This is a genomic window from Aminicella lysinilytica (genome assembly GCF_004362975.1).
GTDB classification, from domain to species: Bacteria; Bacillota; Clostridia; order Peptostreptococcales; family Anaerovoracaceae; genus Aminicella; species Aminicella lysinilytica.
The window spans coordinates 1-57,671 of sequence record NZ_SNXO01000010.1; the positions used below are offsets into that span (position 1 = coordinate 1).

Sequence of the window (57,671 nt, forward strand, 5' to 3'; positions counted from 1 at the left end):
TTATATTTTCAATTTCAATTATACTTGAAAGTGGAGCATTTGGCTCTATATTTTTTTGATCTCTCCAATTCTCTCTTTTACACCATTATACGGACTCAATCCGAGGGCAATCGTTGAAATTTCAATATGCGCACCTCCATGCTCTGAGAATCACAGATAAGTGCGGAAAACTAATTGGGGCCGGCCAAAATGCACCTTCCTTTCGAAATAGGGGGGCATAAGTGCGGGCGCGCACGTATACGACCAAATCAATAATATATGGTGCGCGACACACGGATCGTACCACTGATGGAGCCATACCCTACAGGTGATACATTTTAACTGAAGTGAATTTACACTCAAATATGAACTTGACAATCTCTATGGACGCAGCGCGCAAGAATTACCCTGAAATTATAGTCACTGTGGCATTATCCAATTTTTGAAATCAATGAAACGCAAGAACCGGCCCGATAATTGGACCACTGTGGCGGATATCGGATTTCAGAACAGGTTCCGTGCAAGAATCAACCAAATAATTGATCCATTGTGGCGAGTACAGGCCTCTACGGCAGTGTTTCCAATGGCTGCACGCCACATTGCTTATGGAATTTACCTGATTCTTGCGTGTGACTCCCCTATATTTTGGTGAAACGCCACAGTGCCTTCAATAATCCAAGGATCCGTGCACACAAGCCCTTCAACTTGGTTTGATGCGCCACATTGCTTGTGGAATTTACCTGATTCTTGCGGGGGACCGGGATGCCCTCTCTTTGCTATCCTGTTTTCCATTGCGGCTCAAGCCGCGGTAAACAGGCGATAGAATCTCACCCCGTTCGATTCTTTACCATTCATTCCAATATAATAGCACCCTGAAGGGTGCTATTATATTGGAGCGGGCGATGAGAATCGAACTCACAACTTAGCCTTGGGAAGGCCACGTTTTGCCACTAAACTACGCCCGCATATATGAACTGTCTTATAGTTAACAGTTATTTGTCTTTATTATTGGGAAGGCACCGTTCACAAGCCTACAATCGGCGTGCTCGCTACGCTGTCCTGTTTTTATATGTGGGCCGCCGGCCGGAAGGCCAGCGGCCATTTATTTCATTGCCAGGCACGCATCATACAGCGGCCATTTATTTCATTGCCAGGCACGCATCATGCAGCGGCCATTTATTACTATCTGCTATTCCATTGCTGCTTTAATCTTGGCCGGCAGCATTCTGCATTTGTCGGCGGAGATGGAAGCTACTGATACGCGGAGGCCTTTGGCCAGAGGTACCAGGAAGATTCCTTCCTTTTCCAGCTTGGCGCTGATCGCGGCCGGGTCGTCGCATGGGATAGATGCGAAAAATCCAGCATCATATGGGAGGATAGTCAGGCCAACCTTTGCGGCCTCTTCCTCGAAAGCATGACCACGCTCCAGGAGCATGTTGCGGATCTCAGCTCTTTCATCAGATACTCTCTGAAGAAGATCCGGATCAGCATAGATATTCGCAATTATGCTCTGACCGGCCTTAGGGCTGTTGGACCAGGTGCCGCGGGCGGAAAACTCGCAGACACGGACGAACTCGTCAGCGATCGCTTCATCCGGTGCCAGACAGATCATTGCTCCACAGCGAAGGCCGTAAAGAGTGAACGTCTTAGACATGCTGAATGCGATTATCGGAAGGACATTAGCCGGCAGAGTTTCAAGGATCGGCAGGAATTTCCTGTACTCATCCTCGTCTCCGGCGAAGTCGATATATGCTGTATCAACAAGGAGTGCGACCCTCTTCTCAGGCGGCAGATCTGCCAGGAAGCCGGAAACTCCCTTCCAGTCCTCCACAGTCAGAGAATAGCCTGTAGGATTCTGAGCCGGCGTGTTTATGATTATCACCAGCCTGTCCTGATTTGCCAGGATCTCCTTGACGCGCTTGCTGAAATCTTCAATGTTGAATTTTCTCTTATCGTCGAAGAGTTTGAAAGTAGCAAGTGTTCTTCCAAGCTCCTGAGCGATGGTTTTATATGGGCCCCAGAACCAGTCCGTCGTCAGGATCTGATCTCCCGGGCATGAATAATTCGAAACCGTGTTTCTGATGGAACCGGTGCCGCCCGGCGTTGCCACTGCGCGAACCTGTCCCTTAGGAACATAACTCCTGAGAGCTGCCTTGATAGCCGCTGTCCGGAAAGCCGGCGTACCACCTATCGGCGCATACTGGGCATATTCCACAGGCTCAAGTCCCATAAATGTATCGTCTACCGATGAGAGCACCATTAAGTCGCCGTCGTCATCCAGCAGAGCTCCTATAGTAGCATTTACAACGTTCTCATCGCCTACTTCAGCGATCATCTCGTTCGCTCTTCTGCTAATACCAAATATGACATCCTCTTTCGGGATCTCTCTTCCATTCTGTGCAGCCATAATGAAATCCGACATACTTAACGCCTCCTCTACGTGTGTATTTTTAAAAATTAACACCATTAATTATAGACTTAACCTGGCGCTATTACAAGTTTTTTATCTGTATATAGTTGATTTTTTTGCCTTCGCCGGCGAACTTGTCCTCATACTCCGTAGTGACGAAGGAACCCGCCGGAAACTCCCCGTGAAGGTCGCGGCTCAACTCTGTGATCTCGAATAAATCCAGGTTCTGAACCTGTTCGACGGTATATTCGAACAATCCGACATTATCCGTCTTAAACTCTATCAAACCGCCTTTTTTCACCACGCTGGCGTACTCTCTGAGCCTTGGCCCACAGGTCAGGCGCCGTTTCTCGTGGCGGGCCTTAGGCCAGGGATCGCTGAAGTTCAGAAACATACCGTCAACCTCTCCGGGCTGGAATATATCGGCCAGGCTTTTTACATATTGTAGTACAAAACGCACATTGTCGCAGTCGGCCGTCCGGGCTTTTTCCAGGGCGTGCAGCGCTACGCTTTTATGGCCTTCAAAGGCTATCAGCTTCCAGTCGGCATGCCTGGCGGCCGTGCCGCAGACGAACTGACCTTTGCCGCAGCCGATCTCTGTATATAATGGTCCGCGGCTGGGCAAAACCTCCGCCCACCTGCCCTTCATACCGGCAGGATCCGCCACGATCTGATCTTTGTGCGCTGTTAACTTCTCGTCTAAATTCTTGATCTTTCTCTGCCTCAAATCAGCCTCCGACCTTCGTCATGTAGATTCGTTCCAATATGATAAACACCAGGAAGGCATTGAGGGCGATCAGCGCCCAGATGTCCTTGGCTTTGAATTTCATTTCGTGGAGTCTGGTCCGGCCTTTACCGCCGCGATAGCACCGGGCTTCCATGGCCATAGCCAGATCCTGGGCTATTCTGAAAGCGCTGACGAAAAGCGGTACCAGTATCGGTATCAGGGATTTCGCCCGCTTGAAGATGTTGCCGCTTTCGAAGTCGGCTCCTCTGGCCTGCTGAGCTTTCATTATCTTGTCCGTTTCCTCCAGGAGGGTCGGGATAAATCTCAGGGCAATGGACATCATCATGGCGATCTCGTGAGTCGGCACTCCGATTTTCTGCAGAGGCGTCAGGAGCCTCTCTATGCCGTCCGTCAGGCTGATGGGCGTGGTTGCCAGGGTCAGCAGTGATGATCCGATTATGAGAAGCAGCAGTCTGATACTCATGAATACAGCCGTGTACAGACCGTTATCAGTGACTTTCAGAAAGCCTATCTTCCAAAGCACCCTTCCATCTACCATAAAGATATTCAGGAAAAATGTGAACAGCAGTATCAGCAGTATCGGCTTGAGGCCTCGCATGATGTAACTTATAGGCACTTTGGAAATGGCTACAGTCACGAAAAGAACGCCTGCGCAGATGCCAAAGCCAATGAATGAGTTCACTATGAACAGCTCGACGATATAAAGCACCGTAGCTATTATTTTGATTCGTGGATCCAGCCTGTGAATAGGCGAATCCCCAGGGTAATACTGACCCAGGGTAATATCTCTGATCATTTAGCTTTCTTTCCTCGCAAATATCTGTATAATTCTTCCTCGGCATCCTTCAGGTTCAGCACGTTGGTGCTGACCTCGACGCCGCGGTCTTTCAACTCGTACATCATTTCCGTCACAGGCGGCACGTCCAGACCGATGGCTGCAAGCCTGTTCCTCCGCGTGAACACCTCGGCAGGAGTCCCCACAGTGATCATTTTGCCCCTGTCCATGACCATGACTTTGTCGGAAAGTTCGGCTACGTCGGCCATGTTATGAGAAACAAAAATTATTATATTGTTTTCCGTGCGGTGTATCTCACGGATCATCTGCATTATTTCTTTGTGGGCGCCCGGGTCCAGGCCGGCTGTCGGCTCGTCAAGAATGAGGACCTGGGGTTTCATGGCTATGACTCCCGCTATGGCTACACGCCTTTTCTGGCCTCCCGATAGATCAAAAGGCGACCTGTCTTTGACCTCTTCGTAATCCAGGCCTACAAGTTCCAGGGCTTCCTCGACTCTGTCGTCCACCTCGTCCTGACGGAGCCCCAGATTCTTCGGCCCGAAGGCCACATCCAGGGCAACGGTCTCTTCAAACAGCTGGTATTCAGGGTACTGGAAAACCAGGCCTACCCTCCTGCGTATATCGCGCATGGATACGCCGGGTTTGGTTATGTCCACGTCGCCGATTATGATAGTACCTTCATCGGGCTTCAGCAGACCGTTCAGGTGCTGAAGGAGCGTGGACTTTCCGGAGCCTGTGTGACCGATGATACCCACCACCTCGCCATCGTAAATGTCGAAGTTGATGTTATCCAGAGCCAGCTGCTCATCCGGCAGACCTTTGCTGTATATATGTGATACGTTTCTTACTTGTATTGACATACGAATTCAACCATTTCCTCAATAGTAACTACTTCTTCCGGGACTTTGATCCCGCGGCTCCTGAGTTTGGCGCCCAGTTCAACAGCCATAGGCACATCCAGGTTGACGGACCTGATCAGCTCGTGTTCCTTGAAAACTTCCTCCGGCGTGCCGTCCAGAAGTACAGTGCCTTTGTTCAATATTATGACCCGCTCTGCTCTGACTGCCTCATCCATAAAGTGAGTGATCAGAACTACGGTTATTCCTTCTTCGTGGAGTTCCTTGATTATGTCCATAATGTCGTTGCGGCCTCTTGGATCAAGCATAGCTGTCGGCTCATCGAAAATGATGCACTTAGGCCTCATGGCTACAACTCCGGCAATGGCTATCCTCTGCTTCTGTCCGCCGGACAGAAGGTGTGGTGCCTTCCGCTTGTATTCGCCCATGTTGACCGATTCGAGGGCTTCATCTACGCGCTTTCTGATAAGCTTAGGTTCTACGCCAAGATTCTCCGGCCCGAAGGCCACATCATCCTCGACTATAGATGAAACCAGCTGGTTGTCAGGGTTCTGAAAAACCATACCCGCAGTCTGGCGAACGTCCCAGATATGCTCGTCGTCTTTGGTATCCCAGCCGTTGACGTAAATGGCGCCGCCGCTTGGCAGCAGCAGACCGTTCAGGTTCTTGGCCAAGGTCGATTTGCCGGAACCGTTCTGTCCGATAATTGCCGTGAAACTTCCCTCTTCTATGTCCAGAGAAATGTTGTTGATGGCTTTGACCGGCTCCTGGTCTTCCTCGCCCATATATTCAAATATCAAGTTTTCTATTTTGATGATACTCTTCATAGGTTTCCTTTCGCGTAACTGTAATATTATACTACAAAACCCCCTTAGTTCGCAACTTTTTGGGGGTTTTCAGACCTTTTATATGCAATTCTCCAGTATCTTCAGGCCGGCATCGATCTCATCGTATGTAATCACCAGTGGTGGCAGCAAGCGTATCCTGCCCTTGGCTGTCAGCATCATGAGGCCTTTCCCCAGGGCCTCCTGGACCACATCGGCCGAATCCCGGCCGGAAATTTTGAAGCCTATCATGAGCCCACGGCCGGAAATATCCGTGACCCCGTCCATAGCCGCCAGCCTGGAACGTATATAGTCGCCCTTTGCGCTGACCGACTCCAGGAACTCCGGCGTCATGCGTGCCAGGACAACTTTTGCGCCGGCACACGCCACAGGATTTCCGCCGAAAGTCGTACCGTGATCGCCGGGCCCGAGAATGCCGGCAGTCTTCTCATTGAACAAAACCCCGCCCACAGGCAGGCCCGCACCGATGCCCTTGGCGAAGGTGACCATGTCCGGCTCGATGCCGTACTGCTCGTATGCGAAGAAGGTCCCCGTGCGGCCGATGCCCGTCTGGACTTCATCGACAATGAACAGCATGTCGCGATCTGCGCAAAGCTCAGCACAGCCCTTGACAAAAGCCTGATCCATGTCCAGTACTCCGCCCTCGCCCTGGATCATCTCCATCATGATGGCGCAGGTGTCGTCGTCTGCCAGCGCTTTCATAGCGGACAGATCTCCCGGCTGGCAGTACTTGAATCCCCCCAGGAATGGCGCAAAATGCTCATGGTAGTGATCCTGGCCCGTAGCCGTGATGGTAGCCACGGTGCGGCCGTGAAACCCGTTAGTGAGAGTTATGATGTCATGCTTCCTGCCTTCCGTTGCGTCATTTCCCCATTTGCGCGCGGCCTTGATGGCGCACTCGTTGGCCTCGGCGCCGGAGTTGGCAAAAAACACCTTGGCCATGTCTGCCTTTGTTGTAAGCATGTCGGCCAGTTCTATCTGTGGCTTCGAATAATAAAGGTTGGATGTGTGCTGGACCTTGCTCAGCTGGTCCGTGACCGCAGCCACCCACTGATGATCGCAGTAACCCAGGCTGTTGACGCCGATGCCAGAAGTGAAATCTATGAGCCTGGCGCCGTCCTCATCCGTTGCCGTAGCCCCGTGGCCCCTGGCAATGACCCTGTCAAACCTGTTGTAAGTCCCGACGATTTTTTCTCTATCTGTATTCCTGTAATCAATCATTGTAATATTTACTCTCCTTGCTGTTTAATATCGCGGTGCCGACACCGCGGTTGGTAAAAAACTCCAGAAGCAGGCAATGTGGTATGCGCCCGTCGATAATATGGACTCGTGACACGCCTGCGTCGATGGCCTCTATGCAGTTCTTCAGCTTCGGCAGCATGCCGCCGTCGATGAGTCCGTCTGCGATGAGCTTCTTGGCGTCCTCCGCGTAAAGCTCGGCCATGAGAGTATCCGGGTCGTCTTTATCCTCGTATACTCCCTCAATATCCGACAAAAATGCCAGTTTCTCGGCGTCCATGGCTTCGGCAATGGCCGTGGCTGCGTCGTCGGCATTTATGTTGTAGCTCTGGCCTTTCTCATCGATTCCTATGGGGAAAATCACGGGCAAAAGATCGTTCTTCAGCATGTCGCTGATGACTCTGGTGTTGACCTGCTTCACGTCGCCGACAAAGCCGATGTCCTTGCCGCCTGGCTTTTTCCTGCTGGCCAGCAGCATGTTGCCGTCCTTGCCGCACATGCCAATGGGCTTGACCCCCAGTTTGCATATCATAGAAAGCAGATCCTGATTGACCTTAGAAAGAGCCATCTCCGCCACTTCCAGTGTTTCTTTGTCTGTGACCCGAAAGCCATCGACAAATTTCGGCTTCAATCCGACCTTTCTCGACCATTTGCTGATCTCCTTACCGCCGCCGTGAACGATGATGGGCTTGAACCCCACCAGTTTCAAAAGCACCACGTCCTGCATGACTTTCTGCTGCAGTTCTCTGGATTCCATGGCGCTGCCGCCGTATTTGATCACCATTATTTTCCTGTTGAATTTCTGTATGTATGGCAGGGCCTCGATGAGGATCTCCGCCTTGTCCATGGCTTTCTGCATGTTCAAAGTATTCGTCATCACGCCCTCCTATGATCTGTAACTGGCATTGATAGTAACGTATTCATAGGTCAGGTCGCAACCGTAAGCCTCGGCTGTCTGGTCGCCGTCATTCATGTCGATGTCGATGGTTATTTCGTCTGCTCCCAGAATCTCCAGGGCCTTTTCTTCACTGAATTCGACCATTGCCGACTTCTTACATACCTGGATATGCCCAGCCTCCGAGCCCAGGCAGATGTCTATGTCCGACACATCGAAATCTCCCGGCGTATACCCTACGGCGCAGATTATCCTGCCCCAGTTGGCGTCTTTGCCGAAGATGGCTGCCTTAGTCAGGTTGGAGCTGATGACGGACTTAGAGATTAGTCTGGCATTTGCCTTAGTGTCTGCGCCTTTTACCTTACATATTATGAGTTTAGACGCCCCCTCGCCGTCCCCGGCGATTTTCATGGCCATGGTTTTCGTGACCGCCCGCAACGCCTCACAAAACTTATCGTAGTCGGCACCCTCGCCTGTGATTTCTCTGTTGCCGGCGAGTCCGTTGGCCATGACTACGGCCATGTCGTTGGTGGATGTATCTCCATCAACGGAGATCTGATTGTATGTGTCATCGACATCATATGATAGTGCCTTCTGCAGCATTTCCGGACTTATGGCCACATCGCCTGTAATGAAGCTGAGCATGGTTGCCATGTTAGGGTGTATCATACCGCTGCCCTTGGCGATGGCTCCGAGTCTGCATTCCTTCCCTCCGATGTGAAAGCTCACTGCAACTTCCTTGCAGACTGTGTCCGTTGTCATTATGGCTCCGGCTACGGCCTGTGAGTTCTCGTCGGCGTCCCCCAGGTTCGAGACAAGACTGCCTATTCCCTTTTCAAAGGGCTTCATTGTCAGCGCCTCGCCGATGACGCCGGTGCTGGCCACGATCACGTTTTCCGGAGTTATGCTCAGGGCCTTGACGTTACTGGCACCTACAATGTAGTCAGCCGCCCCGCTTCCGCCGGCTGCTTGATTCCCTGCCGCCTTACTTAATGCCCTGGCCGCCAGCCTGCATGTGTCCTCCGCTATCTCCGGTCCATTAGGCGCGCATGTATTCGCGATTCCGCTGTTACAGATGATCACCTGTGCATGGCCATCGGCCAGATGCTTTTGGTTCACGGTGATCGGCGCCCCGTAAACCTTGTTGGTCGTGTAAACTGCCGCCGCCGCACAAAGCCTCTCGCTGACTATGATCCCCAGATCTTTTTTGTTTTCGTCTTTATAAAACCCGCAGTGGACGCCGTTGCCCTTAAATCCCTGCGGGGCGCAAATACCTCCTGTTATATATTCCATTTCTGCCTCCTGTTGTTTGCTCTATTCTGCCGCGCCGGCGCCTCTGTCACTGTTCAGCAGACACCCGGCATTATCATTTTCTTATGCTTCTCCGAAGCCCAGCATGATGTTCATGTTCTGGATAGCCGCCCCACAGGCGCCTTTGCCCAGATTATCAAAACGTACGCCTATGACCGGCCGCTGGTCGTTTCCGTAAATTATAATTTCAACTTTATCCGATCCCGCCAGCTTGTCGCTATATATGAATTTCTCGTCCTCGGCGGCAAGCCTGACGCTGATCAGGTTTTGGTCAGAGTGGCTCCCATCGCCTGCGCGATTATCACGGCCCGCACAACCTTCATAATATGAACGGTACAAGTCGGTCAATTCCCTTAAACCGAGCTTTTTCCCCATATACTTTTCTTGTAGCGGAATCGTCACATACATTCCTCTGTAATAGTCTGCCACGATGGGCTGGAAAGACGGCGCCAGAGTCACGCCGGTCATGGCCATCATCTCCGCCAGATGCTTGTGATTCTGGCCTAAAGCATAGTGTGCCGGGCTCCTCAGCTGCCGGTTTATCTGCGCCGCGTCGTCATCGTAGTTGTTTATCATAGCCTTGCCGCCACCGCTGTAGCCGGTGATAGACGTTGCAACCAGCGGATAATCCGCAGGGATGATTTTGTTCACTATCAAAGGCCTGACTGCAAGAATAAATCCGGTGGCGTGGCAGCCCGGGTTTGCGACTCTGTTGGATCGTCGGATTTTCTCACGCTGGCCTGGCTCAAGCTCAGCCATTCCGTAGACCCAGGCGGGGTCCGTTCTGTGGGCGGTGCTGGTGTCTATGATTCTGCAATCTTTCGGGATACGGTCGGCGATTTCCTCCGCCGCCTCGTCTGGCAGGCACAAAATCGACAGGTCCGCTTGTCGGATTTTCTCAAGTCGCTTGTCTATATTCTTATGATCCTCGGCGCTGATAGTCAGCTGATCGACATAATTTAAGCGGCTCAAAGACTGGCTTATTGTAAGCCCCGTGGTCCCTGAACCGCCATCTACAAATATATTAAAAATTTCCATTGATTGTTGTACCTCCAAGAAAATAAGTCGGGCCCGTTTCGCAGTTCCGAAAACCCCCCGGACCTGCTTTGCAGCCCCCGAAAAGATTTTAGGCCTATCTTACTACTTTAGTACGTTAATGTCAATAGAAATTTGTATGTTTTCACAATTTATTTTATTTTTATTCGTTTATGGCGCTTGAACTTCCGCAAATTAGCAGTTGTTATGCTTTTTAAAATGCATAAATTCCGAGTTATATGCATCATTCATGAAACTAATACTGATCCGCGTAATGGGGCAGTAATTGACCCGGCGCCGTGGTTCTGTCGGGCACTTGGGTTATATGGATGTTGCCGTAAAGTGCCACGTGCTAAAGCACTGCACTTCTGACAGGGGGTGCTTTACGGCTGATTGCCCGACAGAATGCTTACCTTTCTCCCGATTTCTGTCGGGCACTTCGGCTATATGGTCCCCTGTCTCAAGACTGATGTGCTTTACGGCCAGTTGCCCGACAGCAAGTTCCACCAGATTATTTTCTGATAATGTCCCGGACGGCTGGCGCACTGATGTTTCGTGGCCGAAGTCCCTTATCCGATAAGCGGCCGCAGCTCGGAGCCGCGGCCATAAAAATAGCAGGGCGCGATGCCCTGCTACTTGTTTCCATATTGTCCGCTCTGCCCTTGACGGCCGATCGGATGCTGGCTATGCCAGTGTCTCGTCGTTCTTCTTGTCGAACTACTCGATGATCTCTGTTACGACTCCGGATCCTACTGTTCTTCCACCTTCTCTGATGGCGAATCTCAGTCCTTCTTCGATAGCGATTGGTGTGATCAGGTCGATCTCCATTACTACGTTATCTCCAGGCATGCACATCTCTGTACCTTCTGGCAACTGCAGATCTCCTGTTACATCTGTTGTTCTGAAGTAGAACTGTGGTCTGTATCCGTTGAAGAATGGTGTGTGGCGTCCGCCCTCTTCCTTCTTCAGTACGTATACCTGACCCTTGAACTTTGTATGCGGATGGATAGTTCCCGGTTTTGCCAGTACCTGTCCTCTTTCGATCTCATCTCTCTGTACGCCTCTCAGCAGTGCTCCGATGTTATCGCCTGTCTCTGCATCGTCCAGAATCTTTCTGAACATCTCCAGTCCTGTTACTACGACTTTTCTCTTCTCATCTGAAAGTCCTACGATCTCTACTTCGTCGCCGACCTTCAGCATTCCTCTTTCAACTCTTCCTGTTGCTACTGTTCCACGTCCTGTGATTGAGAATACGTCCTCTACTGGCATCAGGAATGGTTTGTCGTTTGCTCTCTGTGGCTCTGGGATGTATGAATCTACTGCTTCCATAAGCTCTACGATTCTGTCTCCCCACTCACTTGATGGATCTTCCAGTGCCTTGAGGGCTGATCCTCTGATGATAGGTGTGTCATCGCCTGGGAAGTCATACTCTGAAAGAAGTTCTCTTACTTCCATCTCTACCAGATCCAGAAGCTCGTCATCGTCTACCATGTCACATTTGTTCAGGAATACGATGATGTATGGTACTCCTACCTGTCTTGAAAGCAGGATGTGCTCTCTTGTCTGTGGCATTGGTCCATCTGTTGCTGCTACTACCAGGATAGCTCCGTCCATCTGAGCTGCTCCTGTGATCATGTTCTTTACATAGTCAGCATGGCCCGGGCAGTCTACGTGAGCATAATGTCTGTTTGGTGTTTCATACTCTACGTGAGCTGTGGAAATTGTGATTCCTCTTTCCTTCTCTTCTGGTGCCTTATCGATCTGATCGAATTCAACATCTGATCCCAGAGAATATCTGTTATGCAGTACTTTTGTGATCGCTGCTGTCAGCGTTGTCTTACCATGGTCTACATGGCCGATAGTACCGATGTTGATATGCGGCTTGTTTCTTTCAAATTTCTGTTTTGCCATTTTAGTTTCCTCCTTATGAGTATCCGCATCTGTGCGGAATATTTTTACTTTTATTTGCTGTTGATCTTCTCTATCAAGCTATCCGGCAACTTCTCGAAGTGGTCGAACTGCATTACATAGATACCACGTCCCTGAGTCTTGGATCTCAGGTCTGTTGCGTAACCAAACATTTCTGAAAGTGGAACCATTGCTCTGATAGCAACTGCGCCATTGTTCATGTCTGATCCTTCGATCCTGCCTCTTCTTCCGGAAATGTCTCCGATAACGTCTCCCATGTACTCCTCAGGAACTGTTACCTCAACCTTGAAGACTGGCTCAAGCAGTACTGGCTTAGCCTTTTGTGCTGCCTCTCTGAATGCCATAGATGCGGCAACCTTGAATGCCATCTCAGATGAATCGACTTCGTGGTAAGAACCGTCGTACAGCTCTACGCCTACATCGACAACCTGATATCCTGCAACAGGACCGGTTTCCATAGCTTCTTTGATTCCCTCTTCGATAGGGTTGATGTATTCCTTAGGGATAGCTCCGCCGACGATTGAATTAACAAATTCGAATCCTTCGCCCGGCTCTCTCGGGTATACTTTGATCTTAACATGACCGTACTGTCCGTGGCCGCCTGACTGCTTAGCATACTTGTGGTCCACATCAGCTGTTGTCGTGATGGTCTCCTTATATGAAACCTGAGGTTTACCAACATTAGCCTCCACTTTGAATTCACGGAGAAGTCTGTCTACGATGATCTCCAGGTGCAATTCTCCCATACCGGCGATGATAGTCTGTCCGGTATCTTCGTTAGTGTAAGTCTTAAATGTAGGGTCTTCCTCTGCCAGTTTGGCAAGGGCAATGCCCATCTTTTCCTGACCGGCTTTAGTCTTAGGCTCGATGGCGATCTCGATTACCGGATCCGGGAATTCCATGGACTCAAGAAGAATCTCATGTTTCTCGTCACAAAGAGTATCACCTGTTGTCGTGTTCTTCAGACCTACCGCGGCCGCGATGTCTCCGGAATAAACCGTCGTTATCTCCTGCCTTTTGTTAGCGTGCATCTGAAGGATCCTGCCGATCCTGCCTTTTTGTCCCTTTGTTGAATTATATACGTAGGAACCTGAATCAAGGGTTCCGGAGTATACTCTGAAGAATGCCAGCTTTCCAACAAAAGGATCTGCCATGATCTTGAATGCCAGGGCTGCGAACGGCTCGTCGTCGCTTGCTATCCTGTCTTCTTCCTCGCCTGTGTCAGGGTTAGTACCCTTGATGGCAGGGATGTCGATAGGTGCAGGCATGTAATCGATGATACCATCCAGAAGCATCTGCACTCCCTTGTTTTTATAAGCTGAACCACACATTACAGGAACCATCTGATTGGCGATCGTCTGTTTTCTGATCGTGCTCTTGATTTCCTTTTCTGTGATTTCTTCGCCTTCCAGGAACTTCATCATAAGATCCTCGTCGCATTCTGCGACTGATTCGAGCATCTTCTCTCTCCATTCCTTAGCTTCATCAAGCATGTTCTCCGGAATCGATTCCTCATCGATTACAGTTCCCAGCTCGTCTTCATATATCTCTGCTTTCATAGTGATAAGGTCGATGATTCCTTTGAAATCCTCTTCCTTACCGATTGGCAACTGAACAGGTACAGCGTTAGCCTTCAGCCTGTCCTTTACCATGTCTACAACTCTGTAAAAATTAGCTCCCATGATATCCATTTTGTTGACAAATATCATCCTAGGAACTCCGTAGCCTTCAGCCTGTCTCCAGACTGTCTCTGACTGTGGCTCTACTCCGCCTTTAGCGCAAAGTACAGTTACAGCACCGTCTAAAACTCTAAGTGATCTTTCTACTTCAACTGTAAAGTCAACGTGTCCCGGTGTATCAATGATATTGATTCTGTGACCCTTCCACTGAGCTGTAGTAGCAGCAGAGGTAATAGTTATACCACGTTCCTGTTCCTGTTCCATCCAGTCCATCTGGGAAGCTCCATCATGAGTTTCTCCGATCTTATGGGTTTTACCGGTATAGAAAAGGATACGTTCTGTGGTAGTGGTTTTGCCCGCGTCTATGTGGGCCATGATTCCGATGTTTCTTGTTTTCTCTAACGGAAATTCTCTACCAGCCATTGTTCCTCCATTCTACTCTACTGAATAAGTCGACTACCATCTGAAGTGTGCAAATGCCTTATTGGCCTCTGCCATCTTATGAGTGTCTTCCTTCTTCTTTACTGATGCGCCAGTACTATTAGCTGCATCCATTAATTCTTTCGCAAGCCTCTCGGACATTGTCTTCTCGCCTCTGAGTCTGGTGTACTTAGTCAACCATCTCAAACCGAGTGTCTGTCTTCTCTCAGGTCTTACTTCGATAGGGACCTGGTAGTTGGCACCACCGATCCTTCTTGCTTTTACTTCTAAAACAGGCATGATGTTGTTCATTGCCTTTTCAAATACTTCCAATGGTTCTTCACCAGTTGTTTCCTTGATCTGATCGAATGCATTGTAAACGATCTTCTGGGCTGTGCCCTTCTTACCGTCAAGCATGATGCTGTTGATCAGCTTGGATACGACAATGCTGCCGTAAACTGGATCTGGAAGTACTTCACGTTTTGGTGTATTACCTTTTCTTGGCACTTCTCTTCCTCCCTCGCTTGTTAATTTCACCTATGGCTTTGTCACTGGCTTCGTCGTGTTCACTCGTGTACGCAAGTACACGTCGTTTCACACTCCTCGCCGTTCCTTGCCCTAGGTGAAATTAACTGCGCGAACTTAGTAACAAGTTTACTCTGCGCGAACTTAGTAACAAGTTTACTCTGCGCGAACTTACTAAATATGTTCATGGTTTTTCTCACCTATGGCGGTTTCCATTGTAAAATTAATGCAATTTCGTTTTAACGTCTTAATTGCGCTTCTCTCTTCACCCGTGGCAAAACACGGATTACTCTGCACGGCCCGGCAATTGTTGTGGTCGTTCAGTCTGCACGGGGGTACTCGACATCTGTCATTTGCTTGTTCTGAGATGCCGTGCGCGCTCAATATATCATATATATCAAGGGCAACTTCGTTTCCCGATTACTCGAATAATGTTTTAACTATTTTTTCTTAGGTCTCTTAGCTCCGTACTTGGAACGAGCCTGGCCTCTTTCTGCTACTCCGGCAGTATCAAGAGTTCCTCTGACAATATGATATCTTACGCCTGGAAGGTCTTTGACTCTTCCGCCTCTGATGAGGACAACACTATGCTCCTGAAGGTTGTGACCAATTCCAGGGATATATGCTGTAACTTCGATACCGTTAGTCAAACGTACTCTGGCAACTTTTCTAAGAGCTGAATTAGGCTTCTTAGGTGTAACAGTTTTAACAGAAGTGCATACGCCTCTCTTCTGCGGTGAATTGTTGTCTGTTGACGCGCGTCTGAGTGAGTTCATACCCTTTCCCAGAGCAGGTGCATTAGACTTCTTCACTGAGCTTGTTCTGCCTTCGCGTACTAACTGATTAATAGTAGGCATTATTTTCTCCTTTCTTCATGAAATTTATTGTGACAGCCAAACTGACCCTGTATATTTCTCAGGGTCAGAATTGCTGAAACCAAACTTAAGTTTATCATATCACAACCGGTATTGCAACTGATTTTTTCAGCTATCAATCCAGCTCTACGAGCTCTGATTCTGTACCAACATCGGGAGTATCCTCCTTATGGTCTCTATCTTCATCAGAAAACTTTTCATCTATTTCGAAATCTTCGTAACGGGATTCCGGTTTGTTTGAATCGAACTTGACATGCTCTGTATTCTCAGGCTTTTTATCGAAGGAATTCATATAATCTGCATTCTCACCGTAATCGATCTTGATATTCTTATATCTCTTCATTCCGGTACCAGCCGGTATGAGCTTACCGATTATTACATTCTCCTTCAGGCCCTGCAGCCTGTCTGTCTTACCCTTGATAGCCGCATCTGTCAGAACTCTTGTAGTTTCCTGGAATGATGCTGCCGACAAGAATGAGTTCGTTGCAAGTGAGGCCTTGGTGATTCCCAGCAACAGCTGTTTGCCGTTAGCCGGAGCTCCATCCTTTTCCTCAGCTTCCTTATTGGCATCTGAGATCTCGGCTACGCTGTACATTCCGCCCGGAAGCAGATCTGTATCGCCCGGATCCTCGATCTTGTATTTTGAAAGCATCTGGCTGACGATGATCTCGACATGCTTGTCATTGATATCAACACCCTGATTCTTATATACACGCTGTACCTCCATAAGAAGGTAATCGTATACGCCTTCAACACCTTTAAGTCTGAATATATCATGAGGGTTCAAAGGACCACTGGTTATGTTGCCTCCGGCCTTGACTTCCTCGCCTTCTCTGACTGCTATTCTCGCGCCGTAAGGTACGATATATTCCTTCTCACCGTCTTCTCCGAGAACTATGACTTCCGTCTTGTTATCAGGTCTGACTGATATTTTCTGAACCGTTCCATCTTCCTCGCAGATTTCAGCAAGTCCTTTAGGCTTTCTGGCCTCGAACAGCTCCTCTACTCTCGGAAGACCGTGAGTGATATCGCTTCCTGCGACACCGCCTGTATGGAATGTTCTCATTGTCAGCTGTGTGCCCGGTTCTCCGATGGACTGAGCAGCTGTGATACCAACAGATTCTCCTATGTTGACCTCTTCACCTGTAGCCAGGTTCCTGCCATAACATTTAGCGCATATTCCGCTTCTGCTCCTGCAGGTCATGACTGATCTGATCTTAACGGATTCGATACCGCTGACTTCGATCTCGTGAGCCTGTTCATCGGTGATTTCTTCATTCTTGGCAACTATCAGTTCGCCTGTAGTAGGATTCTTCACATCCTCAGCAGCTGTTCTGCCGGCTACACGCTCCTCCAAACGCTCAAGGACTTCCTTGCCGTCTGTGAATGCTGATACTTCAACGCCTTCGCCAGTTCCGCAATCATAATCTCTTACGATAACATTATGAGATACGTCTACAAGTCTTCTGGTCAGATAACCTGAGTCTGCTGTACGCAGAGCGGTGTCTGCCAGACCTTTTCTGGCGCCGTTGGATGAAATGAAGTACTCCAATATGGATAGTCCTTCACGGAAGTTGGCCTTGATAGGAATTTCTACAGTTTTACCTGTAGCAGTAGCCATCAATCCACGCATTCCGCCGATCTGTCTGATCTGGTTCTTACTACCTCTAGCTCCCGAAGTAGCCATGATGTTCAGGTTGTTGTCCGGCTCCAGTGAATCCATCAGAGCGTCAGCGACATCATCTGTAGCTTTGTTCCAAACCTCTACAAGTTTATCGAATCTCTCTTCATTAGAAATGAGTCCGACTCTGTATGCCTGTTCATATTTATCGATCTCAGCCTGAGCTGCATCTACGATCTCCCATTTGTTATCAGGGATCTTCATGTCATCGATACCGATGGAAACAGCAGCCTTGGTGGAATATTTGTATCCCATGGATTTAATATAGTCCAGCATGATAACAGTGCCTGTGTTTTCATGAGCCCTGTAGCATTTGTCTATGATCTCTCCAAGTTTCTTTTTGCCGCAAAGGAAATCTATTTCCAGTCTGTATTTATCATTGTTTCTGTCAACAAAACCGATGTCCTGTGGTATTCCCTGGTTGTAAATGAATCTGCCGACGGTAGACTCTACCAGCTTGCCGCGGGTGTCGTTTTCGTCCAGATACCTTCTGACCTTGACCTTGGCGTGAGTCTTAACAACTCCGTTCTGATAGGCCATGATCATCTCGTCCATATCTGTGAAGACTTTGCCGTCTCCCTTTTCAGGGACTCTCTCAAAGCCTGCTTCTTTATTAGCCTTGGCGATCGTTCTATCGTTGAACTCGTCCATAGCGTAAGCGACTTTTTCTTTGCCATCTTCTTCTGTAACCTTCTTGCAGGTGCCAGGATAAGTCAGGTAGTACGCTCCCAGGATCATATCCTGTGTAGGCGTAGTAATAGGCGATCCATCCTTAGGTGCCAGAATGTTGTTTACTGACAGCATGAGGAATCTTGCCTCTGCCTGCGCCTCTACTGAAAGTGGCACATGGACAGCCATCTGGTCTCCGTCGAAGTCGGCGTTGAAGGCGGTACATGCCAGTGGATGCAGCTTGATAGCCTTGCCTTCCACCAGTACCGGCTCGAATGCCTGTATTCCCAGCCTATGAAGGGTCGGGGCACGGTTCAGCATTACAGGATGCTCTTTGATAACATCCTCCAGTACGTCCCATACTTCCGGCTTTACCTTCTCGACCATACGCTTGGCGTTCTTGATGTTATGAGCGTAGCCCTTCTCAACAAGCTCTTTCATAATGAAAGGCTTGAACAATTCCAGCGCCATCTTCTTAGGAAGACCACACTGATAGAACTTGAGTTCAGGTCCTACGACGATAACCGAACGGCCTGAATAGTCGACACGCTTGCCCAGCAGGTTCTGTCTGAATCTGCCCTGTTTACCTTTCAGCATATCCGAAAGGGATTTCAGAGCTCTTCCGCCAGGACCTGTAACAGGTCTGCCGCGTCTGCCGTTATCTATAAGAGAGTCAACTGCTTCCTGCAGCATTCTCTTCTCATTTCTTACGATGATATCAGGAGCTCCCAGTTCAAGGAGTCTCTTCAATCTGTTGTTTCTGTTTATTACTCTTCTGTAAAGATCATTCAGGTCAGATGTGGCGAACCTGCCACCATCTAACTGGACCATAGGGCGAAGATCCGGTGGTATTACAGGTACTACTTCCAGTACCATCCACTCAGGTCTGTTCCCTGAAAGTCTCAGAGCTTCAACGACTTCAAGTCTTCTGATAACTCTGACCTTCTTCTGTCCTGTGGAATTCTTCAGTGCTTCGCGCAGTTCTGTTGACAAAGCATCCAGATCTATCTTCGCAAGCAGCTCTCTGACAGCCTCAGCTCCCATAGCAGCTCTGAATTTATTTCCGAACTGATCTTTCTTCTCCCTGTATTCCTGCTCGCCCAGGATCTGCTTCTCCACGAGGCCTGTTTCATCAGGATCGCCTGCATCCAGAACGATATATGAAGCGAAATACAGTACTCTTTCAAGGTTTCTCGGCGTAATGTCAAGAATCAGTCCCATTCTCGATGGGATTCCCTTGAAATACCAGATATGAGAAACCGGGGCAGCAAGTTTGATGTGTCCCATTCTCTCTCTTCTGACTTTGGCCTTGGTTACCTCTACGCCACAACGGTCGCAGACGATACCCTTGTACCGGATCCTTTTATACTTTCCGCAATGACACTCCCAGTCCTTCATAGGTCCGAAGATCCTTTCGCAGAAGAGTCCGTCCCTTTCAGGCTTCAGGGTTCTGTAATTGATAGTTTCCGGCTTAGTGACCTCTCCGTGAGACCATTCAAGGATCTTATCGGTTGAAGCCAGCTTGATCTGTAATGATTCGAAATTGTTCAGTTCGAAATCTCCGTTATTATTTGTGTTTTCAGCCACAGATTAACTCCCCTTCCTTAATACTCTTCTTCTACAGGTTTATCTTCTACTACTGAGCCATCGTTGTTCTTTTCTTCACTGAATCCGTTAGCAAAGAGATCCTCTTCGGTCTCATGTCTCGAATTCATTTTGATGATGCTATCTATGCCCGTTGGCTCGTCATACTCTGACATTTCCTTCAACTGCATTTCCTCGTCATTGTCCGTCAGCACCCTGACATCCAAAGCCAGACTCTGCAGCTCTTTGATAAGTACCTTGAAGGATTCCGGTATGCCCGGTTCAGGTATGTTCTCGCCCTTTACGATTGCTTCATAGGTCTTGACTCTTCCAACGATATCGTCGGATTTCACAGTCAGGATCTCCTGCAAAGTATAGGCTGCGCCATAGGCCTCCAGGGCCCAAACTTCCATCTCTCCGAAACGCTGTCCGCCGAACTGAGCTTTACCGCCCAACGGCTGCTGCGTTACCAGGGAGTACGGTCCCGTACTTCTCGCATGGATCTTATCATCGACCAGATGATGCAGTTTAAGCATGTACATATATCCGACGGTTACAGGTTTCTCGAAATACTCACCTGTTCTGCCGTCTCTGAGTTTCAGCTTGCCGGTCTCGGAATATCCGCATTCTTCCAGCATAGCTCTGATGTCTTTCTCTGTAGCTCCATCGAATACAGGCGTAGCAATGTACCAGCCCTTCGTTTTGGCAGCTAATCCAAGATGTACCTCCAGGACCTGTCCAACGTTCATTCGCGAAGGAACGCCCAGTGGATTCAACATTACCTGCAATGGTTGTCCGTTCTCCATGAACGGCATATCCTCCTCAGGCAATATCCTTGAAATTACACCCTTATTTCCGTGACGTCCGGCCATCTTATCTCCAACCTGGATCTTTCTCTTGGTGGCGATATATGTACGTACCAGTTTGGATACGCCAGGTGGCAGCTCATCTCCGTTTTCACGGGTGAACACCTTCACGTCTACAACGATGCCGGTCTCTCCATGAGGAACTCTCAGGGAAGTATCTCTTACCTCTCTGGCTTTCTCACCAAAGATGGCTCTCAGCAGTCTCTCCTCAGCTGAAAGGTCGTTCTCTCCCTTAGGGGTGACTTTACCTACCAGGATGTCTGTGGAGCTGACTTCAGCGCCGACTCTAACGATACCTTCCTCATCAAGATCCTTAAGTGCCTCATCGCCGACATTAGGAATGTCACGCGTGATTTCTTCAGGACCCAGCTTGGTATCTCTGGCTTCCGACTCGTATTCGACAATGTGCAGTGATGTCAGCACATCGTTCATGATGAGCTTCTCGTTCAGGACGATAGCATCCTCGTAGTTGTATCCTTCCCAGGTCATGAATCCTATGAGCAGATTCTTGCCCAGAGCGATCTCGCCCAGGTCTGTGGAAGGTCCGTCAGCGATGACTTCTCCTTCTTCAATATGCTCGCCATGGCTTACTATAGGCCTCTGGTTGATGCATGTTCCCTGGTTGGAACGTTTAAATTTCAAAAGTTTATATGTGTCAAGGCCGTTATCTTCGTCTCTTCTGATAGCGATGTTCTCGGCATCGACAGACTCAACAGTACCCGTATGCTTAGCAAGTATCACGACGCCGGAATCTCTGGCTGCCTTGTACTCTATACCGGTACCTACGATAGGCGCTTCTGTTACCAGAAGTGGTACTGCCTGACGCTGCATGTTGGAACCCATCAACGCACGGTTGGCGTCGTCGTTCTCCAGGAAAGGTATCATAGCTGTAGCTACAGATACTACCTGCTTAGGAGAAACGTCCATCATATCTGCCTGCTCCTTAGGGAACATGGCGATCTCGCCGCCTACGCCTCTGGCTGCGACCTTATCATTGACGAAGTGACCTTCTTCATCCAAAGGCTCGTTGGCCTGTGCGATGATCATAAGCTCTTCTTCATCAGCGGCAACGTATCTGATTTCCTTAGTTACGATGCCCGACTCTTTATCTACAACTCTGTACGGAGTCTCGATGAATCCATACTCGTTGATTATTCCATATGTAGTAAGCGAACCAATCAGTCCGATGTTAGGTCCTTCAGGAGTCTCTATAGGGCACATCCTGCCATAGTGAGACTGATGTATGTCTCTGACCTCGAAACCGGCTCTCTCACGGGACAAACCTCCAGGTCCAAGGGCAGACAGCCTTCTCTTATGAGTCAGCTCTGCCAGAGGGTTATTCTGATCCATGAACTGTGACAGCTGGGAACTTCCGAAGAACTCCTTGATAGCGGCCGTTACAGGTCTGATGTTCATCAAAGCCTGCGGGGTCGTCGCTTCCATGTCCTGAATGGTCATTCTCTCTTTAACTACTCTCTCCATCCTAGCCAGACCGATCCTGAACTGGTTCTGAAGCAGTTCTCCCACGGTTCTGAGTCTTCTGTTGCCCAGGTGGTCTATGTCATCGGTGTTGCCGATGCCATAATTGAGGTTCAAAATGTAACTTACGGAGGCGATGATGTCAGACATGATTATGTGCTTAGGTGACAGATCATGCTTTCTTCTGACAAGTTCCTTCTCCAGGTCTTCCTGAGAAAGGTCCTGATCAAGGATCTCCTTAAGTACAGGGTAATAGCCCTGCTCCTCTATTCTCAATTTCTTAGTATCTACATTTACATAGCAGGAAAGATCTACGAACTGACTTCCGATGATCTTGGTTTCAATAGAATCATCAGTCTTTCCGTATCCCATTACATATTCCACGCCTGCATTTTCTATGGTCATACCCATATCTCTGTCGATGTTCTGTCCCTTTTCCACAAGGATCTCTCCTGTGTTAGGATCCACTACATCCTCAGCAGCTACAACATCGATCAGCCTGTTATGCAGGCCGAGCTTTTTGTTATATTTATATCTGCCAACGCGAGCAAGGTCGTATCTCTTAGCATCAAAGAAAAGAGAATTCAAAAGTGACTTGGCGCTGTCCACTGTAGGCGGCTCGCCAGGTCTGAGTTTCTTATATATTTCCTTCAGGCCGCTTTCATAGTCGTTTATGGCATCCTTTTCCAAGGTTTTCATAAGCCTCTCGTCTGCGCCGAAGGTATTGAGTATTTCTTCATTACTACCCATGCCCAAAGCTCTGAGCAAGGTTGTCAAAGGCTGCTTCCTGGTTCTGTCGACTCTGACGGAAATAATTCCGTTGGAATCGGTCTCATACTCGATCCAGGCACCTCTGTTAGGAATGATCTGGGATGAGTAAAGTTTCTGGTTGGACTTATCCGTTTCCACATCAAAATATGGCCCCGGCGAACGTACCAGCTGTGTGACAATAACTCTCTCAGCACCATTATAGATGAAAGTTCCCTTTTCAGTCATCAAAGGGAAATCTCCCATGAACACTTCCTGTTCCTTGACCTCGCCTGTCTCTCTATTGACAAGTCTGACCTTTACTTTTAACGGAGCTGCGTATGTTACATCCCTCTCCTTACATTCCTCCTGTTCATACTTAGGAAGATCGTTCAGAGAATAATCAATGAATTCCAGACTGAGGTTTCCGGCATAGTCCTTAATAGGTGATATGTCCTCAAATACCTCCTGGAGCCCTTCTTTAATAAACCAGTCATATGACTTCGTCTGAATGTCTATGAGGTTAGGCATAGTTCCAACTTCATTGATTTTGGCGAAAGACATACGTTCTTTCCTACCAACTTGTATTGGTTTTGGCATTCTTATCACTCCTTATTATCTATCTGATTACATTTGCATGGCAGTCTATTATTATACCTCTAATCGGTCAAATGGTCAAGGATAAATACGAAAAAAAACCGACGCAAATTTTTGCGTCGGTTTCATAGTCGTAAATTGTCGCCTGATTATTTAAGCTCAACTGTTGCGCCGACTTCTTCAAGCTTAGCCTTAAGCTCGTCTGCCTCAGCCTTCTCAACGCCTTCTTTAACGTTTGAAGGAGCTCCGTCAACTAAGTCCTTAGCTTCCTTAAGTCCAAGTCCTGTGATTTCTCTTACAGCCTTGATGACTTTGATCTTCTCTCCGCCGATCTCCTTAAGTACTACTGTGAACTCTGACTGTTCCTCAGCTGCGCCGCCTGCTGCTGCGCCTGCTGCTGCTACTGGAGCTGCTGCTGAAACGCCAAACTCTTCTTCACATGCTTTAACTAACTCGTTCAATTCAAGAACTGACATGCCCTTTATGGCTTCAATGATTTTATCTTTATCCATTTTATTTCTCCTTATAAAATTTTGATTATTATCTATTATTCTGCATCAGGGGTAGCTTCTGCTGCCGGTGCTTCTTCAGCAGGGGCTTCAGCAGGTGCTGCCTCGGCAGGTGCTTCTGCAGGGGCTGCTTCTGCTGCAGGAGCTTCAGCTCCATCTGCAGGCTTAGCCTCAGCAATAGCTGCCAGAGTTCTGACAAATTTTCCAATAGGTGACTGAATGCTTCCCATGAATTTTGCGATGAGTTCATCTCTTGATGGGATAGATGCGATCTGCTCGATTCCATCCTTATCATAGAATTCGCCTTCTACGATTCCGGCTTTGAACTCCATCTTCTTATATGATGTGATAGCCTCTTTCAGTACTCTTGCCGGTGCTGTAGCATCGTCTTTACTGATAGCGATAGCACTTGGGCCCTGCATAACATCACCCAGCTTCTCGAATTCAGTTCCTGCTATGGCCCTCTTCATCAGAGTGTTCTTGTAAACGCTATAGTCTACATCAGCTTCGCGAAGTTTCTTTCTCATAGCATCAGCTTCAGCTACTGTAGTTCCCATGTAGTCAATAACTACAGCTGACTGCGCGCCTTCAAGTTTAGCTTTTATTTCGTCAATTACTACTTGTTTCTCTTTTTTTGCTTCTTCAGACATTGTATCTCCTTTCTGGAACCGATGAACGGTTCGCGAATGATTGGTACTCAATAAGAAAACCTTGCCTCATAGACAGAAGCAAGGTCAATATCTTTATATATTGTACCTCGGCGGGAAATTAAGCTTTCGCACCCGCTGTCTACGGTTTTAGTGTCAAATTCAATTGTTTAGCTGCATTAACCGATAAGAGCTGTGTTGATTTTTACTCCAGGTCCCATAGTTGATGTAACTACCACGCTCTTCAGATACTGTCCCTTGGAGCTGGCTGGTTTTGCCTTAACGATGGCTTCCATAAGAGCATTGAAGTTCTCTTCAAGCTTCTCAGGTCCAAATGAACTTTTTCCTATAACAGTGTGGATGATGTTCTGCTTGTCAAGACGATACTCGACTTTACCGGCTTTAATGTCTTCCAGAGCCTTAGTAAGGTCCATAGTAACTGTTCCTGATTTAGGATTTGGCATCAATCCCTTAGGTCCCAGAACTTTACCAAGTCTTCCAACGACACTCATCATGTCCGGGGTAGCTACTACTACGTCGAAATCGAACCAGTTCTCTGACTGTATCTTCTGTGCCAGCTCTTCAGCTCCTACGAAGTCTGCTCCAGCTGCCTCAGCCTCTTCAGCCTTAGGTCCCTTAGCAAATACCAAAACCTTTACGCTTTTACCAGTTCCGTGTGGAAGAACCATAGCTCCTCTTACCTGTTGGTCTGCGTGTCTGCCATCTACGCCCAATCTGATGTGCGCTTCAATGGTCTCATCGAACTTAGCCTTTGAAGACTCAGTTACGATTTTCATTGCTTCTGTTACTTCGTGCATTTCTGACTTATCGAATTTCTCTACAGAAGCTCTGTAATTCTTTCCGTGTTTAGCCATTTTTCTACCTCCTCGTGGTTCTATCGAATTTCTTCAGCGGCTGGCCTCAGATATTCTCCCACAAAAAATTACTCTTCTACTACGATACCCATGCTTCTAGCTGTTCCTGAAACCATGCTTACAGCAGCGTCCAGATCAGCGGCATTTAAATCAGGCATCTTTACTTTTGCGATCTCTTCTACCTGAGCCCTGGTGAGTGTCGCAACTTTCTTCTTGTTTGGCTCTCCGGAAGCGGTATCCAGTCCAGCTGCCTTTTTCAAAAGAACTGCTGCAGGTGGTGTCTTCGTGATAAATGTAAACGATCTGTCTGCATAAACCGTGATTACTACTGGAATGATCATTCCCGGCTGATCCTGAGTCTTGGCATTGAACTGTTTACAGAAATCCATAATGTTGACTCCGTGCTGTCCTAATGCAGGTCCTACAGGTGGTGCTGGTGTTGCTCCTCCGGCTGGAATCTGAAGTTTTATATAACCTTCGATTTTTTTTGCCATGGTGCTCCTCCTTCCTCCTAAAGTTTGTCTACCTGATTGAACTCAAGTTCAACAGGCGTATCTCTACCGAACATAGAAACCTTGACGGTCAGTACCTGCTTATCTTTGTTGATATCGAGGACTTCTCCCATGAAGCTCTCGAATGGTCCATTGATAACTCGTACTGTGTCGCCGACTTCAACGTCCAGATCGATATCGATCTTCTCTATTCCCATACGCGCTACTTCTTCAGGCGTAAGTGGAACCGGCTCTGAGCCGTGCCCTACGAATCCGGTAACTCCCTGTGTATTTCTGACAAGGTACCATGATTCATTGGTGACGATCATCTTGATGATGACATAGCCCGGGAACATCTTTCTCGTCTTGATCTTCCTCTGTCCATCCTTGATTTCTACTCTATCTTCAGTAGGAACAATGATCTCCAGAATAGTATCCTGCATTCCACGGTTTTCCACCATCTTCTCAATATTTACTTTTACTTTGTTCTCGTGGCCAGAATATGTATGTACTACATACCACTTAGCCTGGCCGTCGCCTCTGATACCTTCCTCCGTAAGCGGTGAAAAGATATTGGCCGTGCCTTTGTTATCTGTCTCTGACATTTAAAATACCTTCTTCAATCTCTTGGGGAATTAGCTCAAAGTAATGCCCAATACTGCCTTCAGTATAGCAAGGAATCCTGAGTCGATACCCCAGAAAGCCAGCGCAAAGAAAGCACAGGTGCAGATAACAACAACTGTAAATGCTCCTAATTCCTTCTTAGTAGGCCATACTACCTTGCCCATTTCCTGCTTGACGCCCTTCCAGTATTCCTTGGTGGAACCCTTTTTCTTTTTCTGGGAGTTCTTGGCAGCAATTTTCCTGGCCTGTGCTACTGAAGCTGTAGTTTGCTTCTCGTTAGATTTTTTCTTATCGTTTCCTTTTGCCATTTCAGACACTCCTTATTTAGTCTCTTTGTGAAGAGTTTCTTTTCTGCAGAACGGGCAATACTTCTTAAGCTCGATACGATCAGGATCGTTCTTCTTGTTTTTAACAGTATTGTAGTTTCTCTGCTTGCATTCCTGACATGCTAATGTTACTTTAACTCTCATTATGATAGTCCTCCGTTTTTTAACCAAAATTCAGAGCTGGTCGGCCAGCTCTGTAGAATTTTCTCATAAAGTCGCCTATTAAGTGTACAACAAGGTTCTGTCAATGTCAACATTTTTTCTGAGATTCGACGGTGATATTTTCTCTTCCCAGACTTTCCTGGCAGCCTAGCCTGGGATTCCTTCAACCTTGCCTGTTTTCCCTGCCAGCCACATTGCCGGCGACCCCACGTCACTACTTCAACGTTCCGTCCATAACTGCAGCAATTTTGTCCACGGCCTTGACCACCTGATCCTCTGACGGCTTCATGACATAGACAGAATAATCACCTGTGGAATAGCAGGTCTCGTATGTGCCCGAACCTGTCATATTCTGTTTCTTGATAGTCCAGCTTCCGCCGTCGTTGATCTGCTGCTTGACTATGGCCTTGATCTCCTTGCTGGTCATATTGATTTCCATATAATCCTTGCAAGCCGCCAATATGGAGGAATACTTCGTCAGAATAGTTTTGCTCGACGATGCCTTCTTGATGACTGCCTCGACAATCTTAGCCTGATCTTTGTTCCTCTGCACATCCCCCGACGCGAAAGACTTGCGCTCTCTGGCAAAAGCCAGCGCCTTAGCCCCGTCAAGATGATTTTTGCCCTCGTAGAATGTATAGTATACGCCCTGACCGTGGGTGGTAAAAGTGAAGTCCGAGTTCACGTCAACACCGCCAACGGCATCGATGAACTTGGTCACCGTGGTGTAATTCACCTTCAGATAGTAGTTCATGTCCACGCCGGTGAGCTTTTCTACGGATTTGATGGTCTGCTGGATGCCGTAGATCCCCGTGTGGGTCAGCTTGTCCGTGGCGTTGTCCTTGCTGGTTAGCTTGATCTCATAGTCACGCGGGATCGATGTCAACAAAACAGTCTTGGTCTTTGGGTTGACTGTGACGATCATGTTGACGTCGGACCTGGATGCTGTGTCGATGGTGCCGCTGGTATCCAATCCGCTGATGTACACGTTATATGATTCCTTGGTCACATCGACATTCTTAGACAGATCCTCGGAGGATATCTTGACTTTGACCACATGTATGATCCGGGTCTTGCTCTTGAAATCGCTTTCCTGGTCGCAAATGGTCTTATAATGGCTGGCGCTTATGAGTATAGCTTCATATTTCTTGCTCAAAAGCCCGCTCCCCAGTTTTGACAGGCTGGCTACTCTGGCGTATGTCACGTTTTCATTTGAAGCCAACTGACCCTTGGCTTTGGAATAATTCAGTTCGTTGGTCAGATATGTGGCGACTTCCTTGCCCTTGATGTCATCTTCCTTCTCGTAATCGCTGCTCTTGTTCACGATTACGTAGTAGTTCTCCGTCTGCTCATTTACGCTTGTCACCTGGGAGAAGAACCCCACTGTATCGCCTAGGTTTACTATTGCAAAGGCGAATCCGCCCATGAGCAATATGGAAGAAATCAGTGCCACGATTTTCTTCCACCGTTTGAATCCATAGAAATAAAGGGTCGGAAAAATTGCTAGACTGATGAGCCCTACGATGGCCAGCGCAATGTACATAATCTTGGCAGGCAGTATGTCTGCGTAGACAAGCATTACAACAAAAGCTACTAAGGCGAAGAAGTACATGATCGACCATACTCTGGTGAATATGCCGAACTTAGTACGACCGGCCTGGGCTTTGGTTGCCGTGGCAGTCTGGGCGGCATTGGCTGCCGTGGCGGCCTGGGCGGCATTGGCTGCCGTGGCGGCCTGGGCGCTCGACGCCGGAGAGCCTTGGGCGGCTTGGCCCTCCGGGCCGCCGCTTACTTGATTGCCAGCCCGGTCCTCCGGGCCGCCGCTTGCTTGGTTGCCAGCCCGGCCCTCCGGGCCTTGGCTGCTGTGCTTGTATTTATCACTTCTCATTTGATTTCCTCGATTAAATTTCTTAATTGTCAGTAATATACATAACCTATATATTTTACTATTATTTCTGTGGTTTGTCGATGTATATCGCTAAATCTACACATTTGGAAGATGCGTATCGGGGTAGTAGCAGATGATTAAGGGCCGAAGGGCATTATTTGATAAGCTGACACGAATCCGAAGCCGCGGCCAGCCGATCGTTCAAATAGCACAAGCGCACCGGCTGACACGGATCCGCCTAGAATCACGGCGCACCGGCGGCTGCAGCTCGGAGCCGCGGCCATAAAAATAGCAGGGCACGATGCCCTGCTACTTGTTTCCATATTGTCCGCTCTGCCGTCACCGGCCGATCGGATGCTGGCTATGCCAGTGTCTCGTCGTTCTTCTTGTAGAACTACTCGATGATCTCTGTTACGACTCCGGATCCTACTGTTCTTCCACCTTCTCTGATGGCGAATCTCAGTCCTTCCTCGATAGCGATTGGTGTGATCAGGTCGATCTCCATTACTACGTTATCTCCAGGCATGCACATCTCTGTACCTTCTGGCAACTGCAGATCTCCTGTTACATCTGTAGTTCTGAAATAGAACTGTGGTCTGTATCCGTTGAAGAATGGTGTGTGGCGTCCGCCCTCTTCCTTCTTCAGTACGTATACCTGACCCTTGAACTTTGTATGCGGATGGATAGTTCCCGGTTTTGCCAGTACCTGTCCTCTTTCGATCTCATCTCTCTGTACGCCTCTCAGCAGTGCTCCGATGTTATCGCCTGTCTCTGCATCGTCCAGGATCTTTCTGAACATCTCCAGTCCTGTTACTACGACTTTTCTCTTCTCATCTGAAAGTCCCACGATCTCTACTTCGTCGCCGACCTTCAGCATTCCTCTTTCAACTCTTCCTGTTGCTACTGTTCCACGTCCTGTGATCGAGAATACGTCCTCTACAGGCATCAGGAATGGTTTGTCGTTTGCTCTCTGTGGCTCTGGGATGTATGAATCTACTGCTTCCATAAGCTCTATGATTCTGTCTCCCCACTCGCTTGATGGATCTTCAAGTGCCTTCAGGGCTGATCCTCTGATGATCGGTGTATCATCGCCTGGGAATTCATACTCTGAAAGTAGTTCTCTTACTTCCATCTCTACCAGATCCAGAAGCTCGTCGTCATCTACCATGTCGCATTTGTTCAGGAATACGATGATGTATGGTACTCCTACCTGTCTTGAAAGCAGGATGTGCTCTCTTGTCTGTGGCATCGGTCCGTCTGTTGCTGCTACTACCAGAATAGCTCCATCCATCTGAGCTGCTCCTGTGATCATGTTCTTTACATAGTCAGCATGGCCCGGGCAGTCTACGTGAGCATAATGTCTGTTTGGTGTTTCATACTCTACGTGAGCTGTGGAAATAGTGATTCCTCTTTCCTTCTCTTCAGGTGCCTTATCGATCTGATCGAACTCTACATCTGATCCCAGAGAATATCTGTTATGCAGTACTTTGGTGATTGCTGCTGTCAGCGTTGTCTTACCATGGTCTACATGGCCGATAGTACCGATGTTGATATGCGGCTTGTTTCTTTCAAATTTCTGTTTTGCCATTTTTCATTACTCCTTTTATAATAATTACTAAACTTTTTGGAGCTGTTGAGCAGATTCGAACTGCCGAACCTCTTCCTTACCAAGGAAGTGCTCTACCTACTGAGCTACAACAGCCTGTCGCAATATTGTAATCGTACTATATTTTGCGCTTGTTGTCAATTGATTTAGGCACTTTTCGCCATGACATTTATCGACATTTTCGAACCCGGCGCGCGAGCGCTCAGGCCGCAGGGGTATGGCAAGCCGGAAAGCACTCAGGCCGAGTGAACTAAACGCTCAGGCCGCAGGGGTATGGCAAGCCGGAAAGCACTCAGGCCGAGTGAACTAAACGCTCAGGCCGCAGGGGTACGGCAAGCCGGAAGGCGCGCGGGCACTCAGGCCGCAGGGGTACGGCAAGCCGGAAGGCGCGCGAGCGCTCAGGCCGTAGGGGTACGGCAAGCCGAAAAGCGCGCAGGCCGAATGAACTAAACGCGCCGGCCGGCAGTTTCCCGCCTTCGCAAGCATCATTCCCCCGCAAACTTAGTATTCCAGGAAAGTGTATATCTTCTTTTTGATACGTTGAATGGCATTATCGATAGCCTTAGGCGACTTGCCCAGGGAGGCAGCGATCTCCTTGTAAGTCAGGCCTTTGCGCATCTCCATCCACACCCGGCTCTCGAAGTCGCTGAAGTCGGCCAGCCCGTCAGCCTGCAGATATGTCGCCACCTCATTCATGAGTGCCAGGGTCTCCGGGTTGAGATTTTCGTCAGCAGCCACTCGCTCCATAGGCGAAGGCCCCTCGCCGTCGGTTTTGTCCTCGACACTGAGAGACAGCGAATCGTTGAGGATCTGGTGTTTCTTACGGTTGGCGCTTTTAATGGCGGTGATGATCTGCCGGCTCATGCAAAGCTCCGCAAAAGTCCTGAAGGATGCGGCGCCGTCTACATCGTAATCGCGGATGGCCTCAAAAATCCCTATCATGCCTTCCTGTATGACGTCTTCGTTGTCCCCGCCAATGATAAAATACTGGCGTGACTTGGTCTTGGCCAGACCTTTGTACTTGCGGATCAGAAATTCCTCGGCCGTCGCACTGCCTTCCTGGGCCATTTTCACCAGTTCCTCATCGCGAAGAACATTCAGATCGTCAGGCGAAGATGTATGACTGCACGCTGCGTCATCAGGCGACAAGCCGATCTTGCCGATTGCGTCACTATTTTTCTGCATCTCTCTGTTTCCTCACCTCATACATAAGAATTGCCGCCGCGTTGGAGGCATTCAGTGATGATATTTTCCCGACCATGGGAATCGAAATGCAATAGTCGCACTTTTCCCTTACAAGTCGGCTGATGCCGGAGCCTTCGTTGCCGATGACCAGGGCCACGCCGCCGGTCATATCCTGTTCATAATAGCAGGTGCCGCCCATGTCGCAGGCGTAGACCCAGACTCCGCGTTTTTTCAAGGCGTCTATAGCTTGGCCGATGTTGGCCACCCTGGCGCATGGCAGGTATTCCACGGCTCCCGCCGAAGTTTTGGCCACGGTCTCGGTAATGCCGCTGGCCCGCCTTTTGGAGATTATCACTCCGTGGGCGCCGGCGCATTCGGCCGTACGCATGACAGCCCCTAGGTTGTGGGGATCCGAGACTTCGTCAAGGATCACAACAAAAGGATCCTCGCCGCGCTCTGCAGCCAGGTTTAATATATCGTCTAACGTTGCGTATTCGTGGACCGACACAAAGGCTATGACGCCTTGATGGGAACCGCCTCCGGCGGTCCTATCCAGAATATCCTTATCCACCATCCTGGTGACAATGCCCCGGGACTTGGCCAGAGACAGTATTTTCCCCATAGACCCTGTGGCACCCTTCTGTACCATAAGTTTTTCCATGTCGCGACCGCTTTTCAGGGCCTCGATCACAGGATTGCGACCAATGACCATATCGCTATGGGAATTGTCAGCCTTTTCCCCTTCGCCGAGGTTACGCTGGCCGAGGTTACGCTGGCCGAGGTTACGCTGGCCGTGATCTCTTCGGCGTGCATCTTTTTTATTTGACTCTTTCATACTTGAAAAAACGGTACTGGATACCGTTGTCCTCCTTCATATCGCTCTGCCAGGTCACCTGGAAATCCTTGTCGGCGTCCAGATCTACGAAGTACCGGTCCGCCGGAAAGCTTGCGTCTATTTTGGTTATGTAACAGGTGTCGCATAATGGCAGCAACATCTTATACACGCTGGCGCCGCCGATGACGAAAACGTCGTCGCCCGGGTCCTTTGCCAGTTCGTCCTTCAGATGATCCAGGTCATGAATAAACATCTGAACACCCTCCGCAGTGAAATTCCGGTTTCCCGTGAGAACGATGTTCCTCCTGCCGGGCAGACCTTTGTGCCCAGGAAGACTTTCCAGCGTAGCCCTGCCCATGACGACAGTCTTGCCCTGAGTCTTCTCTTTGAAAAACTTCAGATCCCCCGGGATGTGGCACAAAAGCTCGCCTTTGTTGCCTATGGCCCAGTTCTTGTCTGCTGCTAATATCAGATTCATAGTTAGCCTCCTTACACGGCGATGGGTATGTTCTTGATCTGTGGACCGTGCTGATAATCCTCCACAGTAATATCGTCCGTGGTAAAATCGTAGAAATCTTTAATGTCCGGGTTCAGGGTAAACTTCGGCGCCGGGTACTGGGGCCTGGCGATGAGTTCCTCTATGACCGGAACGTGTTTGTCATAAATGTGGGCGTCGGCAATGACGTGAACCAGCTCCCCGGCCTTGAAGCCGCAGACCTGAGCCAGCATCATGACCAGAACTGAATACTGGACCACATTCCAGTTGTTTGCCGCCAGAATGTCCTGGGAACGCTGATTGAGAACGGCGTTGAGCCTGTCCCCTGTCACGTTGAAAGTCATACTGTAAGCGCAGGGCTCCAGATTCATCTCCGAAAGATCTGCGAAATTGTAGATATTCGTCATTATGCGACGTGACTGCGGCGTGTTTTTCAGCTGCCAGATAACATTATCCACCTGATCCATAAGGCCCTGGTGGAATTTATATTTCACGGCCATCTGATAACCGTAGGCCTTGCCGATGGAACCATCTGCATCGGCCCATTCATCCCAGATGCCGCTCTTGAGGTCGTTGATATTGTTTGACTTTTGCTGCCAGATCCACAACATCTCGTCTACGGCAGACTTGATTGCCGTGTGGCGCAAAGTGATTGCCGGGAATTCCTCCGACAGGTCGTACCTGTTGACGACGCCGAAGTTTTTGATGGTGTAGGCCGGGGAGCCGTCTTCCCAGCGGGCTCTGACCTCCTGGCCTTCTGTGGAATACCCATTGTCCAGGATACCGCGGCACATGTTCACGAATAATTTATCTGCTTTACTCATGGGACTCCTCCTCTATGATTTTCATTGCTTCAGCCACTACCTGATCCAGGCGCTGTGTATCGCCGTGAAGATACAAAAACCCCACCAGCGCCTCGAATCCTGTAGCCAGCTTGTATGCTATAGGCGTGGATCCTCTGGGTTTGTTGGTGTTAGTGTGATTTCTGCCCCGCTTGAGCAGGCTGACCTCTTCCTCAGTCAGGAAGCCCTTCATGAGCTCCCGGGCCGCCTTGGCCTGGCCATCAGCGCAGACATAGGAAATAGCCAGGCTGTTCATTTTGTCCACCCTGACCATGCCCTTTCCCATGACATATTTTCTTACATATACTTCATAGACGGCATCCCCAATATATGCGAGTGCCGTCGTATTGCTTGCCTTAGAATTTACTTCTATCATAATTACTCTTTAATGATCTGGACGCCCTGGGGAGTGTCCTTCAAAGTTATACCTTTCGCCTTCAGTTCATCGCGGATCTCATCGGCCCTTGCAAAGTTCTTGGCCTTGCGGGCTTCCTGTCTCTCATCGACCAGCTTCTGGATCTCAGGATCCACTGACTCGTCTTCCTCTTCAGCCTGAAGGAGTCCGAGAATGTCGCAGAATTCCATAAGGGTATCCAGGGATTTCTGAGCGAATTCCCTGGTGCTTCCACCTGCCACCGCCGTATTGATAGCCGTGATCAATTCGAATACTGCGCTGATGCCGTCAGCTGTGTTCAGATCGTCATCCATTACCTTAATGAAGCTCTGTCTGTATTTATCGTATCCGTCAAGAGCCGCTTTTTCCTCGTCGGTCATGGAGCCCTCTTCGCCGTTCTTAATAAGGTACAGCAGGTTTTCCTTGCAGTTGCTCATTCTCTCCAGGCTGGCCCTGGACTGCTGCATAAGTGCCTCGCTGAAGTCTATCGGACTTCTGTACTGGCCTGACAAAAGGAAAAATCTGATTTCTTCGCCTGTGTAGGTCTTGCGGATGTCGCGGACCGTGAAGAAATTGCCCCTGGACTTGGACATTTTCTCTCTGTCCATGGTGATGTATGCGTTATGCATCCAGTAGTGCGCAAAAGGCGCGCCGTTGCAGCACTCCGACTGAGCGATCTCGTTCTCATGATGGGGGAACTGCAGATCCTGACCGCCGGCGTGAATGTCGATGGTGTTGCCAAGGTGCTTTTTGCTCATGGCTGAGCATTCTATATGCCAGCCCGGTCTACCCATGCCCCAAGGGGACTCCCAGGCAATCTCGCTTTCCTCTTTCCTTGCCTTCCAGAGAGCAAAATCCAGAGGATCCTTTTTCACCTCGCCTATGGCAATGCGTGCGCCTGATTCCAGGTCGTCTATGTTTTGTCCCGAAAGCTTGCCATACTCAGGGAATTTACGCGTTGAGAAATATACGTCGCCGTCAGCCTCGTAAGCAAAACCTTTGTCTATAAGGGTCTGAATGAACGCTATGATCTCCGGAATGTGCTCGGAAACCTTAGGGTGTACGTCGGCCACGCGAACATTCAGGGCCTTGGTGTCATTGAAGTATTCCTTGATGTACTTCTCGGAAACTTCCGGGGCCGTGATGCCCTCTTCCTTGGCTCTGTTGATTATCTTATCGTCTACATCTGTGAAGTTCTGTACGTATTTGACCTTGTATCCTCTGTACTCCATATATTTTCTCAGAGTATCGAATACTACCAGAGGCCTTGCGTTTCCAATGTGGAAGAAGTTATAAACCGTGGGACCACATACATACATGGACACCTGTCCTTCCTTGATCGGAACGAATTCCTCTTTCTGTCTACTTAGCGTATTGTAAATCTTCATGGTCATTTTCTTCCTCTTCCTTCTTATCCTTATTGCTATCCTCTTTACCTGCCTCCGGGCTCTTGACTTCCTTCAGGCCAGGTTTCTGGCTATCCTTAGCCAGCTGATTGATCTTATTCTCCAGCATGACGATACGCCTTCTCAGGCATTCCATCTCAACATCGACTGGATCCGGAAGATCCACCTGATTGAGATCATCTGTGTTCTCGCCGTATCTTCTGACTATCTTTCCCGGTACGCCGACTACTGTGCAACCGTTAGGTATTTCCTGAAGTACTACTGAACCGGAACCGATCTTAACGTCGTCTCCGACTTTAAACGGTCCCAGGACTCTGGCTCCCGAACTTACTACTACCCTGTTTCCAAGGGTCGGATGCCTCTTGCCCTTCTCTTTTCCTGTGCCGCCCAGAGTTATGCCCTGGTATAATGTGCAGTCGTCGCCGATTTCAGTTGTCTCGCCTATGACTACGCCCATGCCGTGATCGATGAAACATCTTCTGCCGATCTTGGCTCCGGGATGTATTTCTATTCCTGTGCTCTTGCGTGCTTCCTGGGATATAAGTCTTGCCAGCAGCTTCAGGTTATGATCATATAACCAATGAGCCGGCTTGTGCCATATAAGGGCCCAGACTCCCGGATAACACATCAGGACTTCCAGCTCGTTTCTGGCAGCCGGATCTTTCCTGACCACAGTCTGTATGTCTTCGTGAACTTCTTCAAGGAACTTCATTTGTGTATCATCCTTTCGTTTTTTAGAATTACCCTTATATATACCCGAAAAACCGTACTTTATTCAGCTAAATTACTCTACTGTGATAGTTTTTATAACTACCGGAGTAAGCGGTTTGTCCATTGGGTCTGTCTCGACTTTAACTATATCCTGTGCTACGTCAAGGCCTTCGATGATCTTTCCGAAAGCAGCATACTCGCCGTCCAGGTGTGGTGCGTCTGCAACCATAATGAAGAACTGCGAACCTGCTGAATCAGGTACCATAGTTCTTGCCATGGACAAAACGCCCTCTGTATGTTTCAGATTGTTTTCCACTCCGTTGGAGCGGAACTCTCCCTTGATAGTGTAGCCCGGGCCGCCCATGCCTGTGCCGTCAGGACAACCTCCCTGGATCATGAATCCCGGAATGACTCTGTGGAATGTGAGTCCGTCGTAGAATCCGTCTTTAGCCAGTTTTTCAAAATTTTCAACTGTAATAGGCGCGATGTCATCGTAAAGTTCGCCTGACATTACTCCGCCGTTTTCCATTTCGATAGTTACTTTCTTCATGATATTGTTTCCTCTCTTTATTTCTGTCTATTTAGATTTAATATTTACTCTCTGACACCATGGCTCTCTGAGTTTGTAATAAGTCATGCCGTTCAGGTCGCTTTTCAATATATCCCAGATCTCGTCATTGAAGAACTTGGGATATATGTTTTCCAGTTTTCCTATTTCTTCCCGGGACAGAAATCTGATCTCCCGCAGTACCTGGGCGTCTTCCGCCAGTTCCGGATCTGAACCCAGTCCCAGCTCGCCGCCTATGATGTCGCCGATCATATAATTGACGAACCGCTGTCCTCTTTCAGGTGAGACCTCTTCAACATGCCAGGCCACGCCCCTGATCTTGATATCAAGGCCCGTTTCTTCCTTGGCCTCGCGCACAGCCGCCTCCACGGAATTTTCTCCATCCTCGATAGCGCCCCCCGGCACCATCCAGATATCCTTATCCTCGTGATGCTGCTTGACCATGAGGATCTCATTTTTTTCGTTGGCTAATATTACTCTTACTCCGCCTACCCACATAAAAACGCTCCTATCACGCCGGAACCGATCACGATAAAGATCGGATTCAGCTTAAACTTCCCTATCAACACTATGCTTGCGACACAGATAATGACAGGCACGGGCGCCAAAGTCGCAAATGCGCTTTGTCCCATGAATACTACTGCTGAAGCGAGCAGGCCGACCGTCACAGGCCTTATGCCTGCGAAAGCCCCCTCAACGGCTTTGCTCTCTCTATATTTATTTATGAAATAACATGTTATCAATACCAGTATAAACGATGGTAATGCTTCCCCGAAGGTAGCAACCAGCGCTCCCGGAAGCCCCGCGCTGTAATAGCCCACATAGGTGGCCGCATTAACAGCCAGCGGTCCCGGCGTCACCTGAGATATGGCAACCAGATTGGAGAACTCGTCTCCGCTCATAAGCTGGAAATCCCTGGCGCCCTGATATATCATCGGCAACATGGCCAGTCCGCCTCCGAATCCGAAGAGGCCTATTTTCGCAAATACCAGAAAAAGTTTCAGATAGATCATGACTGATCACCTGCTTTCTCTGACTCGCCTGTTCCCTTCCGGCCGTCTCCTGTAAAGTGCTCATAAACAAGTCCGATAACCATGCCGCCGATAATTACATAAACGGCGTTTACATTCAGGACTGCTATAAGCAGAAATGCTGCCATTGCCAGGATCCACGGGAACCATCCCTTAAGGATCTGTTTTCCGACTTTATATGCCGAGTATGCGATGAGGCCCGTGGCCGCCGCCTTGACGCCGGTCAGAGCTCCGTTGACATACTTGTTGTCGCCGATTCCATTGAGCAACTCGATGATTGCAATTATTATGACCAGGCTGGGAAGCACCACGCCGATAGTTGCGACGATAGCGCCAAGCACGCCCTTCTTGTAGTGGCCGATATATGTAGCCATATTAATGGCAATGACCCCCGGAAGTCCCTGGCTGACAGCTAAGCAGTCAACTATTTCCTCCTCGGTCATCCATTTCTTCTGATCTACTATGATCCCCTGCATGAGAGGTATCATAGCCATGCCGCCGCCTATAGTGAACAGGCCCAGCTTGAAAAATGTCCAGAAGAGCTGAAGATACATATTCCCTTCGCGTCCTTCTTTCGCGCTCATATACTAGCCTCTACGTTCTTTGTTTACGATTTCCACAGCCCGGGATACAGCCTCTTCAGCTGTGATTTCTTCCTTGTCAGCGTCGCGGCGCAGCTTGTACTCCACCTTGCCTTCAGACGCCAGCTTGCCCACTGTGATCCTGACAGGGATCCCCAGCAGATCGGCATCCTTGAACTTGACTCCCGGTCTCTCTTTTCTATCGTCCAGGAGAACCTCTACGCCGGCCTTTTCCAGTTCGTCATAGATCTTCTCCGCCATTTCCTTCTGTACAGGGTCGTTGTCCTTGACCAGCGTCACGATCACGTGATACGGCGCTATAGCCATAGGCCAGATTATTCCGTTATCATCGTGGTTCTGCTCTACGACAGCCGCCAGAGTTCTGGTGACTCCAATGCCGTAGCAGCCCATGAGAAGCGGATGCTCCTTCTGGTTCTCGTCCAGGTACGTCGCATGCATGGACTCCGAATACTTGGTGCCCAGCTTGAATACCTGCCCGACCTCTATGCCTCTGGCGTGCTTGATCGGCGCACCGCATACAGGGCACGGATCTCCGGCTTTCAGAAGCTTGATATCTGCAACTATGTCGCCTTTATAGTCTCTGCCATAGTTGACATTCTTCAAATGATAATTTTCCTTGCAGGCTCCTGCGCAAAGATTCTTCAGTCCCGGCAGTTCGCTGTCTACGACTATCTTGCAGTCGTGAAGTCCTACAGGTCCTGTGAATCCGCCTACGCAGCCTGTAGCCGCTGACATTTTCTCTTCGTCCGCGAACTCTATCTGGTGCTCGGCGATGCCCAGGGCGTTGACCAGCTTGATCATGTTAGCGTCTCTGTCGCCTCTGACGAAGGCCGCAACATAGCCGTCTTCCTTGCCTTCGGCGTCGTATGTAACAAAAAGCAACGCTTTCATGGTTTCCTTTGCGTCCATGTGCAAAAAGTCCGCTACTTCTTCGATGGTCTTGGTTCCCGGGGTGTTGACCTCTTCCAGAGGAAGCATGTCTACATCATCCTGGGCTTTAGCGTCTACACATTCAGCCCTCTCGACAGTGGCAGCCATAGAGCACTTCTCGCAATAAGCGATCTCGCTTTCGCCGACCTCTGACAAAGCCGTGAATTCGTGGGAATTACTTCCGCCGATGGCTCCCGTATCAGCCTCTACCGGTCTGAATGTCAGCCCGCAGCGGGTGAAAATCTTGTCGTAAGCATCGTACATAGCCTTATAGCTTATATCCAGTCCCGCCTCATCGGCGTCAAATGAGTACAGATCCTTCATTATGAACTCTCTGCTCCTCATGAGACCGAAGCGCGGTCTGGCTTCATCTCTGTATTTAGTCTGGATCTGGTACAGCAGCACCGGAAGCTGACGATAGGATGATACATCATTTCTGATCAGATCTGTGAAGACCTCTTCATGAGTAGGTCCAAGGCAGAAATCTCTGCCGTTCCTGTCTTTGATCCTCCACAGTTCCGGGCCATAGGCCTCCCATCTGCCCGATTCCTGCCACAATTCAGCAGGCTGGATAGCAGACATATGTATCTCTTCTCCGCCGGCCGCGTCCATTTCCTGTCTGATGATCTCCTCGATCTTCCTGACTGAGCGCCAGCCCATAGGCATGAATCCGTATACTCCGGAAACCAGTTTCCTGATCATACCCGTGCGGAGAAGCAGTATATGGCTTGGTATTTCTGCCTCTGCCGGTACCTCTCTCAATGTTTTCAAATGCATTTTAGATAACTTCATTTTCGTCTCCTTAATATTTATGCTTCAGTTCCCGGATTTCCACCCTTGGGAACTTCCCGTATCAAACAGATCGCCTCGGCGGCGATACCCTCGCCCCGGCCGGTGAATCCGAGTTTTTCAGTAGTCGTGGCCTTAACGCTTATCACGGCCATGTCAACGCCTGTTGCCTTGGCGATATTTTCTCTCATAGCCTGTATATAGCCGGCCAGCTTCGGTTCCTGGCAAATGACTGTGACGTCTGCATTCACCAGTTCGTAGCCTTCATCGTTTAATAACGATGCGACCTTTTTCAACAAAATAATACTTGATATGCCTTCATACTTCGGCGAGCTGTCGGGAAACCATTTCCCTATATCGCCCAGAGCCGCAGCCCCCAGCATGGCATCCATGAGGGCATGAGTCAGCACGTCCGCGTCAGAATGGCCAAGCAGACCTTTGTTCCAGGGGATAAGCACCCCGCCAAGGACAAGTTTCCTACCTGGATCCAGCCTGTGCACATCGTATCCTGTTCCTACTCTCATTTCTCTCCTCAGATCTCTCGGTGTGGTGATCTTGATATTTTCCTCGCCGCCTATGACGACCTCCGGCACCACGCCCATTCTCTCTACAAGTCCGGCGTCGTCGGTACCGTAGTACTTTTCCGCAAAAGCCTTCTCGTAGGCCTCTCTGATCAGGGATAGTCTGAAGCCCTGAGGCGTCTGTACGTTGTACAATTTGCTCCGGTCCAGGGTTCCCTCGTCAATGTGACGGATGGTGTCTTTAGTGTGTACGGCCGCTATGGCTGCGCCTTTTTCAAAGGCTTTCTCCGTGACGGCCCGTATAGTGTCCTGTGTGACAAAGGGTCTTACCCCGTCGTGTATCAGGACGATGGTATCTCCCTCGGGGTCTTCTCTGTCCAGCTGTCTTATGGCCGCAAAGATAGAGTCCTGACGTTCTTCCCCTCCGGGGATTATCCTGACACCGGGCAGAAGCTTTCTGCAGCCATCAACATAGTCAGGCGGAACTACAGCCATTACTTCATCCACGAAATCACAATCCGTGAATTTAGACACTGTGGTCTCCAATATGGTCCTGCCCTGCTGCTTGATAAATTGTTTAGGCACTGACGCCGCCATCCTCTTCCCGGATCCGGCAGCGCCTATAACTGCCACTACTCTGCTATTGCTGTACATGTGTGTTCTTCAACCTTCCAAATATCATTCTTCCTGCAGAAGTCTGCAGAACGCTGGTTACGTTGATCTTGGTGGTCTTCCCTATCTGCTTGCGTCCGTCTTCTACTACTATCATAGTGCCGTCGTCCAGATAACCTATAGCCTGGCTCTGATCTTTGCCCTGTTTCACAAGGCTCACAGTCATTTCCTCACCAGGCAGTACTACAGGTTTCAGGCAGTTAGCCAGCTCATTGATATTCAGTACGCTGACTCCGTTTATAGCCGCTACCTTATTCAGGTTGAAATCGTTGGTAACTACCTTACCGTTGATCAGCTGAGCCAGTTTCAACAGTTTCACGTCTACTTCCGGTATTTCCTTGAGAGCCTTCTCGGTATCGGTATTATAGATTTCTACTCCGTAATCCTTCTGGATCTTATTGAGTATGTCAAGACCTCTTCTGCCTCTCGTACGTTTCAGAGAATCAGAAGAGTCTGCAATGTGTCTCAATTCTACCAGAACAAATTCAGGTATGACGATAGGCCCCTCCAGGAAGCCTGTCTTCATTATCTCGGCGATCCTGCCATCGATAATGACACTGGTGTCGAAGATCTTAGGAATGGCGTCGCTTTTCTTCTTGCCTGCCCTGGCGAACCTGCTGCCGCCTTGGCTCTGGTTCTGGTTCTGGTCCTTACCCCGGGGAGCCAGAATATTGCCTGCCATTTCCTTGCCCTTGCTGGTTGCTATGACCACGCCCAGATACCCGAAAATAAAGTAAGTGATCACTATTATGAACGAATACACATACTTGTTGGTGATGAAGGTAAACATCTGAGTCAGAAGCAAGGCTATGAGAAGTCCTGCTATGAGGCCGATAGTGCCTGCGACTATAACATTGCCGGAAATGCCCTGCAGATCACTTTCAATGTTATTGGCAACCTTAGTGCTTTGTCTACTCAGTACAGGTGTCAGCTTGAAAAAAATAATTCCAAAAATAATAGCGAATGCAATAGCTATACCCATCTGCTGTCCCGAAGAGAAATATTCATCTACGTTTCCGCCACTGTGATTGATCCAGTAGCCAATCAGCAGGCAACAGCCATAACCAAAAGCCGCACCGATAATAGTGACCAAGCCCCTTATTAACTTTTTGATCATTTTATAACTTGTCCTCCTTTCCAGTAATCTTGCATTATAACGCTAATGCCGCGTCAACAGATCCTGCGAGGGGAAAATTTCTGTATGCTTCCTGCACAAAATCTTTGATACCAAATAGTATAATCTAACAAGTTAAACACGTCAACCCTTGTGAGAATTAGTTTTTTCTTCCTAAAAAAACCCATTTGTGTTAAAATCATTATAAGGATTTCATATTATCCACACAGTTAATAATTAATATGTAACAAACAGTGTAATAAATTCGAATACTAAGGTTCAAAGGAGGAACGATATATGTATAAGTTGCTGGTAGTAGATGACGAACCGAAAATCAGAGAGGTCATCAAGGAATATGGGGAGTTCAACGGTTATGAAGTCTCTGAGGCGTCTGACGGCATGAGTGCTGTCGGTCTCTGTAAACTCAACGATTATGATCTGATCATCCTGGACATTATGATGCCTAAGCTTGACGGATTCTCCACTTGTAAGGAAATAAAGAAAATCAAAGATATACCTATTATAATGCTTTCAGCTCGCGGTGAGGAATATGATAAGCTCTTCGGCTTCGAACTGGGCATCGATGATTACATCGTCAAACCATTCAGCCCTAAGGAACTCATGGCAAGAGTCAATGTAGTTCTGGCCCGCAGGAGCAGCGGCGTTCAGAGCAAGACCGATGTGATGAATTTCAACGGTCTGGAAATCAACATCGCCGCAAGGACAGTATCTGTAGACGGCGAGAGGATCGAGCTTACTCCTAAGGAGTACGACCTTTTATTCTACCTGATTGAAAACAGGAATATCGCCCTGTCCAGAGACAAACTGCTGTCAGACATCTGGGGCTACGACTTCTTCGGCGACGACAGAACCATCGACACGCACATCAAGAATCTCAGGAACGCCCTGGGACCATACCGTGACTACATCGTCACTCTAAGGGGAGTAGGATATAAATTTGAGTTCGACGAATAATAACAGTAGAAAAAAGACCGGCAAACAAGGCATAGATCTTCATAGCATCAAATTCAAACTGTGGGCGTATTTCATCACTTTCGCAGTGATTTTGCTGTGCCTCATATGGCTTCTTCAGATATTCTTCCTGAATACCTATTACGAAGAAATGAAGTCCAACGAGACCAGCAAGATCGCCAACCACATTACAGAGTCCTTTGCTTCCAATGACTACGACTTCGATTCACTTAAGTCCATGATCAAGACCGTGTCTTCATATAACGACCTGACCATAATGGTATCCAACACCACGGGAGCCTTTGTTATAACCTCGGAATCCTCCGACGAAATGGGGCCATCCCGAGGCATCAGCGGGAAGTACGCCATGGACATAGTGACGCTGGACCAGAAACTGGCCAGCAGCGCCATCAATGACGGCGTGACCAATATCAGCGTAGGCCGCGGCAGCAACCGGACCATGGAGTTCGCCTGCTACCTGCGAGACAAGGACGATAACATCGTGTACACCCTGTACATCTTCTCGCCTTTGTTCCCGGTGCAGTCCACAGTGAACATTCTGCGGTCCCAGCTTGTCTACATTACCATAATCGCAATTCTCCTTTCCCTGGCTCTGGCCCTTTACCTGGCAAACAGGATATCCAAGCCCATCAAGGACATCACCAATTCGGCGGCAGAAATGGGCAAGGGCAACTACAGCGTCAAGTTCAAAGGCGGTCATTATTCAGAGACCCGCGAACTGGCGGACACTCTGACGGCAGCCGAAGGTGAACTTGAGAAGACCGATATGTATCAAAAAGATCTTATTGCCAATGTTTCTCACGATCTGCGGACGCCGCTGACTATGATCAAGTCCTACGCGGAGATGATTCGCGACCTGTCGGGGAACAACCCTGTCAAGCGCAGCGCTCATCTGAACGTTATTATTGAGGAAGCCGACCGGCTGAACTCTCTGGTAAACGACATGCTGAATCTGTCCAGAATGCAATCCAAGCGGATCAAGCTTGAGAAAACCAAATTCGATTTCTGCAAGGCCGCAGCATCTATAATGTCGTCTTATGACATATTAAATGAAAGCGACGGTTACGATATTCAGTTCCACTGCAACGGTGATGAGGCTGTGGTCTACAGCGATGAAGCTAAGATCAAGCAGGTCATGAGCAACCTGATCAACAACGCCGTCAAATACTGCGGCGCCGACAAACAAATCCTGGTGGATCTGAAAAAGTCCGGCAAGAACATCCGCTTCTCCGTAACAGACCACGGCAAAGGCATAGCTCCGGACGAGGTCGCCCATGTATGGGAAAGGTATTACAAATCCAGCACACACCACGTAAGACCTACTGATGGCAGCGGTCTGGGGCTTTCCATAGTCAAAGAGATACTGAACCTGCATAAGGCAGACTTCGACGTAACGAGCGAACTTAACAAAGGAAGTACCTTCTGGTTCGAGTTGCCGATTCTGAAAAACAAGTAAAGTCTTATTCGGGATTTCTTATAGGTTTTGCATACATATTCAGAATTTTGAATTAGATAATTATGTCTTATAGGTTTACGGTGACCTATACATCTTTAGCCTTGTATACATGAGTTGAATCTGGTTCAAAGGGTAAATTGTGACATTTCATCAAGGGCTTATATACCTTGAACCCCTGTTATTGCAGGTGGTTCAAGGTTTTTTATTTTTCATGGTGTCAGGTCGTCAGCTGCCCCATTTCTTCCATTTTATGGTATTTTCCCAGTTGTACGATAATTGTTTTTCCTGTTGCCTATTGATATTCATAGTGTTAAAATCCTTCTGTAATTTGAATAAAGGATGATTGTTCTGAGGGTTTATCGATGCTAATGTAGGGATTGTTTCGCGAGACCTGAGGCAACCACAGACTAAGGAGGACTATTGTGGAACAAGAAATTATTGCCATTGTGATCTTCGTCGTAGTAATCGGCGCGATCATGACGGAGAAGGTACACAGAGCCGCAGCCGCACTGGCAGGTACTGTAGCTTTACTTCTGACCGGTGTCCTGACTTTCGATGAGGCAGTCAGTTACATCGACTTTAACACTTTGGGCGTACTGGTAGGCATGATGATGTTCGTTGCTGTCGTCAAACACAGCGGACTATTCGAATATGTTTCTATCAAATCTGCTAAGATGGCTCACGGAGATCCCTGGAAGATCATGGTCATGTTCATGATCATCACGGCGTTCTGTTCAGCTTTCCTAGACAATGTAACAACTGTATTGCTCATGGGACCAATGACTCTGACTATAGGTAAGATGCTTAAGATCAACCCGGTACCTATTCTGCTCGGTCAGATTTTCGCTTCTAATATCGGAGGCACCATGACACTTATCGGCGACCCACCGAATATTATGATAGGAAGCGCCGCAGGTCTGGACTTCCTTGACTTCGTCGAGAATACAGGCGTTGCCTGCATCATCGGTCTTATAGCAGTTATCTTCTTCATGAAGTTCGCCTATAAGAAAAAGCTTCTGGCGGATCAGGATGCTATCAAAGATGTTATGGAACTTGACGAGAGCAAGGCTATAACCGACAGGCGACTTCTTCACGAAAGTGTTGTAATGATTGCTCTGGTCATAGTGGCATTCATTCTCCATGGACACTTTGGAATCCAGACTGCAACAGTTGCTCTGACAGCAGCGGCTATAATGATGGTCATCGGCGGTCAGGACATCGACGAAGTTGTAGGCGATGTAGAATGGCCTACACTGGTATTCTTTACAGGTTTGTTTATAGTAGTAGGCGGCATGGTCAAGACCGGCGTCATCAAACAGCTCGCCACATTGATAATGCAGGCTTCCGGTGGACATCTGGTAGCAACTATGATGATACTGCTGTGGGCATCAGCATTCCTGTCTGCGATACTTGATAATATACCTTTTGTTGCTACACTGATACCTCTGATTCTGGCCATGGGCCAGCAGGGCATGGACATCACACCCCTATGGTGGGCAATTTCACTGGGCGCATGCCTAGGCGGCAACGGCACTCAGATCGGTGCGTCTGCTAACGTAGTGCTCTCCGGAATATCCGGCAGACACGGCTACCCTATCTCATTCAACGACTACACCAAGGTGGGCATGCCGGTAATGCTGATTACCGTATTCATAGCTATGATATTCCTGTTGCTGAAGTATCAGGTAGGTTTACCTATCTAATCTGGAAAGGATAATAATATGTTACAAGATACTATAACGGATAACATGGTCAACACCGTGTTGAAACAGATGGGGGCTACGTCAATCAAGACGAAGCCCGCCTATATAAATATCGTGAAGTTCGAATTGACTGACTCGGTCAGGCTGATTTATCTCTACGAGATCAAAGAGAATGAATCTATTTACCTGCAAAGGCTTGAGCCTTACCGTCGCTTTATCGGCGAACCTGGCAATGAGGACGAGCTTATTCGTCTGATCAAGCACGATCTGGACAGATTCAAAGATGCGCTTGTCAGTGATAACTTCTCGCGGTTTATTATAATGTCTGACAAGCTTAACATAGTCAACAACAAAATCGAGGCTCTGCTGTTGAGTCCTAAGTTTGTTGAGGCTGAGGATCTGACTCAGATCGAGGCTGATCTGGATCATACGGAGATGGATATTGATACTATGGCCTCCAATGCAAAGCTGAAGTAAATCCCGGGCCCACTGACCCAGCCACTTGTCCTCGTGTACATACAGCCCCTGCGGAACGGCAGGTGTGCGTAATGCCTACTTCTACTGGTTGGGTATTGTTCCATCAATGGTACAGTTATGCATAAGTTTATGCACCGATTCTATTCTTGTGGCCACGCAAGAATCCCCGAAGTAATTCAGGATATGAGGCGTGAAATCATTGGTATACCTTGCTCTCGACCCAACATCCGCCACAGTGGTTCTATAATAATGTCGATTCTTGCGCACAGTCCGAGCAAATAAAATGCTCGGACTGTTTTTCCGATCACCAAAATATGCTTGGAGCACTTTTTGGTTCTCCTAAAATGTATAGAAACGAAAATATTACTGAAAAAATGCTAGGATATTTACAGCCGTTAACGGCTGTAAGCCAGTATCTACCTCAAATATCTCCAAATTCATGACGCTGATATGACAAATTTAACCTAAATAAAAAATGCATGGTATCGTTCCATTGATGGAACAATACCATACATGTCTAAACAGATATTCCAAGGGCCTACCCTTTGAATGCGTTGACGGCATCGAAGATATTTCTGGCGCCGATGATGCGACAGCCGCCAGCGGATGCCGAAGAACCGGCAGATGCCGAAATCCCGGCGGAGGCAGAAGAACCAGCGGAGGCAGAAGTCCCAGCGGAGGCAGAAGAGCCGGCAGATGCCGCCTTACGGTCAGCGCCAATAATCCCCCCTAGATGGGCAGCGTTTTTCTCGGGCATTATTACCTGCTCATAGCCCATGCGGGCTGCTTCAGTGGCTATGCGGTCGGCATTCTGGACCGAACGCAGATCTCCGGTTAGTCCGACCTCGCCAATGACTACAGTTCTCTTAGGACAGACTATATCTCGGATCGACGAATAGACTGCAAGGGCTACTCCCAGATCCACGGAAGTGCTATCGGGGCGAAGGCCGCCGACTACATTAACATAGACATCCTGATTCAGGAGAGTCATGCCGAGTTTTTTCTCCAAGACGGCCAGGATCATGCTCAGGCGCTGATAATCAACGCCTACAGCTGTTCGGCGAGCGAATCCCACATTTGCCGGGGCCGTCAACGCCTGTACCTCCATGAGAACAGGGCGGCTGCCTTCGTAAACGGCAGTAATGACGGAACCCTCTGAACGTTCTTCATTACTGTCGATGAAACTGCCGGAAAGGTCATGTATCTCTATAAGACCTTCCTCCTCCATATGAAAAGCTCCGATCTCGCTGGTAGTTCCGAAACGGTTTTTATAGGCCCGGAGTATGCGGAAATCGTGGTCACGCTCTCCTGTAAAATTAAGGACGCAGTCCACCAGATGTTCCACGATCTTAGGGCCGGCCAGATCGCCGCTCTTGGTCACGTGAGCCACGATAAAAATAGGGATATCCTCAGTCTTTCCCAGTTTCATGAGCATGTTTCCGCAGGCTCTCACCTGAGACACACTGCCGGGAACCGAATCCAGTTCCTGGGTGTACATAGTCTGAATCGAATCTATTACAAGAAACTTTGGTTTGATAGTGTCGCAGACTGTGACTATGTTTTCCATATTAGTCTCCGCCAGAACGAATAACTGATCACTGAGATCAGGGCAGACACGGTCGGCACGCATTTTTATCTGTTCCTCTGATTCCTCGCCGGAAACGTAGAGGACAGGACCTATGGTCTTGGCCATATTAGCCGCAGCCTGAATTATGATCGTAGACTTGCCAATGCCCGGTTCGCCGGAAATCAACACTAGGGACCCTTTGACCAGCCCCCCGCCCAGCACACGATTCAGTTCGCCTATACCAGTATCTATGCGGACATGATCCGCCGAGCCAACCTTTGTTAGCGGTGAGGCTACAGCCCCAGCTCCGGCCGGTGCCGACGACCGACGACGATTATCATTCTCCGGCGTATCAACTATTTTCTCCTCGACCATGGAATTCCACGCGCCGCAGATACACTGGCCCATCCACTTAGGACTTTCATAGCCACACTCCTGACAGACGAAGACCGTCCTTGATTTTTTCCCCATACTTTCCCTCCTTATGTAGTCTAAAACCGGGACAGATCACTCCATCCCGGCGTAGTTTAAAGTCTGATTATTTGTCCTGTGCGGCCTGATGCTCAGCGATGATTTTCTCAGCCATCTGCTTAGGCACCTCCTGATATCTGTCGAAAGTCATTTCGAAAGTTCCGCGGCCCTGTGTCATTGAACGCAGTCCCAGAGAATAATCGAAAAGCTCAGCCTGAGGTGCTTCTGCCAGCAGTTTCTGCTCGCCGTTGGCCTGAGGCTCCATGCCCAGGATCTTACCGCGGCGCTTGTTCATGTCGCCCATTACGTCGCCCATGTTATCGTCCGGTACGAAGATTTCCATGTGCATGATAGGCTCCAGCAAACAAGGTTTGGCTTCAACGATGCCCTTCTTGAATGCCAGCGCGGCAGCCATCTTGAAGGATACCTCGTTGGAATCTACTTCATGATAAGAACCGTCGTAGAGAACAGCCTTGACATTAACTACCTTGCAGCCTGCAAGAGGTCCCTTGGACATACATTCCTGAAGTCCCTTCTCAACGGCAGGCACGTAGTTTCTTGGAATGGATCCGCCGAATAGTTCTTCGGAGAATTCCAGACCGTCCTGCTGTGAAGGCGAGAATCTGATATGAACGTCACCGTACTGGCCGGCTCCGCCTGACTGCTTCTTATGCTTGCCCTGAACATCAGAGCTACCCTTGATGGTCTCTCTGTAAGCTATTTTCTGAGGCACGATGTTGACTTCAACGCCGAACCTGTCCTTCAGCTTAGCCAGGATTATATTCAACTGGATGTCTCCCTGCCCGCCGAGGAGAGTCTGATGAGTCTCAGAATTTCTCTCGATCATGAAGGAAGGATCCTCTTCTCTCAGTCTGTTAAGACCTGTTCCGATCTTCTCCTCATCGTTCTTATCCTTAGCCTCGATAGCTATGAAATAGTTCGGTGCAGGGAAGTCCAGCGGCAGGTATCTGATTATGTCACTCTTATCACAAAGTGTATCGCCTGATGTTGTGTACTGGAGTTTGGCAACTGCTACGATATCGCCGGCTTCGGCGTAATTCAGCTCAGTCTGCTCTTTGCCCCTCATGAAGAACAGCTTGCCCAGTTTCTCGGACTTGCCGGCTCTCTCATTATATACTTCTGTGCCGGAATTCATCTTGCCTGTAACGACCTTCATCAGAGAAATCTTTCCAACGAACGGGTCGACTATAGTCTTGAATACGAACGCCGACATAGGCGCGTCTGTTACGCAGAGTCTTTCAACAGGCTCATTGGAGTCGTTGAATCCCTGATACGGTCCGTGCTGCAACGGAGTAGGTACATAAGTCAGCAACAGGTCCAGAAGGCCTTCAACACCTTCACCGATCTGGAATGCCGATGAACATACAGGAACGATATTGCCCTCTGAAATGCCCTTGACCATGCCCTTCTTGATCTCTTCATCAGTGAACTCGTCACCATTGAAATACTTCTCCATAAGCTCGTCATCTGCAGAAGCGATGGCTTCCTTAAGATCCTCGTCGATCTCTGCAGACAGAGGCCAGCTCAGTGGAACCAGGGTCGATCCGAACTTAGCCTTCAGCTCCTCGAAAGTCTTATAGAAATCGAACTCGTCCTTATCTCTCTTATTTATAACTATGAAGCGCGGTGTCTTGTATCTTTCACAAGCCTTCCAAGCAGCCTCTGTTCCTACCTGAATACCCGAACCGGCGTCTACCATAATAACGGCAGCCTCGGCAGCTCTCAGTGCTGCATTTACTTCGCCGATAAAATCAAAATATCCCGGTGTATCTATAAAATTGATCTTGCTATCCTTCCATTCGATTGGAACGATAGAAGTATTAATTGAATAACCTTTTTCAATTTCCATCTTATCATAATCGGAAACAGTATTACCATCTTCGACTTTACCAAGTTTCTTGATAACTCCTGTTGTCAGAAGTGCAGCCTCCAGGAAAGTGGTCTTTCCGCAGCCGCCGTGTCCCAGCAACGCAACGTTTCTAATAGTTTCGCTTGTATAGCCCTTCATATATGAGACCTCCTACTTAATAATACGTCTGACGCTCTCCGCGCCAACAACATAAGTATAACAAAAAAGCCGCCTGTGTACAACGACTTTTTGAATAGTTTGAAAATACAAATTTTTTATCAGAATATGCTGCACAATATCGGCAGTATCACAGGCACGCCGAAGGTCAGCACTATGCCTATTATCAGGGCGATGAGCCCGATCTCCCTGCCCATGACTCTCGTCACCGGCACCAGCATGGTGTCCATGCAACCGGCTGCCGCCGATGCGAAGGCCGCGCTTTTGTTCAATCTGGCGTACAGTGGCAAAAGCATGACTGTGAAAATGTCGCGGAATACGTTGACCATGAAGCCGTAAACGCCGGCTTCGGCGCCGTAGGCTGACAACATGGTAGCCCCGGTCAGGCTGTAGTAGCCAACGCCGCTGGTGGAAATGACTGCATACTTCATTGGCATGCCCGTCACGAGGGCCGACAAAGCACCCCCTGCCATGCTTCCTATGAATATAGCCAGCACAAAAAGCAGCACGCGGAAGCCAACTTTTTTCATATAGCGGAATACGGTCTTCTGCTGACCCATGCCTATGCCTACGCTGGTGTAGAGGACTATGAGCGATATGGCCAGGGCTTTGTCCAGGAAAGGCGGCAGCCATGATGCGCCGGCCTTTGCCATGAAGTAGCAGGCCACGACGCCAACGATGACGCTGACTATAATGACTATGAGGATCGGATCAACCTTGTAGCCGGACTTGCCTGATCCTGCATCTCCTTCAGCTCCCTCGACCATTTCCTCCGCTTCATCGTCGTCCTTCAACATTTCCTGATATTTAGATAAGGGTACGAACAATTTTTCCACAATTGCACAGACAACTATGCTCCCTGCAATAGCGCAGAGTATGGTGATTATGCAGTTCAAGCCCACAACGCCTATTTCCGATATGACTTCTTTATTAGTGCCTACATTTCCGCCAATGACGAACATAAGCAATATAAGAGCGATCGTGGTGATTTTATCCACGACCTTGTAGGCCACGGCCGGCAGATTCTGAAATCCTATGATCAGGCCTGTTCCCATGCATACAAATGGCATTAGAGTGTAGAACATCGCTAACCTCCCCGTTATATTGCTAAAATACCACTTTAGTACGCCAGAATCAATAGACCCACGCAGAAAAAAACCGGCGCGACAGAAGTAATTCCGAAGCGCCGATTGCGGTTCAATATTTTATTAAATCCAGTACGTTTTGTTCGCCTAAAACTCCGATGTTTTCGGCGTCCTCGGGAACGGCAGCACATCGCGGATGTTGCTCATGCCCGTTACATACATTATCATGCGCTCGAAGCCAAGGCCGTAGCCTGCGTGCTTGACGCCGCCGTATTTACGCAGCTCCAAATACCACCAGTAATCCTTTTCGTTGAGGCCCATTTCCTTCATGCGGGCCTGTAGAACATCCATGCGCTCTTCTCTCTGACTGCCGCCGATGATCTCGCCAACGTCCGGAACCAGCATATCGCATGCCGCCACGGTCTTGCCGTCATCGTTGAGCCTCATGTAGAAGGCCTTGATGTCCTTAGGATAATCCGTCACGAATATCGGCTTCTTGAAGACTTCCTCGGTCAGGTATCTCTCATGCTCGGTCTGCAGGTCGATGCCCCACTCTACAGGGTACTGGAATTCCTTGTCGGCCTTCTGCAGGATCTCCACGGCCTTAGTGTACGGCACTCTGTCGAAATCCGAATTTACCACATGGTGAAGCCTGTCCAGCAAGCCCTTGTCTACGAATTTATTGAAGAACTCCATCTCTTCAGGAGCGTTTTCCAAAACATAGTTGATGATGTATTTGACCATGTCTTCGGCTACCTGCATATCGTTGTCCAGGTCGGCGAAGGCGATTTCCGGCTCGATCATCCAGAACTCAGAGGCGTGTCTTGCCGTGTTGGAATTCTCCGCTCTGAAGGTCGGTCCGAAGGTGTAGACGTTTCTGAAGGCCAGGGCGAATATCTCCGCTTCCAGCTGTCCGCTTACGGTCAGGTTGGTCTCCTTGCCAAAAAAGTCCTGGGAATAATCTATCTTGCCATCCTCCGTAAGAGGCGGGTTTTTCATGTCCAAAGTTGTCACCTGGAACATTTCGCCGGCGCCCTCGGCGTCGCTGCCCGTGATTATCGGGGTGTGCACGTAAACAAAATCCCTCTCCTGGAAGAATTTATGTATGGCGTAGGCTACCAGTGATCTCACGCGGAAAACTGCCGCAAAGGTGTTGCTCCTCGGCCTCAGGTGTGCGATCTCGCGCAAAAACTCCATTGAATGTCTTTTGTTCTGCAAAGGGTAGTCTGCGGCGGAGTCTGCCTCCATGGTTACTTCCTCGGCGTGGATCTCAAAGGGCTGCTTGGCGTCTGGCGTCATTAGCATCGTGCCCTTGATGAGCAATGCCGACGACAAAGGCGCCTTGGCTACTTCTTCGAAGTTGTCGAGTTTGTCTGCCTCGTAAACTATCTGTACCGGCTGGAAAAATGTTCCGTCATTTAGATTGATGAAGCCAAACTTGTTGGAATTCCTGTTCTGCCTGACCCATCCTCTCACGACGACTTCCTTACCGGCGTATTTTTCTGTGTTTCTGAAAAGTTCTCTCAGTTGAATATCTTTAGTGACCATCTTATTCCTTTCCGTGAAGATCCGGTGGCTGGGCGGCACGCAGTACGGTGCCTGGTGCTGGACGCGGCGCCACTTGGGCTTTCCGGCACTGCTGGCCATGTCGCCACCTTCTCACGTTTTTATTTCATTGTTTTGTATTATATCACAGGTTCGTACCCGTTGCAAATACAGAACTGTCGGGCACTTCAATTATTTTGGCAGTTGCCCACTATTCCGTCTTACAGATATTTCTAGCCCCAAGTTCTGACCCAATGCCGCGCACCTCTTTAACTGATTTTTAGGCAATACGTGCGGGGGTCGCACGTATTGGCCCTGTTTCTAGACCCGAGGTGCGATTTTAGGATTTGAAAAAAATAATACGCACTTATTTGAGGTTTTGGCGACCATGAAAGTGCGCATATTGAAATTTCAACATTTTATCTGCGTACTTATATACTATTTCAGAACAAAAACAGTGTTCTTAAGGCCTAATTCGCTACCATTAAATCCCATTTATGTGTGCCTGCCCCATCAGCGCGCACCTCGGTCTGTTTGATTCAGTCAATAAGTGCGAATTTGGTTTACAATAAAATAAAATACGCACTATCATCTCTGATATTTGATCAATACGTGCGCAACCTCTTCCAAGCCATAATATCGATTGCATTTCTCCCCAATCCTTGTTAGAATAAATTCACCTATATAAAGGAGGATAAAATCATGACAGATAATATGAAGCCTATGAACGAGGAAGGCTATACAGAGCAAATGCTCCAGGACGGCAGCACACTGGTATACCTGAAGCACAGGTTCATGGAAAAGAAAACCAAGGAACAACTTGACTGGATCTACAGCTGCATCCGTGATTCCAAGCTTATCGTTCCACTGATTCCCATCAGCAAGAAGCCGGACATGCTCGAAGACGATGACGGCACCAAGTACCTGGCAATCTTCTCACAGGAAGAACAGATGCCGGAGGACTACCGCGATGAATTTATTTTAGAGTCCATGACCTTCGAAGCCTGCCTTGAACTGGCCAGAAGCAATCCTGAAATCGATTCCATGGCCCTTGACGGATTCACGGAAACTATGGTAATAGATTTTCCTTTGGCCGAGGTCATTCTGCAAACGCCATCAAGATCGCACAAAGAGTAGCTCGTCAGGCTGCCGCTCCAGCCGTCGGCCTGCTCGCAGGAATCAGGCCATTTCACTGGCAGATAACATCTGCGTAAAATGCGATGCAGCCTTTTCCGTTGCGCTTGGCTGTGTACAGAGCCATATCCGCTTTCGGATACAGGGCTTCGAAGCTATTGCCGTCAGCCGGCGCAGTGGCTATACCGATGCTGGCCGACAGTGAAATGCCTTTGGCTGCTGTCGGTTCCGAATCGCTGGCCGACAGTGAAATGCCTTTGGTCTTAGATAAAGTCTCGCTATAGTTACACGGCTTGGACAGCTCCGCGAAGAACTGCTCCGCCTTAGCTGCGATGGCAGATTTGTCCGGCATATTGCAGAGGAATACGATGAATTCATCTCCACCCAGTCTGCCAACCAGATCATCCACACGGAAAACATCCTGAAGACTTTTTGCCACATCTACCAGGACCTTATCGCCGGTTATATGGCCGTAGCTGTCATTCAGGCCTTTGAAATTATCGATATCTATGACCAGTAACGCGTTGATGTCCCGCGTCGTACCGGCGGCACCTGACGATATTGGCTGGCAGGCCTGATCCGCCGCGGTAATAGTGCTATTCATCTTCTCAGCGAACACTACCCTGTTCAGCAATCCTGTAAGGGCGTCAGTCTCAGCACGCAGCCTGATATCCATATCCTCGCGCTTGATTTTGTCTATGTCCTCGAAAGTCAGATAAGCTTCCACGTCGGCAGTGCTAGGATACTTCATCAACTCCACAGTCAGCCTCAGCCAGCGAGTACCGCCATCAGGGAGACACTCGCGGTAATCCAGAGTTTTCTGGCCGATGCCCCTGTAATAATCACCCAGCAGCGCCGCAGAATTAGCAATAGCCTCATAAGCCGGCCTGTCCTCTTCACAGACATGCTCAGCAGCATATTTTTTCATTCTGCCGTTAAAGTTCCGCAGGTTTTCATCGAAATCCATATTAAGCAAATTGCCTTCCTGAATATCCTTAGTGACTGATTTACTTATATTGCAGCGCAACAATGTATATGATTCAGGGACCCTGTTTTCCAATGACTGACGCCATCGGCTGTAAATCATTTCCTTCTCCATCTGCCCCGTAATATCCTCGTGGGATACTATAGCAAACACAGGGCGGCCTGTAGAGAAAATCGTAGAGAACCCTGCTTTGATCCAACGGTACCCGACAGGCAAACGCAACTGAAATACCTGGTCGCCATTTTTGGCACCGCCAACAATATTCTCATAGAATTCTCTTACTTTCGGAATACTGTCATCAGGTACTACCCCAGCCTCTATCATGCCATCGGGCATATTCTCCACCCTCTCCGGCAAGCCACAGTCAACAGCCAGATTTGGCGGCACTATCAGCACCCTTTCATCTACCATAAAATGGCAGACCTTATTCCCGGCGTTCTGCATAGCCAGCTTGTAGCCGGCTTCGCTTAAGCGCAGATGCTCTATCGTCGACTGCTGTTCTCTTACATCTGTCATAATTGTATCTATGAGATCCACTTCCGAAGACATATCGTTGACATGCTCCTCAGCAGTATTCCCTTGGTATGCAGGCGCCACAGCACTGGTGAAGAAGATATTCAGATATCTTTCCCCCGTAATTGTCTTGCGCATATTTCCATTTATCATGACCCACACATAGCCGCCATCGCAATGGCGCAGGCGATATCTGGCATCACGTATATGTTCCCCCCGCAAGAGTGCGGCGGCAATGTTTCCCACATACTCCTTATCATCAGGATGAACGCCTTCCATTACATCTTCCTTATATGAAAACTCCTGTTTAACGCCCGGCTTCATGCCCACCAGATTCATGAACCCCTCGCTGCGATAGGATGGCTCAATTGAATCGTCATCCTGCACCTTCATGCGCACCAGCCCTCCCGGCACGCTGTCCATAATGGCATTCTTCTCCTCATTATCGCTTGCTATGACACGGTTAAGCTCGCGGCGGGTGATCAGCACGGTCACGTAATCGCCAAGGGCCGACAGGCCGCCTATAAGGTCCGCCTTTTGTGCGGGGTTGTTCAGACCAACTATGCCTATGATCTGTCCGTCCTTTTTCAGTGGTATGGCTACCAGGGACTTTATGGACAAAGCCTGAAAAACCTCTTTTTCCCTGGCGCCGACAACCAGCACGCTTACATCTTCGATGCTGACATAGTCTTTGTCAGCAAGGGCCTGCAGCAAAAAATCCGCCGTCGGCAGGGGCAGATCCCTGACGATATTTTTGTTCCCTGCGACTCCATGAGCGCAAACCTCGTAGGTACTGCTGACAGTGTCTTGACGCCTGTCGAACTCCAGCACGTATGACCTGTCGCCGTGGAAGAACGCCAGCATTTTGCTCAGTATGGCGCGGACGCCTGCATCGGCATCAGCCTGGCCGAGAAGTTGGTGGGCCACGCCGTCCAAAAATCTCAACTGCTCTATAGTCTCCGAGCGCTTAAGCTCGGATATTTTTTGTTCCGTTATGTTCTGATTGATGCAGTAGACCAGGCAACGGGCCTCGGCCGTGGCTATGACGCGCATTGTCACTCGCAGGTAGACCTTCTCGTCGCAGCCGGGCAGACCCACGAAAATACACTCCAGGGTCTTCTCCACGCCTGTTTTCATGTTGTCGCGCAAAAATGACAATATAGTCCTGCGGCTCTTTTGATCCAGGTGTTTCATCCAGTCCAGCTTAAGAGCATCGTCCAGCGTCATTCCCGTGCTGCCTATTACTTCCATATATTTGTCGTTGGCGCGCAGGAGTTCTATGCGGTCGTTATGGTATTCATATAC

At 48.9% G+C, this 57,671-nt stretch carries 48 protein-coding genes, 2 tRNA genes, 1 pseudogene and 1 other annotated feature (1 of these 52 running past the window's edge); of the genes and pseudogenes, 5 read left to right on the plus strand and 46 right to left on the minus strand.

What is annotated here, in order from left to right:
• Positions 1–870: 870 nt before the first annotated feature.
• From EV211_RS03780 to EV211_RS03975, 41 genes and pseudogenes are all read right to left on the minus strand, one after another.
• Positions 871–944 (minus strand) — tRNA-Gly (locus tag EV211_RS03780).
• 224 nt (positions 945–1,168) lie between these two features.
• Positions 1,169–2,401 (minus strand): pyridoxal phosphate-dependent aminotransferase, encoded by a 1,233-nt coding sequence (locus EV211_RS03785; RefSeq protein WP_166635363.1) that lies wholly within the window; start codon positions 2,399–2,401, stop codon positions 1,169–1,171.
• Positions 2,402–2,471: 70 nt separating this feature from the next.
• Positions 2,472–3,116, minus strand: a complete 645-nt coding sequence (trmB, locus tag EV211_RS03790) for a tRNA (guanosine(46)-N7)-methyltransferase TrmB (RefSeq protein ID WP_133528106.1) — start codon at positions 3,114–3,116, stop codon at positions 2,472–2,474.
• A gap of 1 nt (position 3,117) precedes the next feature.
• Positions 3,118–3,933, minus strand: a complete 816-nt coding sequence (locus tag EV211_RS03795; RefSeq protein WP_133528107.1) for an energy-coupling factor transporter transmembrane component T family protein — start codon at positions 3,931–3,933, stop codon at positions 3,118–3,120.
• Entirely contained in the window at positions 3,930–4,793 is an 864-nt protein-coding gene (locus EV211_RS03800; protein ID WP_133528108.1) for an energy-coupling factor transporter ATPase, read from the minus strand. Before EV211_RS03800 ends, EV211_RS03795 begins: the two co-directional genes overlap by 4 nt.
• Positions 4,778–5,617, minus strand: coding sequence for an energy-coupling factor transporter ATPase (locus EV211_RS03805; protein ID WP_133528109.1), 840 nt, complete (start codon positions 5,615–5,617; stop codon positions 4,778–4,780). Before EV211_RS03805 ends, EV211_RS03800 begins: the two co-directional genes overlap by 16 nt.
• A gap of 78 nt (positions 5,618–5,695) precedes the next feature.
• The gene (locus EV211_RS03810) at positions 5,696–6,856 is read right to left on the minus strand and encodes an aspartate aminotransferase family protein (protein WP_133528110.1); all 1,161 of its coding nucleotides are present in this window, start codon (positions 6,854–6,856) and stop codon (positions 5,696–5,698) included.
• Positions 6,849–7,751, minus strand: coding sequence for an acetylglutamate kinase (gene argB / locus EV211_RS03815; protein WP_133528111.1), 903 nt, complete (start codon positions 7,749–7,751; stop codon positions 6,849–6,851). The genes EV211_RS03810 and argB overlap by 8 nt, the downstream gene beginning before the upstream one ends.
• 9 nt (positions 7,752–7,760) lie before the next feature.
• Positions 7,761–9,062, minus strand: coding sequence for a bifunctional ornithine acetyltransferase/N-acetylglutamate synthase (gene argJ, locus EV211_RS03820; protein WP_133528112.1), 1,302 nt, complete (start codon positions 9,060–9,062; stop codon positions 7,761–7,763).
• A gap of 81 nt (positions 9,063–9,143) precedes the next feature.
• A complete protein-coding gene (gene argC, locus EV211_RS03825; RefSeq protein WP_133528113.1) occupies positions 9,144–10,118 on the minus strand; it encodes an N-acetyl-gamma-glutamyl-phosphate reductase in 975 nt (324 codons plus the stop codon).
• Positions 10,119–10,832: 714 nt separating this feature from the next.
• The gene (gene tuf / locus EV211_RS03830; protein WP_133528114.1) at positions 10,833–12,026 is read right to left on the minus strand and encodes an elongation factor Tu; all 1,194 of its coding nucleotides are present in this window, start codon (positions 12,024–12,026) and stop codon (positions 10,833–10,835) included.
• 50 nt (positions 12,027–12,076) lie between these two features.
• Positions 12,077–14,146 carry an elongation factor G gene (gene fusA, locus EV211_RS03835; RefSeq protein WP_133528115.1) on the minus strand — a complete coding sequence of 690 codons (2,070 nt, stop codon included), beginning with the start codon at positions 14,144–14,146 and terminating at the stop codon, positions 12,077–12,079.
• Positions 14,147–14,179: 33 nt separating this feature from the next.
• Complete coding sequence (gene rpsG / locus EV211_RS03840; protein ID WP_133528116.1) at positions 14,180–14,650, minus strand: 30S ribosomal protein S7; 471 nt, start codon at positions 14,648–14,650, stop codon at positions 14,180–14,182.
• A gap of 458 nt (positions 14,651–15,108) precedes the next feature.
• Complete coding sequence (gene rpsL, locus EV211_RS03845) at positions 15,109–15,525, minus strand: 30S ribosomal protein S12 (protein ID WP_133528117.1); 417 nt, start codon at positions 15,523–15,525, stop codon at positions 15,109–15,111.
• Between the two features lie 133 nt (positions 15,526–15,658).
• The gene (rpoC, locus tag EV211_RS03850; RefSeq protein WP_133528118.1) at positions 15,659–19,480 is read right to left on the minus strand and encodes a DNA-directed RNA polymerase subunit beta'; all 3,822 of its coding nucleotides are present in this window, start codon (positions 19,478–19,480) and stop codon (positions 15,659–15,661) included.
• Positions 19,481–19,497: 17 nt separating this feature from the next.
• On the minus strand, positions 19,498–23,169 hold the full coding sequence (gene rpoB, locus EV211_RS03855; RefSeq protein WP_133528119.1) for a DNA-directed RNA polymerase subunit beta: 3,672 nt from the start codon (positions 23,167–23,169) through the stop codon (positions 19,498–19,500).
• Positions 23,170–23,315: 146 nt separating this feature from the next.
• Positions 23,316–23,678, minus strand: a complete 363-nt coding sequence (gene rplL, locus EV211_RS03860; RefSeq protein WP_133528120.1) for a 50S ribosomal protein L7/L12 — start codon at positions 23,676–23,678, stop codon at positions 23,316–23,318.
• A gap of 35 nt (positions 23,679–23,713) precedes the next feature.
• Positions 23,714–24,325, minus strand: coding sequence for a 50S ribosomal protein L10 (gene rplJ, locus EV211_RS03865; protein ID WP_133528121.1), 612 nt, complete (start codon positions 24,323–24,325; stop codon positions 23,714–23,716).
• A gap of 43 nt (positions 24,326–24,368) precedes the next feature.
• Positions 24,369–24,488 (minus strand) — a sequence feature (ribosomal protein L10 leader region).
• A gap of 13 nt (positions 24,489–24,501) precedes the next feature.
• Positions 24,502–25,197: a 50S ribosomal protein L1 gene (rplA, locus tag EV211_RS03870; RefSeq protein WP_133528122.1), complete on the minus strand. Its 696-nt coding sequence runs from the start codon at positions 25,195–25,197 to the stop codon at positions 24,502–24,504.
• Between the two features lie 68 nt (positions 25,198–25,265).
• Entirely contained in the window at positions 25,266–25,691 is a 426-nt protein-coding gene (gene rplK, locus EV211_RS03875; RefSeq protein WP_133528123.1) for a 50S ribosomal protein L11, read from the minus strand.
• Positions 25,692–25,708: 17 nt separating this feature from the next.
• On the minus strand, positions 25,709–26,293 hold the full coding sequence (gene nusG, locus EV211_RS03880) for a transcription termination/antitermination protein NusG (RefSeq protein ID WP_133528124.1): 585 nt from the start codon (positions 26,291–26,293) through the stop codon (positions 25,709–25,711).
• A gap of 30 nt (positions 26,294–26,323) precedes the next feature.
• A complete protein-coding gene (secE, locus tag EV211_RS03885) occupies positions 26,324–26,620 on the minus strand; it encodes a preprotein translocase subunit SecE (RefSeq protein ID WP_133528125.1) in 297 nt (98 codons plus the stop codon).
• 12 nt (positions 26,621–26,632) lie between these two features.
• Positions 26,633–26,782 (minus strand): 50S ribosomal protein L33, encoded by a 150-nt coding sequence (gene rpmG / locus EV211_RS03890; RefSeq protein WP_133528126.1) that lies wholly within the window; start codon positions 26,780–26,782, stop codon positions 26,633–26,635.
• A gap of 232 nt (positions 26,783–27,014) precedes the next feature.
• Positions 27,015–28,688 (minus strand): LCP family glycopolymer transferase, encoded by a 1,674-nt coding sequence (locus EV211_RS03895; RefSeq protein ID WP_133528127.1) that lies wholly within the window; start codon positions 28,686–28,688, stop codon positions 27,015–27,017.
• Positions 28,689–29,082: 394 nt separating this feature from the next.
• Positions 29,083–30,276 carry an elongation factor Tu gene (gene tuf / locus EV211_RS03900; protein WP_133528128.1) on the minus strand — a complete coding sequence of 398 codons (1,194 nt, stop codon included), beginning with the start codon at positions 30,274–30,276 and terminating at the stop codon, positions 29,083–29,085.
• 37 nt (positions 30,277–30,313) lie between these two features.
• A tRNA-Thr gene (locus EV211_RS03905) sits at positions 30,314–30,390 on the minus strand.
• Between the two features lie 405 nt (positions 30,391–30,795).
• On the minus strand, positions 30,796–31,479 hold the full coding sequence (locus tag EV211_RS03910) for a sigma-70 family RNA polymerase sigma factor (RefSeq protein WP_133528129.1): 684 nt from the start codon (positions 31,477–31,479) through the stop codon (positions 30,796–30,798).
• A complete protein-coding gene (rlmB, locus tag EV211_RS03915; protein WP_133528153.1) occupies positions 31,466–32,191 on the minus strand; it encodes a 23S rRNA (guanosine(2251)-2'-O)-methyltransferase RlmB in 726 nt (241 codons plus the stop codon). The genes EV211_RS03910 and rlmB overlap by 14 nt, the downstream gene beginning before the upstream one ends.
• Before the next feature lie 106 nt (positions 32,192–32,297).
• Positions 32,298–32,792 (minus strand): dihydrofolate reductase, encoded by a 495-nt coding sequence (locus EV211_RS03920; RefSeq protein ID WP_133528130.1) that lies wholly within the window; start codon positions 32,790–32,792, stop codon positions 32,298–32,300.
• 11 nt (positions 32,793–32,803) lie between these two features.
• A complete protein-coding gene (gene thyA / locus EV211_RS03925; RefSeq protein ID WP_133528131.1) occupies positions 32,804–33,634 on the minus strand; it encodes a thymidylate synthase in 831 nt (276 codons plus the stop codon).
• The gene (locus tag EV211_RS03930; RefSeq protein ID WP_133528132.1) at positions 33,627–34,028 is read right to left on the minus strand and encodes a Mini-ribonuclease 3; all 402 of its coding nucleotides are present in this window, start codon (positions 34,026–34,028) and stop codon (positions 33,627–33,629) included. Before EV211_RS03930 ends, thyA begins: the two co-directional genes overlap by 8 nt.
• Before the next feature lie 2 nt (positions 34,029–34,030).
• Positions 34,031–35,434 (minus strand): cysteine--tRNA ligase, encoded by a 1,404-nt coding sequence (cysS, locus tag EV211_RS03935; RefSeq protein WP_133528133.1) that lies wholly within the window; start codon positions 35,432–35,434, stop codon positions 34,031–34,033.
• Positions 35,409–36,164: a serine O-acetyltransferase gene (gene cysE / locus EV211_RS03940; RefSeq protein WP_133528134.1), complete on the minus strand. Its 756-nt coding sequence runs from the start codon at positions 36,162–36,164 to the stop codon at positions 35,409–35,411. The genes cysS and cysE overlap by 26 nt, the downstream gene beginning before the upstream one ends.
• A gap of 72 nt (positions 36,165–36,236) precedes the next feature.
• Positions 36,237–36,713, minus strand: a complete 477-nt coding sequence (locus EV211_RS03945; protein WP_133528135.1) for a peptidylprolyl isomerase — start codon at positions 36,711–36,713, stop codon at positions 36,237–36,239.
• 27 nt (positions 36,714–36,740) lie between these two features.
• Entirely contained in the window at positions 36,741–37,229 is a 489-nt protein-coding gene (locus tag EV211_RS03950; RefSeq protein WP_133528136.1) for an NUDIX domain-containing protein, read from the minus strand.
• Positions 37,220–37,744 (minus strand): chromate transporter, encoded by a 525-nt coding sequence (locus EV211_RS03955; RefSeq protein ID WP_133528137.1) that lies wholly within the window; start codon positions 37,742–37,744, stop codon positions 37,220–37,222. The genes EV211_RS03950 and EV211_RS03955 overlap by 10 nt, the downstream gene beginning before the upstream one ends.
• Entirely contained in the window at positions 37,741–38,346 is a 606-nt protein-coding gene (locus EV211_RS03960; RefSeq protein WP_133528138.1) for a chromate transporter, read from the minus strand. The genes EV211_RS03955 and EV211_RS03960 overlap by 4 nt, the downstream gene beginning before the upstream one ends.
• A gap of 3 nt (positions 38,347–38,349) precedes the next feature.
• Entirely contained in the window at positions 38,350–40,086 is a 1,737-nt protein-coding gene (locus tag EV211_RS03965) for a proline--tRNA ligase (RefSeq protein ID WP_133528139.1), read from the minus strand.
• A gap of 17 nt (positions 40,087–40,103) precedes the next feature.
• Entirely contained in the window at positions 40,104–40,607 is a 504-nt protein-coding gene (ispF, locus tag EV211_RS11115; protein WP_334295782.1) for a 2-C-methyl-D-erythritol 2,4-cyclodiphosphate synthase, read from the minus strand.
• Between the two features lie 18 nt (positions 40,608–40,625).
• Positions 40,626–41,258 (minus strand): annotated as a pseudogene (ispD, locus tag EV211_RS11120) (2-C-methyl-D-erythritol 4-phosphate cytidylyltransferase); the annotation flags it as partial.
• Complete coding sequence (locus EV211_RS03975; RefSeq protein WP_133528141.1) at positions 41,245–42,393, minus strand: PIN/TRAM domain-containing protein; 1,149 nt, start codon at positions 42,391–42,393, stop codon at positions 41,245–41,247. The gene EV211_RS03975 and the pseudogene ispD, both read right to left, overlap by 14 nt.
• Before the next feature lie 294 nt (positions 42,394–42,687).
• Here EV211_RS03975 and EV211_RS03980 point away from each other — a divergent pair, with 294 nt between their 5' ends.
• The 4 genes from EV211_RS03980 (at position 42,688) to EV211_RS03995 (ending at position 47,019) form a co-directional block, all read left to right on the plus strand.
• Entirely contained in the window at positions 42,688–43,365 is a 678-nt protein-coding gene (locus EV211_RS03980; RefSeq protein ID WP_133528142.1) for a response regulator transcription factor, read from the plus strand.
• Positions 43,349–44,839, plus strand: coding sequence for a sensor histidine kinase (locus tag EV211_RS03985; protein ID WP_133528143.1), 1,491 nt, complete (start codon positions 43,349–43,351; stop codon positions 44,837–44,839). The genes EV211_RS03980 and EV211_RS03985 overlap by 17 nt, the downstream gene beginning before the upstream one ends.
• Before the next feature lie 422 nt (positions 44,840–45,261).
• Entirely contained in the window at positions 45,262–46,542 is a 1,281-nt protein-coding gene (locus tag EV211_RS03990) for an ArsB/NhaD family transporter (RefSeq protein WP_133528144.1), read from the plus strand.
• Between the two features lie 18 nt (positions 46,543–46,560).
• On the plus strand, positions 46,561–47,019 hold the full coding sequence (locus EV211_RS03995) for a hypothetical protein (protein ID WP_133528145.1): 459 nt from the start codon (positions 46,561–46,563) through the stop codon (positions 47,017–47,019).
• Positions 47,020–47,557: 538 nt separating this feature from the next.
• Here the strand turns inward: EV211_RS03995 and radA are convergent.
• The 4 genes from radA to asnS all read right to left on the minus strand — a co-directional run bounded on the left by radA (position 47,558) and on the right by asnS (position 53,737).
• Positions 47,558–49,057 carry a DNA repair protein RadA gene (gene radA / locus EV211_RS04000; RefSeq protein ID WP_207667983.1) on the minus strand — a complete coding sequence of 500 codons (1,500 nt, stop codon included), beginning with the start codon at positions 49,055–49,057 and terminating at the stop codon, positions 47,558–47,560.
• Positions 49,058–49,124: 67 nt separating this feature from the next.
• A complete protein-coding gene (locus tag EV211_RS04005) occupies positions 49,125–51,086 on the minus strand; it encodes an elongation factor G (RefSeq protein ID WP_133528146.1) in 1,962 nt (653 codons plus the stop codon).
• 119 nt (positions 51,087–51,205) lie between these two features.
• Positions 51,206–52,189: a lysine exporter LysO family protein gene (locus EV211_RS04010; protein WP_133528147.1), complete on the minus strand. Its 984-nt coding sequence runs from the start codon at positions 52,187–52,189 to the stop codon at positions 51,206–51,208.
• Positions 52,190–52,336: 147 nt separating this feature from the next.
• Complete coding sequence (asnS, locus tag EV211_RS04015) at positions 52,337–53,737, minus strand: asparagine--tRNA ligase (protein WP_133528148.1); 1,401 nt, start codon at positions 53,735–53,737, stop codon at positions 52,337–52,339.
• A gap of 699 nt (positions 53,738–54,436) precedes the next feature.
• Here asnS and EV211_RS04020 point away from each other — a divergent pair.
• The gene (locus EV211_RS04020; protein WP_133528149.1) at positions 54,437–54,871 is read left to right on the plus strand and encodes an SseB family protein; all 435 of its coding nucleotides are present in this window, start codon (positions 54,437–54,439) and stop codon (positions 54,869–54,871) included.
• A gap of 52 nt (positions 54,872–54,923) precedes the next feature.
• Here EV211_RS04020 and EV211_RS04025 read toward each other — a convergent pair whose 3' ends face one another.
• On the minus strand, positions 54,924–57,671 hold the 3' portion of the coding sequence (locus EV211_RS04025) for an EAL domain-containing protein (protein WP_166635365.1). The gene runs 1,593 nt beyond the window's last position; the window shows 2,748 of its 4,341 coding nt (coding positions 1,594–4,341); its start codon lies off the right edge, out of view; its stop codon occupies positions 54,924–54,926.

Bases quoted from the DNA above. Each gene is read 5' to 3' on its own strand.
- argB (WP_133528111.1), bottom strand. From the start codon at position 7,751: ATGACGAATACTTTGAACATGCAGAAAGCCATGGACAAGGCGGAGATC.
- radA (WP_207667983.1), bottom strand. From the start codon at position 49,057: ATGGGGAAAAAATCAAGGACGGTCTTCGTCTGTCAGGAGTGTGGCTAT.
- EV211_RS03950 (WP_133528136.1), bottom strand. From the start codon at position 37,229: ATGTGGGTAGGCGGAGTAAGAGTAATATTAGCCAACGAAAAAAATGAG.
- EV211_RS03910 (WP_133528129.1), bottom strand. From the start codon at position 31,479: ATGCAGAAAAATAGTGACGCAATCGGCAAGATCGGCTTGTCGCCTGAT.
- tuf (WP_133528114.1), bottom strand. From the start codon at position 12,026: ATGGCAAAACAGAAATTTGAAAGAAACAAGCCGCATATCAACATCGGT.
- EV211_RS03800 (WP_133528108.1), bottom strand. From the start codon at position 4,793: ATGTCAATACAAGTAAGAAACGTATCACATATATACAGCAAAGGTCTG.
- asnS (WP_133528148.1), bottom strand. From the start codon at position 53,737: ATGGTCACTAAAGATATTCAACTGAGAGAACTTTTCAGAAACACAGAA.
- rpoB (WP_133528119.1), bottom strand. From the start codon at position 23,169: ATGCCAAAACCAATACAAGTTGGTAGGAAAGAACGTATGTCTTTCGCC.
- cysS (WP_133528133.1), bottom strand. From the start codon at position 35,434: ATGAAGATTTACAATACGCTAAGTAGACAGAAAGAGGAATTCGTTCCG.
- EV211_RS04020 (WP_133528149.1), top strand. From the start codon at position 54,437: ATGACAGATAATATGAAGCCTATGAACGAGGAAGGCTATACAGAGCAA.
- rplJ (WP_133528121.1), bottom strand. From the start codon at position 24,325: ATGTCTGAAGAAGCAAAAAAAGAGAAACAAGTAGTAATTGACGAAATA.
- EV211_RS03965 (WP_133528139.1), bottom strand. From the start codon at position 40,086: ATGAAGTTATCTAAAATGCATTTGAAAACATTGAGAGAGGTACCGGCA.
- rpsL (WP_133528117.1), bottom strand. From the start codon at position 15,525: ATGCCTACTATTAATCAGTTAGTACGCGAAGGCAGAACAAGCTCAGTG.
- rpmG (WP_133528126.1), bottom strand. From the start codon at position 26,782: ATGAGAGTTAAAGTAACATTAGCATGTCAGGAATGCAAGCAGAGAAAC.
- EV211_RS03810 (WP_133528110.1), bottom strand. From the start codon at position 6,856: ATGATTGATTACAGGAATACAGATAGAGAAAAAATCGTCGGGACTTAC.
- rplK (WP_133528123.1), bottom strand. From the start codon at position 25,691: ATGGCAAAAAAAATCGAAGGTTATATAAAACTTCAGATTCCAGCCGGA.
- EV211_RS04010 (WP_133528147.1), bottom strand. From the start codon at position 52,189: ATGTTCTACACTCTAATGCCATTTGTATGCATGGGAACAGGCCTGATC.
- rplL (WP_133528120.1), bottom strand. From the start codon at position 23,678: ATGGATAAAGATAAAATCATTGAAGCCATAAAGGGCATGTCAGTTCTT.
- thyA (WP_133528131.1), bottom strand. From the start codon at position 33,634: ATGAGTAAAGCAGATAAATTATTCGTGAACATGTGCCGCGGTATCCTG.
- EV211_RS03785 (WP_166635363.1), bottom strand. From the start codon at position 2,401: ATGTCGGATTTCATTATGGCTGCACAGAATGGAAGAGAGATCCCGAAA.
- fusA (WP_133528115.1), bottom strand. From the start codon at position 14,146: ATGGCTGGTAGAGAATTTCCGTTAGAGAAAACAAGAAACATCGGAATC.
- cysE (WP_133528134.1), bottom strand. From the start codon at position 36,164: ATGAAGTTCCTTGAAGAAGTTCACGAAGACATACAGACTGTGGTCAGG.
- EV211_RS03955 (WP_133528137.1), bottom strand. From the start codon at position 37,744: ATGATCTATCTGAAACTTTTTCTGGTATTTGCGAAAATAGGCCTCTTC.
- EV211_RS03980 (WP_133528142.1), top strand. From the start codon at position 42,688: ATGTATAAGTTGCTGGTAGTAGATGACGAACCGAAAATCAGAGAGGTC.
- rplA (WP_133528122.1), bottom strand. From the start codon at position 25,197: ATGGCTAAACACGGAAAGAATTACAGAGCTTCTGTAGAGAAATTCGAT.
- EV211_RS03960 (WP_133528138.1), bottom strand. From the start codon at position 38,346: ATGAGCGCGAAAGAAGGACGCGAAGGGAATATGTATCTTCAGCTCTTC.
- tuf (WP_133528128.1), bottom strand. From the start codon at position 30,276: ATGGCAAAACAGAAATTTGAAAGAAACAAGCCGCATATCAACATCGGT.
- EV211_RS03995 (WP_133528145.1), top strand. From the start codon at position 46,561: ATGTTACAAGATACTATAACGGATAACATGGTCAACACCGTGTTGAAA.
- EV211_RS03795 (WP_133528107.1), bottom strand. From the start codon at position 3,933: ATGATCAGAGATATTACCCTGGGTCAGTATTACCCTGGGGATTCGCCT.
- EV211_RS03895 (WP_133528127.1), bottom strand. From the start codon at position 28,688: ATGAGAAGTGATAAATACAAGCACAGCAGCCAAGGCCCGGAGGGCCGG.
- EV211_RS03930 (WP_133528132.1), bottom strand. From the start codon at position 34,028: ATGATAGAAGTAAATTCTAAGGCAAGCAATACGACGGCACTCGCATAT.
- EV211_RS03805 (WP_133528109.1), bottom strand. From the start codon at position 5,617: ATGAAGAGTATCATCAAAATAGAAAACTTGATATTTGAATATATGGGC.
- secE (WP_133528125.1), bottom strand. From the start codon at position 26,620: ATGGCAAAAGGAAACGATAAGAAAAAATCTAACGAGAAGCAAACTACA.
- EV211_RS04005 (WP_133528146.1), bottom strand. From the start codon at position 51,086: ATGAAGGGCTATACAAGCGAAACTATTAGAAACGTTGCGTTGCTGGGA.
- rlmB (WP_133528153.1), bottom strand. From the start codon at position 32,191: ATGGTCATTGGTCGCAATCCTGTGATCGAGGCCCTGAAAAGCGGTCGC.
- EV211_RS03945 (WP_133528135.1), bottom strand. From the start codon at position 36,713: ATGAAGAAAGTAACTATCGAAATGGAAAACGGCGGAGTAATGTCAGGC.
- EV211_RS03920 (WP_133528130.1), bottom strand. From the start codon at position 32,792: ATGAATCTGATATTAGCAGCAGACAAGAACTGGGCCATAGGCAACAAA.
- nusG (WP_133528124.1), bottom strand. From the start codon at position 26,293: ATGTCAGAGACAGATAACAAAGGCACGGCCAATATCTTTTCACCGCTT.
- ispF (WP_334295782.1), bottom strand. From the start codon at position 40,607: ATGAGAGTAGGAACAGGATACGATGTGCACAGGCTGGATCCAGGTAGG.
- EV211_RS03975 (WP_133528141.1), bottom strand. From the start codon at position 42,393: ATGATCAAAAAGTTAATAAGGGGCTTGGTCACTATTATCGGTGCGGCT.
- argC (WP_133528113.1), bottom strand. From the start codon at position 10,118: ATGGAAATTTTTAATATATTTGTAGATGGCGGTTCAGGGACCACGGGG.
- argJ (WP_133528112.1), bottom strand. From the start codon at position 9,062: ATGGAATATATAACAGGAGGTATTTGCGCCCCGCAGGGATTTAAGGGC.